This window comes from Enterococcus sp. AZ067, assembly GCF_051715005.1.
Lineage (GTDB): Bacteria > Bacillota > Bacilli > Lactobacillales > Enterococcaceae > Enterococcus_D > Enterococcus_D casseliflavus.
This window is the reverse complement of the sequence record NZ_JBIOSY010000001.1, coordinates 288,034-345,704: the sequence shown is the minus strand read 5'-3', so window position 1 is coordinate 345,704 and position 57,671 is coordinate 288,034. Positions and strand designations below refer to the sequence as shown.

Below are 57,671 nucleotides of genomic sequence, written 5' to 3'. Positions count from 1 at the left end.
TGTTGGATCTCAGGGACCGCATTGCCCATTGCCACACCGACACCTGCGGCAGTCAGCATTTCACGATCGTTTTGGCCATCACCAAAACAGATCACATCTTCTTGCGCTATCCCTAATTGTTCTGCGACACACAGGATCGTTGCTGCTTTGGAGCCTTCTTTTGGAACGACATCCACACTGTTTTCATGCCAACGTACAAAACGCAGTTTGCTGTATTTCTCGTCAAAGAAATGCTCATACTCTTTTCCGTAAAAAGCCAATGCTTGATAGACTTCTTTTTCTTCAGGAAAGTCCATGTCCAACTCAGGAAGTTGGGCACCAAAGGAATGCATCGCTGCTTCCATTTTAGCAATATCCAACGAAGACGCTCGTTTCGCTGTATCCATCCCGACAAAGGCCGTATCGATCCCAAGCTCTTGGGCTTCTGCCACGAAAGCAGCCAATTGCGTTTCATCGAGTAAGTTTTTATACACCTGCTGATGCGAAAGAAAGGCGGCTGCCCCATTACATAAAATGTAATTATCAAAGGACAATGAACGAATAATGTCTTGGGCGTGAAAACGACTGCGCCCAGTGGCAACGGTCACGAAATGGCCAGCATCTCGCAGAAGGTCAAGGGCTTTTAGCGTACTGTCTAGTGGCTGTTTGTTCGAGTCAAGCAAGGTTCCATCAATATCAAAGGCAAAGAATTTCCGATTCATAAAAGGTTAAGGCTCGCTTTCTATTAAGAAGTAACTAAGATTTTGGTCTTGGTTGCGGTCATTTTTACAAAAAACAGCAAGAAAAACCGTACATACTTATTCTTAACACAAATGACCGCTGATTTCAACGCTCCGTTAAGGGATGATAGCTTCTTCCTGGAGAAATGTTAGAGAAAAGAAAAAAAGAAGCATCGCTGCTTCTTTTTGTAGGCTCTGATTAGTCGACATAGGTCGATTTTGAGTTGTTCAACCATGCATAGCCAAGTCCCATGACCAAGCCACCGCCGATATAGTTACCAATAAAGGCAAAAACTAAATTATGGATCACACTGCCGACAGTCATGCCTGCCAAGTGTCCGCCTGAAGCCCAGAAAGCTAAGGTAAACGCTGGGAAGTTAGCGATGACGTGTTCGAAGCCTAAGAAAGCAAAGATGAAGATGATGAAAATGATTGCTGCGACTTTTCCAGCATCGTCTTTCATCCGCATGCTTACCAACACGGCTGTGTTTACCACGATATTAGCGAACATCGCTTCCACTAAAATTTGGATAGTGGATTTTTCTAATTTTGCAGTGATCGAGGTCAGCATAAAGTTGTCTGCGGTCAGCCCTTGAAAAGGTCCCGTTAGCGCAACGATCGAGCCGAAGATCACCCCGCCGATCAAGTTGAACAAGACACACGTAAGCAAAATTTTCAATGCCAAAGGAATACTTAGACGTTTACGGTAAACCCCAACAGTCATATACAACATATTCGATGTTCCTAATTCTGCGTTCATATAAAGAATCATGACTAAAGACCAGCTAAACATAAATGCATACAAAATTTTTCCTAACCCGTGAACCATTGATTCACCTTTCATAGCGATCGCAAAAGCAATAGCTGTTCCGAGGGTCAAGAATAAACAAGCCATCATCGCACGTACAGCGTAACGCAAATAACTACTCTTGATCAAATCGATTTTCTTTTCTATGGATGAATCGATCTTCTCAAATAATGGGGATACTGGATTCATTTTTCTACTCCTTTTATGAAAAATTTCACTTCGTTATAATTTGCACAATACTTCCATATTCTAATGACGAAATGCTGATTTGTAAAGAGATATTTGAAAATATAAGTAATTAATGAAAAATTTCAAGCTTTGTTTTCATCAAATCCAAAGCCAGCTCCATCTTGACTTTTGCCCCTAGTTTGTCGTATACTATTCCTTGTGTAAAATAATGCAGCAGGAAAATAACAGCTCGTCACCAGTTCGTTGCCCCTCGGGTGCAATTGCGTAACCGCGGCTGCAAAGGTGAAGATTGAAGAACGAACTGCACGAATGTGAGTTTTTCAACGGATTATTTTACTCCAAACTATTTTATTGGAGGAACTAAATTATGTCTCGTTATACAGGACCATCATGGAAAATTTCTCGTCGTTTAGGAATTTCTTTATCAGAAACTGGAAAAGAATTGGCACGTCGCCCATACGCTCCAGGTCAACACGGACCAAACAGCCGTGGCAAAAAATCAGAATACGGCATGCAATTAACTGAAAAACAAAAATTGCGTCATATGTATGGCATGAACGAACGTCAATTCCGTACATTGTTTATCAAAGCAAGCAAAATCAAAGAAGGTAAACACGGTGTTAACTTCATGATCTTGCTAGAACAACGCTTAGATAACGTTGTTTACCGTCTAGGTTTAGCAACTACTCGTCGTCAAGCACGTCAATTAGTAAACCACGGTCACGTTTTAGTTGATGGCAAACGCGTTGATATCCCTTCATACCACGTTGAAGTTGGACAAGTCATCAGCGTTCGTGAAAAATCACAAAACATCTCAACAATCAAAGAAGCAGTTGAAGCAACAGCTGGCCGCGCGTCATTTGTAAGCTTTGATAGCGAAAAATTAGAAGGTTCATTAACTCGTTTACCTGAGCGTGATGAATTGTCTGCAGAAGTTGACGAAGCACTAGTCGTTGAATTCTACAACCAAAAACTTTAAGATTTCAACCGACACGATTCCTTTTGGGAATCGTGTTTTTTTGTGGACTCAGCGGATTTACGGATCCCTTTAAGAAGACCCTTAAAAAAATACCAAAAAAACCGACAATGATACATCGCTGTATTCATTTGCCGGTTTTGTTCCTATTTTAGATAAAGTTCGCAACAGATTCGCCTTCTTCTTGCTTTTGGCGATAATTAAACATGAGCAGCTCTGTTTGACGTCGTTTGAAAATGATCTTACGTAAGTTTCGTGGCACGAATTTACGAATGTCTTCTTCATTGTACCCCACTTGGAGCTTGTTCTCATCTAAGATAATTGGTCGTTTCAATAAGTTCGGGTATTTTTCGATCAATGAAAGCAACTCTTCTAGCTTCAACTCTTCTAAATCAATGTCTAGCTTTTGGTACACTTTTGAACGAGTAGATATAATGTCTTCCGTTCCATTTTTCGTTAAAGAAAGAATCTCCATTAGTTCATCACTATTTAATGGATCGCTAAAAATGTTTCTCTCTTTAAATGGCAGTTCATTTTCGGTCAACCATGCACGGGCTTTACGACATGACGTACAGCTGGGTGTTGTATATAGTGATATCATTTGTTCATTCTTCCTTTCTCTTTGATGTACTTCGATTTTTTGTTTGGTGCTCAACCTTCGATTTGATCGATCGTTTCCTGTTTGACGATATCGGCGATTCGAATATTGATCTCTTTGACTTTCAAAGAAGTCAAGCGGCTAATTTCTTCTAAGACCACTTCTTGGACTTGCGCAAAGAGTTTGGGGATATCTTTGCCGTAAGCCACGATTACTTCCAAATCAACTGCAACCTCTTCTTTGCCAACTTCCACATCAATGCCAGAAGCGACTTGCGGCTGTTCTTCAAGGTTTTCGGTCATATCTGAAAGAAATCTGCCATTTACACTAATCAAGCCATCAATTGACTGCAAAGCGACACCAACAATTGTTTCAATGACTTTCTCTTCAAAGGACAGTGGACTTGCTTGCGCTGCTTCATTAGACACATTCGTTGTTTGCTGATCGTCAGTCATTTTTCACACTCCTTGGTTAAATAAGAAAGGATACTAGAGACATCGCAAAGTCGCATACACGACCTTGTCTAAAGTGGACATTCCTCTTAGGAATTTTTTTCCCTACCTTTCTAGCATAAATTCTTTTTGTTTTTTTTACAAAGAAAAACACTTGTTTTCGGAATAAATTTATCGTGCAAGATAAAATGAATGCGCTAAAAAAATCTCAAAGCATAATTTTCCTGAAATGATTCGTTTTTCTTGACAAAAAAAAAGAAAGCATCTACAACGCTCTCTTTTTTTCGTGTTATTTTGACAAAACTTCCAACGGATCAATCAGTTGGTGTCGCGCTAAACTTGGTGAAAGACTGACTTCAAAATGCAAGTGCGGGCCTGTACTGTTCCCCGTACTTCCCATAGAAGCAATCACCTCGCCTTGTTCGACCGTTTGACCGACTTCCACTAAATTGCGATGATTGTGGGCATACAATGTCGTCAGCCCATCTTTGTGCTCGATGGCAACATAATTTCCCCATGAAGAATGATATTCTGAGCGGATCACCGTTCCTGAAAGACTAGCCATGATTGGCGTTCCTTGTGGTGCGGCGAAGTCCACTCCACGATGAAACCCATTGCCTCGTGGACCAAAGACAGAGGAGACAACTGGATTGCTGACAGGATAGATCATCTTTTCGCTGCCTGTCGGTAATTCTGGTTTCTCTTTGTCATAACTCGTCAGGGCATACGCTTCGATCAGCGCATTCAGCTTCTCATTGTATTGTGTATCTGATGCATAACGTCCGGTCAGATATTCCGTGGCGTCTTCATAAGATTCCGTTTCTGATTTCCAAACACCCTTATAAAAATTCGGATTGTGGTCCAATCCTTCTTTCAACAATTTCGCATAATCTTTCAAAGAAGATTCGATGCTGTCATATTGGCGAAAAGTGGCATGAACTGTGTATAAATTACCAGAACCATCGTCTTCTTGTGTTTGGAAGGAAATCCCATTCCCTTCATAAAGTCCCTTAATACCAAATAAGTTATAAAAAGGCTCCTGGCTCAGACGGCTTCTTCCGCTGCCAGACTCTAAAATCGCTTGGGCAATCATGACCGATGCGTAAAGATCTTCTTCTTGTCCAACTTTACGAGCATCTTCTCCAATCTCCATAATAAAGTCCCACGTTTCTTTGACTGGCGTGACTTCAAATTTTGCTGGCTCATCTTCTTGCGGCGGCGTTACTGTCAACTCTGGTACATTCGGTACTTCTTTGATGTCAGGCGAAGGCTGGCTTGGTGTTGATTCTGGCTCTGGATTTGGTGTTGTCTCTGGTTCTGGTTCTGGATTTGGTTCTGGATTTGGTTCTGGTTCTTCTGGTTCTGGCGCCGGCTCAGGTGTTGGTTCTGGTTCTGGATTCGGCTCAGGATCAGGATTTGGTGTCGGCTCTTCTGGTTCTGGTGTTGGTTCTGGTGTCGGGGTTGGTTCTGGTTCTGGCAAAGGTTCTGGTGTTGGCTGTTCAGGAGCAGGTGTTGACTCTCCTGGAACTACTTCGCCGTTTTCTCCTGGTACCGTTGCGGCATCTTCAGGGACCAAGCCCATGGTTGGCCCGTTCACTCCCGGAACCGTTGACTCAGCTGTATTTTGACCTGCAGTAGACTCGTTCGTCAAAACAGATGCCGCAGCCGATACTGGCAGCATTGTTGAAAATTGACTGGTAATAATGGCAATCGCCATCCATTTTTTTATTTTCATTCGTGAACTTTCCTCCTTTATTCCTCCCTCTATCATACAAAAAATGCAAGAAACTTTGTAATCAATTTTTGCATTCCTATATGAAAAACGAGAAAAACTTGATTTTTCGCTACTCTTCCCTATCTTTAATTACGCACAAGAAGTTCCTCTTGCTTGCAAAAAAACAAAAAACAACGGTGCTGTTCTTCACCGTTGTTTTTTATGCGAATGAGCGCTAAGAAATTCAGACGATTCTTTTCGTTGCTCGCTCAATGACGATGGGGTTTTGAGTAAGCGTCAGTTTCTTTTGATAGACTTGTAGTTGAATACCACTACCCTTTATTAGCGAAATTTTGATTGACTGATGGTTGACTGACACGTCAATCAAACATTGGTTATACGTAATTTTGAATGTATATTTTTTCCAGTCTACTGGAATTGTGGGGGCTATTTTTATTCCTTCTCCATCAGTTCTCACGCCACCAAATCCATAGACGATATTCATCCAAGCTGCAGCAATCGAAGTCATATGCAATCCTTCACGAGTATTACGATTGAAATTATCTAGATCCATTCTAGTGGCAAATTCAAAAAAATGATAAGCTTCATTTTCCATGCCTAATTCTGCCGCCAAAATAGAATGAATCGAAGGTGACAGCGAGGATTCGTGAATCGTCCTTGGTTCATAATAATCATAGTTGATTTGCTTTTCCGCTTTCGGAAAAGATTGGTTATACAAGAAAAGAAACATTAAGACATCTGGTTGTTTGATCATATTGTTCCGATAGATTCGATCGTAGGACCAATGATCATAAAGCGGGAACTCTTCGACGGGAATCGAGCGGATATCCACATGAGGCAATTTGAAAAAACCATCATGTTGTTCAAACAAACCATACTCCGTTTTTAAAATAAGCATTTCTTTGCTACAAATTTGCCAGTAGCCAATCTCCTTTTCACTCAAACCATGCGCTGATAGAAAGGTACTATATCTAGTTTCATCACTCGTTTTCAATTTTTTCAATACTTCTATAGTATAATCGAATGTTCTTTTCGCCATATAATTTGTATACGTGTTGTGATTTACCATCATCTGAAATTCATCTGGTCCCATCACCCCAAAAAAGCCAAATTCACCTTCTGGAGACCAATCACCTCTAGAAGCCAAAAAGCGTGAAATTTCAATCAACATTTCGATTCCGTGTCCATACAAAAATTCTGTATCTTTTGCTACCTGCATGTAGTGCCAGATACCATAAGCAACAGCTGTGCTTGGCTGAAACTGAAGGCTGGCATGCTGCCAAAGATCGCTGGCTTCGTTCCCATTCAATGTAGCGATGGGATAACAAGCTCCTTGGCAATCAAGTTGGCGTGCTCGTTTTTTTGCTTCCGCCAAAGTATGATAGCGAAATTCTAATAAATTTTTTGCAGCATCAAGATTTGTCAATAAGTAAAAAGGAAGGCAGGAAGTTTCCGTATCCCAAAAAGCATGTCCACCGTATGCTTCACCAGTGAGCCCTTTCGCACCAATATTATGACTAGGATCTTGACCATGGTATGTTTGATGTAACTGAAAGATGCAGTAGCGAATCCCTTGTTGATTACTTGGATCACCATCGATTTGGATGTCTTCCTTAGCCCAAACATTTTGCCAATAGGTGCGACTCTTTCGTTCCATCTCATCAAAGGAAAGACTTTTTTCCAGATCGGTGAGACAATGGTGTTTTAGTTGATTTAAATCAAGTCCGGTTTTATCGGCAATATTTACCGCATTTCGGTTTACTTGAAAGTTCATCCCTTCTTCTAGTTTAACGTTAAACTTGCGGCCAATAAATTTATCCCTTTCCACAAGTTGCGTGTCGAGGGACTCAGTGGCGGATAAAGAAAAGCCAGCATAAATGGTTTGCTTGGTGCTTCTTGTTTCTGCTGCTAAAAACGCATGCCTATTTGAAGATTCTTTTTCTCGTTCCACCCAAAAATTTTGACCTTCAGATAGATGGCTCGTGGCAAAGTCAATCCCCATCAAAATTGAGATGGATGGACTACCTTCAATGACTTTTAACGAGATCTGCTGATACCCTAATGATACCGTTTCTCTATCTAGTGAACGTACAAAAGTCACCTTTAATTTGATATCCTTCTCAGGTTTCCAATAAAAACTACGAGTCAAGATACCTGTTCTAAGATCAAGTCGTCGTTGAAAAGATTCGATATCTGAATAAGCTAAATCTAGTAACACCTCACCACACCAAATTCTGGTATATAGCCAATCGACCGCATTGACCATAAAATGACTCCTCGAAATGATCCCCTTATACTTTACGCGGTTTTCCTTAGGGCTATTTTCGTAGATTCCATTGAAGTAGCTACCTAGCAATCGTTCTCCCGAATATCCTTCTTCAAAATAACCTCGGATGCCCATATATTCATTTGCCAAAGAAAAGATCGATTCGGACACTTCACTTCGTTCTTTATCAAACCCTTCTTCTGAAACACTCCACGGATCAACCGTATAGTATCTATCTGCAATTTTCCCCATAACACGTTCCTTTCTAGTATGTTGTTTTTCTTACAATCAATTTCCCATTGAGTAATGTGATTTGCGGTTCATTCGAATGGTTATCAATGATATTGACCAAGGTAGTCATGGCTGCTTCCCCTTTTTTAATCTGATCTAATCTGATCGTAGTTAATGGAGGATCATTTAAAGCTGCATAACGGATATCATCAAAACTGATGATCGACAGTTTCTTTTCATAAAAAATAGCTTCTTGTTTTAATTTATGAATAAACTTGATCGCTAAGTAGTCTGCTGTAACGAGCACTGCTTGAAACTTGTCTATGCTGCTGATCATTGTTGCTTGTTGTTCTTCTGTATACTCTAATCCCTCATCAAGCTTTATACCAAAATCCTGCAAAGCCTGATGATAGCCTAGATACCTTTGTTGAATAACCGATGTCTTTGATTGATCAAATTCATAGGACAAAAAGCCGATCTTAGTCAGACCCTTTTCAAGTAAAAAGGCAGTCGCTTCATATGCCGCTTTTTGATCATTCGTATTAATAAAAAAACTATTCGGATAGTCCGTGATTCGATTGAACACTTCATCCTCTAGATGCGTATCAATGAAAACGATTGGGACCTGGACAATCCGATTGACTTCTTCAAATAATTCTTGACTAAATCCTACTGCAATAAACCCATCAAATTTCCAATTTTTCTGTAATTCTCCAATATCATCTGTTTTGGTCACGCTATGGACGAGTGTAAAAAAGCTGTGCTCTTTTGTCACTCGCTGTATGCCATCTAGAACTTCTGTCACAAAAGGGTCCGCAAAGTCCAAATTTTTTTGATCTGAAAAATACAGTACCCCAATTAAGCGAGAAGAAGATTTGACTAACGCTCGTGCATTCATATTTGGTGAATAATTATATTTTTTTATGATCCCTTCGATCATTTCTATCTTATCTTGGGACACACGGTGCGCTTTTTTATTTATAACATTCGAGACTGTCGTCACACTGACCCCTGCTTCTTCTGCAATTTTTTTAATTGTAATCCTCATGCGCTTTGTCCTTTCGATAGTACTTGTTTTTCCTTATTATACCGCATTGTCGAGAAGCATCAATCAAAGGATAGCCAACAAGAATGGGTACCCTTTATTAGAACAATGACAATTTAAGAAAGTGGACTCTTTCCTCCTTGAGTTCTTCTTACGCTCTCTATTTTGTAGGACAAAGGGGCACAGCACATGGATCAAGGTCTCTAGCTAACTACGAACTCATCAAATTTCTTGGGGTTCAGCGATGGTTCGCTCAGTCTTTTGATACATTTTTTTTAAGAGCAGATTATTGATCAATGAAGTCATGGCGAACCCACCAAACGTATAAACGTAAATAGCAGTCAACAATCTTTCGGGACTACTCAAGCTAAAATACATCATCATACTATTAAAGAGCAACAGCAAACCCGCTTGCTTCCCATTTTGAATCGCTATCAGCAAACAATTCTTGATACTACGCCACACACCATCTTCATATCTACCAATATAAGAAAATAGCATGACAAACAATAATAAGAGACAGACGATGAAAGGGAATAAAATGGCTAAGCCAATCACCCTAAAGACTATAGCTTGAAGGGTAAACAAATAGAAATTGAGTGAAAAGATCGTTGTAAAAAAAAGAATACCTAACCAAATAATTGTTGCTTCAAAAAAATCCCTTTTTATCGTAGAAAAGTAGTGTCGCACAAGCCCTTCTTCTTGGCCCGCCAGTATTTTTTGCCAACAAGTGTTCATGGCTGTCAAAGAGACGCCGATTGTAAGGATCGGCAGACTAGTAAGAAGAAATAAGCCATTAAGCAAGCATATATCGGTAATCCTTGTTAATCCTTTCATCAATGGCGTATCAAATCGAAACAAAGTTTTCATGTATACTCCTTTCACCTAGAATAGGAAGGCTGAAGCAGTATTTCTACTTCAGCCCGCACGATCTAATTTATAATTGCTGAGTATCGATCAAAGGCATCATTTTGGATCCCCATAAACTCTTCGATCCCCATTGCGTTCAATTGTTCCAGATAGCTCTCCCATTCTTCTTCAATTCCGCCTTCTACTACCCATTTGGCAGCCATTTGCGAAGCATAAGAACTAATATCTACATAAAGTGCTGACAACCGAGCCAATTCTTCTTGCGAGTAAATCACATTCGGAAATGCAGGTTGGACGTATTGATTGATTTCACTATCAAGAATCAATTTCAATCCATCCCCTTGTGTTTCATCAATCGTCACACGCTCATTAAATTGATCATCCACATATTTTGGTCCAAAATCGCGCAATGAATTGATCCAAGCCCATTCATCCGCTGATTTCCCATCCTGTGGTGGTAAAACTGTATACTGGTCCCCGTTTTTCTCAACACCAACACCAAATGAGCCATAAAAGGTTTGAATGCTTGCATCATCTGTATAGAATTGATCAGCCCACTTTAAGAGCGCAGCAGGATTTTCACAACTCGTTGTTATCATAAACTCATTCCGACCGTAGTTATAATGATCTGGATCGGATATGACATAGCGTTGTCCATCTGGTCCTTTCAATGGTGGTAGTGCAACATACTCCTCAGCATGTAAGCCAAACGTTGCATCCGCCGTCCATCCAGCAGCCACCCCTACAAGAGCGGTATCTTTATTCATTCGTTTCGCATCACTCATGGATGTATCTTGGGTAAACAATTCTGGATCAATTAAGCCAGCTTGATACGCCTCACTCATCCAAGCAATGCCATCACGATAGGTTTCTTCCATGCGTAAGTAGATTGGTTTTCCATCCTTCATTGACATTTCGTACGTATTGTCAGCTCCAAGCCGATTGTTAAACGGTAAAATGAAGGAGAAGGTTTCACTAAAGTTTCCGACACCATACGGGATCTCATCCGTTGCATCTCCATTACCATTGGCGTCCTCTTCTTTAAAAGCTATTAAGACATCAATAAAATCTTCATAGGTATCAGGCATCTCCAAGCCAAGATTATCAAGCCATGTTTGATTGATAAATAGTTGGTTCGCAATGAGCGGACGCATTGGTAATTTTTTCGGCAAGCTATAGATATGCCCGTCTGGTGATGTAATCATTGCTTTAATTTTTGGATCTTCCGACATGATGCGAGTAAGATTAGGCATGTTTTCTGCAATCAAGTCTTCTAATGGAATAAACACATCTTGGTTTTGTGCTATTTCAGCATCATTAAAGGTGATCGATCCTAAAAAGGCATCTGGCAAATCGCCCCCAGCCATCAATACAGACTTTCTCTCACCCCAATCTGCTGAAAGATGAATATCCCATTCGATTTGAATCCCTGCATTTTCTTCTGCTTCTTCTAAAAAGCCTTTTGTAAAATCATCTCCCCAGTCTGACCAGCGAACAGTGGTGATTTTAAATTGATTCGTGTCACTTCCTTGCTCCTCTACGGCTCCTTCATTTCCACAGCCAGTCATCATCCCTAAAATTCCTAAAGAACAAAACAAATACCTCCATTTAAACTGTTTCATCATCATTCCTCCATTTTTTATTCTTTCAACGCGCCGATCATGACACCTTGATTAAAATACTTTTGTAAAAACGGGTATAACATCATAATTGGTGCTGTTGATACGACAATTGCTGCATATTTCATCATGTCTGCCGTTGCTCTTAGCTCAGATGCAAGTTCTCCGGTTGCTTGTGTTTGTAGTAGTTGATTACTTATTAGTAATCGTCTAAGTATCAATTGCAGTGGTTGTAGATTGTCATTGGTCAAATAAATCAATGCATTGAACCACGAGTTCCAAATACCAACTGCTGTCCATAAACCGATAACAGCCAATATCGCTTTTGAAAGTGGTAACACCATGCTAAAGAAATAACGGATCGTTCCACAACCATCAATTTGAGCTGCTTCCCATAAACCAGCAGGAATACTATTGTTGAAGAATGTTCTAGCTACGATGATATTGTAACTAGATACTGCAAAAGGAATGACCATTACCCAAAACGTATCTAAGAGACCGACATTCTTGATCGTTAAGTAAATCGGGATCAAGCCGCCCGAAACGAACATGGGAATAATAAACAATAAAGCCAGCCATTTCCTACCGTGCAAATCTTTTCTAGATAAGGCATAACCAGCGGGGATATTAACGAATAATGCGACAGCGGTTCCTACGATGGTATATAAAATGGTATTCAAGTAGCCTCGCCAGAATAAGCTCTGCTCAAACAAGCGGATATACCCATCTAATCGCCATTCATTTGGCCACAACCAAACATTTCCATTCCCGACATCCGCTGGATCACTAAAGGAAGCAATGATCACAAACCAAAGCGGATAAATGATTAGAAGGATCAACAAAATGGCTACCCCATAAACAAAGAAATCGAATATCCTTTCAGAACCAGTTTTTTTACTTTTTTTCATAATCTCCTCCTAAAACAGCCCAGTTTTCGTCAAGCGCCTCGACAATGCATTCACTAAGATCAATATAATTATATTGATCACTGTATTAAATAAGCCGATAGCAGTTGAATAACTATATTGAAAGTTTATTAACCCTACTTTATAAACATATGTGGAGATAATTTCACTTCCTGCTAAATTCAAGGCATTTTGTAACAGCAACACTTTTTCAAACCCAACACTCAATAAACTGCCTGCTCTTAATATAAGCAAGATCATTGCGGTGGGAAGAATCAGTGGTAAATCAATGTGCTTGATTTTTTGTAGTCTTGTGGCACCATCCATAGTCGCAGCTTCGTAGTAAGTGGGATCGATCGCTGATAAAGCCGCTAGATAAATAATGCTGTCCCACCCAACATGTTGCCAGACATCACTCCAAACGTATACGCTTGCAAAACTTCCTGGCTGAGAAAGCAAGGAAGGCAATTCTATGCCAACAAGCCGCATGAGGTTGACAATCAAACCATTGGTAGGTGATAGAAACAAGATCAACATCCCGCACATAACCATTGTAGAAATGAAGTGAGGTAAATAGGTGGTGACTTGGAAAAACTTCTTGAATTTTTCTACACGAATTTGATTGCAAAGAATTGCTAATGCAATTGGCAATGGAAAGCCGACAATCATACTGTAGAGGGAAATAGTTAGCGTATTTCTAAGGGTTACTCCAAATTGGAACGAATTAAAAAATTGAGAAAAATGCTTAAAACCAACCCACGGACTTCCAAAAATACCCAGTGATGGGGTGTAATCTTTAAATGCAATTACTAAACCATACATTGGAATATAAGTGAATATGACTAATAAAATCAAAGCTGGCGCTAATAAGACGTACAAAGAAAGACTATTTTTCATTTTATTCTTGTGAAAACTTGCGTTGCTTTTTTTTTGCACATGTAACCCTCCTACAAAGAAAATCATTCTTTTCATTTTTTTTTACGGTAGAGATAGGAAAAAAGTAACTACTCCTCCAAATAGCCTTTCGTCTACTATAGAACGAATGTAAAACAATCATTGGCCACGTATCCTGATTGTTTTTTACTTAGAAGTGAATCAATTTTTTAGTCTGTCTCTTGAAGGTTTAACGTTAAACTATAAGACAAAGTTTAACGTTAAACTTATTCGTTGTCAACGCTTTCATTAATAAAAAACAACAAACTTCTTCTGAGTAATTGGATGGTCGTATAAGCACTAGGATTTTGAACAAAACAAAAACAGCAGCGAGCTTCCTCCCTGCTGTTTTGATCTATCTTGACTCTATATCGATATATTCCCGATCGTTTGACACTTCTTTGTAGGCGGGACGCATGATTTTTTGTGCGTTGACCAGCTCTTCGATCCGATGGGCGGACCAGCCGACGATCCGCGCGATAGCAAACATTGGTGTATACAGTTCTTCTGGCAGATCCAACATGTTATAAACAAACCCGCTGAAAAAGTCGATATTGGCACTGACTCCTTTGTAGATTTTGCGCTTTTCATTGATGACTTGAGGAGCAATACGTTCGACCATCGTATACAATTGATATTCTTGCCAAGCTTCTGATCCTTTTTCTTGGGCCAGTTTTGCCACATAATTTTTAAAAATCGCCGCACGGGGATCGTTGTCGCTGTATACCGCGTGGCCCATGCCATAAATCAATCCTTTACGATCAAATGCTTCTTTATCTAAGACTGCTTCCAAATAGCTGCGGATCGCCTGTTCATCGGTAAGGTCAGCAACGTTGCGCTTCAAATCTCCCATCATTTCCGTCACTTTGATATTAGCACCACCGTGTTTAGGCCCTTTCAAAGAACCTAGCGCTGCAGCAATCGTTGAATAGGTATCCGTCCCACTGGAGGTAACGACTCGTGTCGTAAAGGTCGAATTATTCCCGCCGCCATGTTCCATATGCAAAACCAGTGCCATATCCAATGTTTGGGCTTCTTGGAAGCTATATTCTTTCGTTGGACGTAGCATAGTCAAAATCGTTTCAGCTGTACTCAACTCTTCGGTCGGGCGGTGGATATACATACTCTCCCCTTGATTGTAATGATTGTAGGCATGATAGCCGTAAATTGCCAAGAGCGGAAAGACACTGATCAGCATCAGACTTTGTTCCAATACATTTTCAATGCTGATGTCATCTGCTTGTGGATCGTAACTTGCCAGTGTCAAGATACTGCGAGATAAGCTATTCATGATATCAGAAGAAGGTGCTTTCATAATGACGTCACGAACAAAATTGGTCGGCAATGTACGTTTTTCTGCTAATAGGCAATGAAAGGCCGCAAGTTCTGTTTTGTTTGGCAGTTCGCCGAAAAGTAATAAATATGCAACCTCTTCAAAGCCAAAGCGTTTTTCATTGACGAACCCTGCAACTAACTCGTTGATGTCAATTCCGCGATAACGCAGCTCGCCACAAGCTTCAATCGGCTTGCCAGCAATGATTTTTTCTGGATAAATGGTTGAGATCGTCGTAAGCCCTGCTAAGACCCCCGTGCCATTTAAATCCCTCAGTCCACGTTTCACATCATATTCTGAATAAAGATTCACATCTATCAAATTGTATTTCTGACATTGCGATGCAAGATAGGACATCTTCTCTTTCTTTTCTAATCTTTCCACGGTGATGTTACCTCCAATCTTTCTACAAACTATCGACTTCAATGTTATTTAACCGTATACAAACATCGTTAAAATAGTCATCCTATAAAATCGTTGCTTTTTAACAAACTTTCACACATTATAGCACGATGTTGAGAAAATGAAATATTTTTCATAAATTTAATTGATTTTTTAAATTATCAACGTATAATTATTCCTAATAAGTACGTTTATCTTCGTAAAAAGGAGGATTCTTATGAAGTGGCAATCTCAACTCACCGTCAATGATACGCAATACACGTATATTGACTTAGCGAAAATCACCCAAGACTTAGGGGCTGATTTATCTCGCTTGCCCTACTCCATTCGAGTTTTATTGGAAAGTGTTGCTCGTCATCAAGACGAGGAAATTACAGAGGATTATTTACCATTTTTAGCGAACTGGCAGGCAGAAACCCCTACTGGTGTCGTGCCATTCAAACCAGAGCGGGTCGTTTTGCAAGACTTTACTGGGGTACCCGCAGTCGTTGATTTGGCTGCCATGCGGGATGCGATGGTCGCTTTAGGCGGTGCCGCAGAAGACATCAATCCTGAGATCCCCGTTACACTCGTCGTCGACCACTCTGTGCAAGTCGATCAAGCCGGTACTCCTGGGGCGATCGCTTTTAATACGGAGCGGGAATTTGAACGCAATGCAGAACGCTATCAATTCTTGAAATGGGCGCAAGGTTCTTTCGACAATTTCGAAGTCGTTCCGCCTGAAACAGGGATCATTCATCAAGTCAACATCGAATCGTTGTCTGATGTGATCTTGCAAAAAACACACGAAGATCAACGACTGCTGTTTCCTGATACATTGCAAGGAACCGATTCTCACACCACGATGATCAACGGCTTGGGGGTTCTCGGTTGGGGGGTTGGCGGTATTGAAGCGGAAGCTGCGATTCTTGGCGAACCTTCTTTCTTCCCTACGCCTGAAGTCATCGGGGTGAAATTTATCAACGAGATGCCTGCAGGTACCACCGCCACCGATTTAGCACTAAAAGTAACTGAAGTGCTGCGGATCGAAAAAGTGGTCGGAAAATTTGTCGAATACTTCGGTCCTGGCTATCGTCATTTAAGTTTAGCTGATCGAGCAACGTTAGCAAACATGGCTCCCGAATATGGTGCGACTTGCGGTTTTTGTCCGATTGATCAAGAGACCTTGAACTACTTAGCAACGACCGGTCGCTCCAGCGAGCTGATCGAACTCGTTGCCGCTTACGCCAAAGCCAACCATTTCTTTTATGATGAAACGATCGTGCCGACCTATACTAAGACGATCACCATCGATCTAGCAGAAGTTCAGCCAGCATTAGCGGGCCCTAAGCGCCCGCAAGATCGGATTTTGCTTCCAGCAGTCCGTCAGGATTTTGAACAATCGGTCACGGCTGCCGTCGGTCCCAAGGGCTTTGGTCTTTCAGAGGACGAATGGCAAAAAGCAGCCAGCGTTACCTGGCCAGATGCTGCACCTGACAAATTAGTGACCGGCGATATCGTCTTGGCGGCGATCACTAGCTGTACGAATACTAGCAATCCCTTCGTCATGCTCTCGGCAGGCTTATTGGCTAAAAAAGCCATTGAAAAAGGTCTGACCGTCTCTCGTACGGTCAAAACCTCCCTTGCACCTGGCTCCCAGATCGTGACCACCTATTTGCAAAACAGTGGTTTGCTGCCGTATTTAGAGCAACTCGGCTTTTATTTGGTGGGTTACGGTTGTACCACCTGTATCGGAAATTCAGGTCCTTTAGAAGCGCAGGTCGCTGAAGCAATTGAGGCAGAAAATCTACTGGTGGCATCGGTTCTGTCAGGCAATCGAAATTTTGAAGGAAGAATCCATCCACAGATCAAAGCCAATTATTTGGCTTCACCGCCATTAGTTGTTGCCTATGCCATCGCTGGCAGCATTCGCAAAGATCTCACAAAAGAACCGTTAGCTATCGTCAATGACGAGCCGGTGTATTTGTCTGATATTTGGCCTAGCAATGAAGAAGTCAATGCTTACGTTCAAGAGTACGTCGGACCAGAAGCATTTCGCGCTGCCTATGAGCATCTTTTTGATGCCAATGAACGCTGGAATGCGATCGAAACCACCACGAGCGCATGTTATGAATGGGAGGAGCAATCCACTTACATCGCTCATCCGCCCTACTTTGAAACATTGACCAAAGAGTTGCCTAAACCAGATGTCTTAGCTGATCTGAAAGTCTTGGCAAAATTGGGTGATTCCGTCACCACTGACCATATTTCTCCTGCTGGCAGCATCAGTATGGATTCTGCAGCCGGAAAATTTTTACAAGAAAAAGAAGTTCCGTATCGTGAATTCAACTCCTTTGGTTCGCGACGCGGCAATCATCAGATTATGATGCGGGGGACTTTCGGCAACATCCGTCTGCAAAACCAGCTAGTGCCTGGCAGTACTGGCAGTGTCACGCATTATTTTCCAACTGGGGAAACCCTGTCGATATTTGACGCAGCTATGAATTACCAAAAAGCTGGTCAAAGCTGTATCATTTTAGCTGGTAAAGATTATGGCATGGGTTCTTCTCGCGACTGGGCCGCCAAAGGAACACAATTGTTAGGCGTTAAAGTCGTCTTAGCAGAAAGCTTCGAACGAATCCATCGCAGCAACTTGGTCATGATGGGGATCATTCCGCTTGAATATCTTGCTGGTGAAAGTGCCGCATCGTTTGATTTGGACGGCAGCGAAACATTCTCGATCGCTTTGCCAGAAGAGCCAGTGGTCAAGCAGCTGATCGAAGTCACTGCGCAACGGATTGACGGAGGGACTGTCTCCTTTATGACCCGCCTGCGCTTTGATGCCCCTGCAGATATTCGCTATTGGAAGCATCAAGGAATTTTACCGATGGTCATTCGAAAAAAAGCTGAATTAGGAGGAACTGCCCATGCCTAACCAAACAACCCATGAAGTAACGACGATCACCATTCCTTACATTGCAGGAGACGGCATCGGTGCCGAGATTTGGCAGGCTGCGCAACCTGTGATTGATGCCGCTGTAAATAAAGCCTATGACAATCAACGCCGCATCGAATGGCTGGAAGTTTTAGCTGGAGAAGCCGCCTTTGAACAGACGGGGGAATGGCTGCCGCAAGCAACCATCGATACGATCAAGGCTCAACAATACGCCTTAAAAGGACCGTTGACTACCCCAATTGGCGAGGGCTTTCGCTCCTTGAATGTCACCTTGCGGCAAACGCTGGATCTTTATGCCTGTGTCAGACCTGTTCGCTATTTTACAGGGGTCCCTTCGCCTTTAAAGCAGCCAGAAAAAACCGATATGGTGATCTTTCGAGAAAATACTGAAGATGTTTATGCTGGTATCGAATTTGCCAAAGACGACGACGCAACGCAGCGTCTGATCCAGACATTGCAAGCAGACTTTGCTGTCAAGGCGATTCGTTTTCCTAAAACTGCCGCTATCGGCATCAAGCCGATCTCTTTAGAAGGCAGTCAGCGCTTGATCGCTGCTGCCATTGAGTATGCGATCGCTCAAAAGCGGCCCACGGTGACACTGGTGCATAAAGGCAATATCATGAAATTTACAGAAGGCGGCTTTAAAAACTGGGGCTATCAGCTTGCAGAGACCACATACGCCGACCAGTGTTTTACAATGAATCAATACAACAAAATCAAAGCAGAAAGCGGCTCAAAGGCAGCCGAAGCCGCCCTTGCCTCGGCAAAAGCGGCTGGGAAAATCGTTGTTAACGACGTGATCGCAGACAACTTTTTACAACAGATCCTTTTGTATCCAGAAAAATTCGACGTCATTGCCACTTGTAATTTGAACGGCGACTACATTTCTGATGCACTTGCTGCACAAGTCGGCGGCATCGGGATCGCCCCCGGTGCCAATATCAACTACGCTACTGGGGCAGCCATCTTTGAAGCTACCCACGGAACAGCACCGGATATCGCAGGACTTGGCAAAGCCAATCCCTGTTCGCTGCTGCTGTCAGCGTGCATGCTATTAGAACATTTGAACTGGCCAGCAGCAGCTCAAATCCTAACACAAGCCATTGAACAAGCCTTGCAAAGTCAACACGTCACTGCCGACTTCGCGCAGTTGATGCCAGAAGCGGTCTGTTTAACGACACAAGCGTTTGGTGAACACCTCCTTCAGTTGATCCATTCGTAAACTCAAGCTGTGATTGAGTCGGCATTTGCCTGCTCAATCACAGCTTGATTGCGTTTTCACCTTTTGAGAAACTATACTTAGAGCATGAAAGGGGGAATTCATTTATGAGTGAATTCAACATGAGAAAAATCGGTCAGCAGATCGCTGCCAAACGCAAAGAAAAAAATCTGACCCAAAGCAACTTGGCCGACCAGTTACTTGTCAGCTATCAGGCGGTCAGTAATTGGGAGCGGGGCAACTCACTGCCGGACATTGAAAAATTGCCGCAGCTAGCAGCGATTTTAGACCTATCCATCGATGAGCTGTTAGGGAAGCCAGCAGCTGCGGTGCAACATTATCAAGCAGGAACCGCACAGCCAGAAGAAATCGCCGAACTAGCTCCGCTGATCAAACCGCAAGAATTGTCAGCGTTGATTCAAGAAGAACCGTTTCAAGAAACTTCTTTAGATTTAGACTTATTGCCTAGGCTAGCACCTCATTTGACCAGCGCAGACTTGCAGCACCTGCTAAATGGTGCCGAGAATATCCCAGAAGAGGTACTGGAAGAACTCCTGCCGTTTTTGAAAAAGCCCCAAGTAGAAGAGCTCCTGAAAGGCAAGCACTATTCCATGGCTTTTTGGGAAGAGGCGGCGCCCTTTTTACCCTCCAACTTTTTGGCGGGAGAAATCAAAGGCTGGCTTGAAAATCCTGACTTCCGCTTTTCTGAGATTGAAGAACTGCTGCCCTTTTTACCTGCGCCGTATCTGGATGAACTCCTGCTGACCGCCCTGGAACAGCCAAACGTTGCCGCAGCAGAACGCTTGGCTTATGATGAAATCGAAGAACTGCTGCCGTTTCTGACAGAAGCAACGATCTGCCGGCTCGTTCAAGCACTGCCCTTCTCAACAGATGAGCTGGAAGAGATCGCCCCTTTCCTCTCCTCAAAGAACTTGATTGTCCTTTTTAAAAAAGGACACTAAAAAAACAAGATTCTTCTTTACTTTTGGTAAACCACCGTTTATAATTTCGTTAACCAAATAAATTAATTTCAGGTTAACGAAATTATTATTAGAGAGAAGGATTCGATGAAATTATCATTACGTGAACAAATCCATGCCGCTTTATTTGCGATCATTATTGCTGGTCTTTCCCAACTGACGATTCCATTAGGTTTGATCCCATTGACAGGACAAACCTTTGCGATCGGGTTGGCGGTGACTTTCCTCGGCACGCGAACAGGAACGATGGCGATCATCATCTACTTGCTGTTAGGATTGATCGGTTTGCCCGTTTTCGCTGGTTTTTCCAGCGGTATCGGTGTTTTGTTAGGACCAACTGGTGGCTATTTAGTTGGCTTCCTCTTTAATGGATTGCTTACTGGATTGATCGTAGAAAAAACAGCGTTTCACTACACAGGAGCAGTGATCGGCAATATTGTCGGTGCGCTGGCAACTTTGTTGTTTGGTACATTGTGGCTGAAATGGAGCACGGGCATGGCATGGCCGGCTGCCTTTAACGGTGGCTTTGTTCTGTTTATTATCCCTGGGATCATCAAAGCCGTTGCCGCAGCTTATCTAGGTATCTTTTTAAGAAACCGCTTGGCGCAACCATTGGCTTTACGTTAATAAAAAACACTCGCGTCATATGCAGCGATTCCCATCAGTTAGCTTTTTCGTCTAACTTTTGAAAATCGCCGCATCACGTGAGTGTTCTTTTTTATTTCTTCCCCTCTTCAATCGAGAGCTGCGGCCAACTTTTCTGCCACTGCTTCATCGCTTGGCGTTGTCGATAAACCGCAAGATACTGTTCATTTTGGGCAAAATGCGGTGTTGGACGCACCCGAAAACTGCAAATATCCTGCCAGCCAAAAGGCGCCATCAATTCAAGCTTGCCTTGATTCATTCGTGCCGCTACCGCTGTACAACGCTCTGGAAACTTCGTTAAAGCATCGAAGGTACTTGTATAAGGCGGCTCCTCGGCAAAATTATGTTGGTGCATCAACGCTTGGTTTCGAACCTCCCAAGGAAATTCGGGAAACGAACGACGCAGTTGCGCTTCGATCGCTGCTGTTTCTTCTATACTTACAGTCGGATCATAAAACACGACATCAATATCGGTTATTGGCACCTCCGCTATTTTTCCACTGAGAAACCCCCATAAATAATTCCGCAGGTACCCAGCACACAGCCAGCAATCCGACAGCTGCAGCGCTTCAATGATCGTAAGCAGTTGTCGACATTCACGATTTTTTGCAAACAAGTTCTGGATCGCTTGTTCCTTCATTGGCGTCCTCCTCTAATGGGTTCAGGCTAGTTATTTCAAGGTCCAACCACCGTCGATGGGCACGATCGCCCCCTGCAAGTAACTAGCTTGCGGACTGGCAAGAAAAAGGGTCAGTGCTGCAACTTCTTCTGGTTGCGCCCAACGCTTGACTGGCGTCTCTTCTGCTACCCATTGCGCCATTTTTCCGTCACCCGCAAAATCAGCCGCATTCATCGGCGTTTGAATCGCACCTGGCGCGATGCCCTTCACCGAGATCCCTTGATCTGCAACATCCAATGCCAACTGTTTGGTAAACCCGACGATTGCGTGTTTTGCGGTTGTATAGGCGATCCCGCCCCCACCTGCGACCATTCCAGCGATCGACGCCATATTGATGATCGTTCCGCCGCCATTGGCTTGCATCAGCGGCAAAATTTCTTTCGTTAAATAAAACATGCTGGAGACATTGGTTCGAAATATCTCCTCCCACTCCATTGACGTCGTCTCAGCGATCGTATGATAGCCGTCAAGCTTTCCTGCTGTATTTAACAAGACTGTGATACCGCCAAAGTGCGTCACACAAGCTTGGACCGCTGCAAGACAATTTTCTTTCACCGCTAAGTCACAACATGTGCCGAAAAAGCGGGGCTGGGCTAAAAGCGAATCGGGAAACGATTGGCAGTCAACACCAAATACTTGAGCGCCTTCTGCAAGAAACGCCTCTGCTTGCGCTTTGCCGATGCCTGAAGCAGCCCCTGTGACAAACACAATCGTTTTGTCATCGATCCATGCTGCCGTCATTCCACGATTTTCCAATCTTCCGCAAGAATGTCGCAAACAGTCGGTGCGAAACTCGAGAATCCCTCATCTGCTGTTTTGATCAAAAAGTAAGGGGTGACTGGGGCATTGTCGTACACTTCGCCTTCAACGAATGTCACATAAAGTTCAAAGCCGCCCCAACCTTCACGAATGATTTTTTTGCCGGCTTTTAATTCTGGTAAGATTTCTTCAAATGTCATGATTTTTCTCCTTTGTGTGTTTCTTCTAATGGTTTAAATTGCTTGGAAAATCAATTACGAAAACAAGCAGAACTCGTTTGCTGCGCTAATACGGCAGCAGCGTGATCGCTTGCGCCAATTCCTCTAAAAGATGCGCCGTTTTATAGTCCTCAAATGCCTCATGATGGTTTCGCAGCAGCGTCCGAACTTTCGTTGGAGAATATGCTTCTGCTAAGTGATTTTCCAAAACGAAGCGTCGGGTCAACTGCCATTCATAATAGTAGCCGAAGGGACGGCAATAGTAGCTGGTTCCCGCAAGTTCTTTTTTCTCAAAGCGTCGATGGGTATGCCCAAAGACGACTGCCCGCACATTGGCGTACTGGTCGATCACTGCGCCAAAATCGGGCGACCCCAAAAACGCATTTAGGTGGTTCCAGCGGGCGTACTTGCCGGTCTGCCGCACAATAAACGCTTCTTGGGGCACAAAATGCGTAGAAAGAAAAATTTCTTGGTCTTGCGGCAAATGGGCCAATGTTTCCGCTAAACGCTCATTGATGGCTTGGCTGATCTCCTTATCCGATCCCTTTCGTTGAATCATGCGGTCATACCAAAACAAATTTTTCAGCCGCAAGATCTCAGCTTCACTGGTCAGATCAGAATATTGGTAGTCATACCAGCCATTGATTCCCAACAGCAGTGTTTTTTCTGATAAGCGATACGTCTGAAAATTAAGAAAGGCGGGATCATCGAAAGCCTCGATCTCTTGTTCCGTCAAGTCCACCATTTCATGATTGCCCCAGTGAAAGGTCGTTGGCACCTGTCGATTTTGAAAAAATGCGACCACGTCTAATAGCCGTTGTTTTTTATTCGCCACATCTCCTGCCAGATGCAGATGGGTCACCTGATTTTGCTGCAAATAATCAGCGATCAGCTGCAGATGGGGATCGAGTAATTGATTGATATCGACGTGCAAGTCGCTAATAACCGCCAGCGTGCCCATCTCAGCGGCCCGCCGTCTGCTTTTCGATCCGTAACAATTGAACATCGTTAGCTAAGATCCCGCTATTTCCCACCAATTGCAACCGTTGATAGGTCGGTTCCACCTGCATCCGAGTCTGTTCTTCTAAATACACCTGAGCCCCTTGCTTCAACCAAATCGTGCCTAAGGGTGTCGTTAAAGGGGTGTCGTAGATCGCCAATCCTTCTTCTGGATAGCTTTGCGGCACGATGATCAGGCGAAAATGGATGTCCAAACGGCAGGTGATCTCCGTTGCAGGAAACGGACCAACGCCGTCTTCAAAATTCAAGTAGAGACGATCATCTGGCTGCACATAAGGGGTTATTTTTTCAATTGCTGCTGGCTCAATGTTCAGTTCCATGACGAGAGCCCTCCTTTACATGATACGTTTTTTCCATTCTTCAAGGGTGATGCCGCGCGTGACTTCATCGATGATTTCTTCACCCGATTTGCGGGCAGCTGGGATCGTTGCTTCCAATTTCATCCCAATTTTCTCCATGACCCGTCCAGACTTGGGATTTTGGGCATCATGTCGAGCAAAAATTCGAATCAATTCGAGTGTTTCAAAGCCGAAATGCAGCAGTGCCATTGCCGCTTCTGGCATAATCCCTTGCCCCCAATAATCGCGACTTAACGTATAACCGAGCTCAGCGATCTCTTTTTCTGATTCTACCCGCAAATCGATGGTCCCGATCATTTTTCCTGAGTCTTTTTCTTCGATCGCAAATTTTCCTAAGGGTGCAGCAACAAAATACTCGGCGATGCGCAGTTTTGTTTCTTCCACCGACCCATGTCTAGCAAAGACGAAGGTCGTCGTTTCTTCATCATTTGCATAGGCAAACATGTCCGCTGCATCCGCCAAGGAAACGGGGCGCAAGAGCAGCCTTGGTGTCTCCAACCGTTGATTTTCTGCTAACAATAGCAAATGTCGTTCTTTTGTTGTCATAGGATCCCTACTTTCTGTCAATACTCTCTCACGATCGCACCCCTCTTTTGCTATTTGCTGGATATGCTATAATAAGCATAAGTAAACGCTTTGAGGAGGATACTTCAATGTCAGACGAATTAGAAAAACGCCTTGATACAGGAATGTATGGGACGCCTCGCGTCAATCCAGATGAACAGCGCAAGTATTTAGGCACGTTTCGTGAACGGTGTTATCTTAGTATGACAGTAACAGAAATGAAGAAGAAGGACAACCAGAAAACGCTCTTGAACGCCTTACCAGATTATCAAGGAGCGCTCGTGCTGCTTAACGGAAAATTGCCAGAATCGATCCAGACCGATTACATCACTTTACTGACCAAACAACAGATGGAATTTCGGATCGTCTCCGATGCCCAAGATGCTGGTCCAGACAGTATCGGCTTGCTGATTGCTGGGAAAGAAGCCGTCAATGAAGACGTCATCGATATCGAAAAAAAATTCCCTGCAGCTGCCGCTCCATCGGATAAAGAGCAGGACCAACCAGAGAAAACGTCATTTTGGAAACGTCTTTTCCATTAAAAGGAGGAACTATCATGGAACAATCAACACCGCCCTACCTTTCATTAAAGAAAGAACTGCTTGATGCTTTGGATCTGCATATCGATTTGTTAAAAACGGCACCCACGATCGAATCCAGCCATCTAGATGGCGTATTGTTCATGATGCGCAGCTTGGGTTTTATGCTGGATCGCGCTCCGAAAGTACTCTTGCTGGAGGATAAGAATGAAATGAACTTTATGATGTTTCAATATTATAGCCTCCTGTCGGAACTGAAGTACAATCTGGTTTTAAACTTTCCCTACGCCTCGATTCAAGGTGTACCGTTATTGACCTTGATCCAACGTTTTCCTACCACGTATGAAAAAGAAATGAAACAATGGTGGGAAGCCCGAACGGGTCTCAAGGTGGAAGAAACAAAACAAACGATTGAAATCGCTGCTTTTGAATCCTAATAAAAAAACTGCACACTTTGAAAGGAACTCTCCTTCCAAAGTGTGCAGTTCTTTGCTTTTTGTACTTCCATCAGCTCTCGAAAACTTCAGGGAACAACAGGCGTAAAACAGACATAGTTAAGCGTCGGCCTTTCCCGCTGTATGGATAAACGTGCATATGCATCGCTGGGTTGAAATTGGCTTCAATGATTCCATAAGCCCCCGGTTCATTGGCTGGCTTGGTTTTATCTGGAATAATCAGATCGATTCCGCTGATAGATGCTTGTAATGCGGCTACCGCATCGACTGCTACTTGTTTGTAATCATCGTTGAAGTCATCCGTCACATCGATAGAATCACCGCCAGTACTGATATTCGAGTTTTCTCGCAAATAAACGATCTGCCCCTCTTCGGGTACTGAATCCACTTGATACCCTTGCTCTTTTAACATCAGTTGTTCCAGTTCCCCTAATTGGATCAGTTCTAATGGGGTCCGATGATGGGTGCCGCGCAATGGATCAAGATTTTTCTCTGCGACGAGTTCCGTGATCGTGCGCTTGCCGTCACCCACGACATTGGCAGGGATACGTAGTAAAATCGCATCGACTCGCCCATCGATCACGAAGAACCGATATTCCGTCCCTGACAAAAAAGTCTCAACGAGGATCGAATCATCTTCCGCAAAGGCAATGGCGACCGCCGCTTGATAATCCGCTAAAGAGGCACCTTCTTTGAAAATCGAGATACCGATCCCATAGTTGGTGGTTTTCGGTTTTACCACAAACCCGCTGTGGGCAATCTGAGGATAAAACGCGATCGCTTCTTCTGCCGAAGCGAACTCAGCGCCACTTGGTACATGAAAACCATTTTCGGCTAAGATTTTTTTAGTGACCGTTTTATTCGCCATGATCAATGGGACGATGTACTGATCCTTACTGGTCATATTGGCATTTTTAACATATTCGATGTGGTCTTTCACGGCTAATTTCAAGAATTGATCCGTTTCATCCAGTACCGTCACTTCGATTCCTTTTTGGATCGCATCGAACAAGAGAATCTGGGTCGACAATTCCATTGCTCGAAAGCCAGCTAATTGATACGGTTTTTCCCAAGCAGCTTGATGATACTTTTGTCCCAGCACTGTTGCTGTCTGGGCTTGACTGGTTGCTTGACTTGCTGAGAAAAGACGTCCCGCGAAGGTTCTTTCTGGTTCAGCCAGCATTTCTGAAAGCTGATCCAAAAATGGTGGATGCGGCAGCTCAAGGGCTTGGGCAAAGTCCATCATTTCAGTAATCAGCGCTTGCGCTTCTTGCTGATAAGTCAAAGGTGCAAGCGGATGTTCTAATGCGACCTGATCATTTTTCTGATTGCCCTCTTCGATCCACGCATCCGCATCGCTGCCTTCTTCTTTTGTACTTAAAAACAATAAGAAGAAATGCAAGAATGCGACTTGCTCTTTGGAAATCCCATAGCGGGCAAAGGGATCGATGTCAATATTTCTTAACTCAATATAACGGATACCCGCTGAGGCTAAATCTGCGACCCGTTTTCCCCCACGTAGACGCACTGGCGCATAAAATTCTTTTTCTTCTGAAAGCTTTCCCGTCTCCACTAATTTGGCAATATCTGCAAGATAGGTCTCTAACGAAGCGTAAGATACCTTGACGTCTTCGTGATTCGTGTACCCATAGCGGCTATTGCGAATACTACGGACTGGTTCTTGCGGTCCGTTTTCTGTCGTAAAATAATTGGCTTCTGAAGCAGGAGTCGCCCCAAAGAAATACGTCAAAAACCAGCGATAGTGCAAATAATTGCGAGTTACTTTCAAATAAAGTGCCGTTTTAAACGTCTGGAAGCTTTCCTTCGTTTCAGACAAAGCATACAGCTGCTGCAAAAAGTCTTCCGCAAATTCGAAATTGAAATGAATCCCACTGACCATTTGCTTGCGGCGACCATATGTTTTGGCTAAATAGCGGCGGTAGAGCACATCTTCAAATTGGTCTAATTTAGCAATGACGATGTCTTCTTCTTTTTCTGGTAAAGCCGGTGGCATACTCAATGGCCAGAGCATTTCTTCTGCTGACATCGAACGATACGCCACATCATGAATAGCCCCTAAAAAACGGAACAATTCATCCACGGAATCAGCAACGGGCGTAATCAGTTCCAGTTGGTTTTCGGAAAAATCCGTTTGGATATACGGATGGAAGCGTCGATTGCCTAACGTTTTAGGATGATCGGTACCTGCAAACGTCCCATCGATCCGCACCCGCTGCGCTTCACGCTCAATCCCGTAGCGTCCTTTCAATAAATAGGGAAAAAGCTCTTTATGTGATAACAATGTTTTTATTTTCATTCGACTGCCCTCTATGTTCTTCTACTAAATTTTTTCTCAAATGCTATTTCTTTCCATCTATTATAGTGAAAACTGGTGAAAAATGCAGAAATTTGCTCCTCACTTGTAATATCTCTTACTAAAATTACCAAGAATTTATAAAATACTTGAATAAATTTGATATTTACCTTCAAAATAAAGTATACTGCTTATAGAACAGTAAATTATTATGTCCATATTACTCTTTTTTGAAAGGAAGAATAGTGAATGAAGCCACTTAATCTTACCAAACGCGAACGTCAAATCATGAATATCTTTTGGAATTCAGACAAACCTCTTTCTGCAAATGACATTGCTGTCCAACAGCAAGATCTAAGCAAGAATACCATTCAAGCAGTCGTACGTAAACTAAAAAACCACGACTTATTGAAAGTAGCGGATATCGGCTACAGCGGTACTGTTTTGACTCGGTTGTATTCTCCGAATGTGACCCAAGAAGACTTCTTAGCAGCAGAATTGTCTGATCAATCTTTATTGAATTTGATTACGAACTTTATCGAAACCAATAAAGATATCGATACATTGAACAACTTGGAAAAAATGATCACTGAGCGCCAAGGGGAACTTAAGAAATAATCTTTCCCTACCGTTGAACTCGTTGTATTCTGCCTGATACTTCCCAAAGTTTTTAGACAGTGCAGAAGAAAACGAAGTCTTCAAACTGCTTTTCCTGATTTTTGGCAAAGTCGTGCATCGCTGTACCCACATTTGCCACGCCAAGTGTTCTCAGCTTTACGTCACAAGTCAAGCTCGTGGAAAGAGACGACGACCCGTTTTCTCTTCCCTTTGATCTCACAAAAGCAACAATAAAGGAGAGCCATGTGTAGGTGTATCACCTAACACAGGGCTCTGTTTTTTTATTCTTTGATCAAGCCTTTGAATAAGCCAACGACAAATTCATTTGGATCAAATGGTTCTAAATCATTGATGCCTTCTCCGAGTCCCACTAATTTGACGGGCAGCCGCAGCTCGTTACGGATCGCCAAGACGATCCCCCCTTTGGCTGTTCCATCAAGTTTGGTTAAGACGAGACCAGAAACATCCGTCGTTTCTTTAAATTGTTTTGCTTGATTCATCGCGTTTTGACCTGTTGTTGCATCCAACACGAGCAGGACTTCATGAGGGGCCGTTGGGTCGACTCGTTGAATGATCCGTTTGATTTTTTCTAGTTCGTTCATCAAATTGACTTTGTTTTGCAAACGACCCGCTGTATCTACTAATAAAACGTCAGCATTTTCTCGTTTTGCGCGCTCCATCGCATCAAACACGACTGCTGCTGGATCGCCTCCCGCATTGCCACGAACGACTTCAACACCAGCCCGTTCACCCCAGACCACTAATTGATCGATGGCACCGGCACGGAAAGTATCCGCTGCAGCCAATAAGACTTTCTTGCCTTCGGCTTTGAATTGGTGGGCTAATTTCCCGATACTGGTGGTTTTTCCAACACCGTTCACGCCAACAAATAAAATGACGGTCAACCCTGACTGCATATTCAACTCGTTGACTTCACCGACACCTGCTTCCCCATATAGGTCAACCAATTTTTCGATGATGACATTTTGAACATCTGCCGTTTTCTTCACATTACGTAGTTTGACTTCTTGTCTCAATGCATCCGCGATCTTCATCGCCGCATCAAAGCCGACGTCTGCGCCGATCAGCGTTTCTTCCACTTCTTCGAAGAAGTCTTCGTCCACCGTACGGAAGTTGGCAAACAATTCGTTCATCCGTTGTCCAAAGGTTTTCCGTGATTTCGTCAATCCTTTGGTGTATTTATCCTGCACACTTTCTGTTTCTGGCGCTGGTTGAAGGATTGGTTCAGAAGCTGGGGTTTCCTCTGATGGTGTATCCTTAGCCACTTCAACTGGAACACTTGGTGCTTCTTCTACTTTATTCGCTGTCGTTGCTTCTTGCTGCGGGGACACTTCAGCAGTTTCTTGCTCTGCCTCCAAATCACTGGAGTCGGCGGCTTCTGCAGGTGCCACTGGTTCTGAAGCGCCTTGTTCAGCAGGAGTTTGTGCTGGCTGGCTTTCTTCTGAACGCTGTGCCTCTGGTGAGTCAGCATCAACGACTGGTTTGTCGGCTTCTTGCTCTACCTCTTTGGTTTCTCCAATCAGCGCTTTTTTGATTTTGTCAAAAAATCCCATCTTACGCACCTCCTTTTAAGACATATTCTTCAATCACTGCTGCCACACCGTCTTCTTGGTTTGAAACGGTGACCACGTCAGCCGCTTCTTTAATGATTGGCACGGCATTGGCCATCGCTACGCCAATCCCTGCATAGCGAATCATCGGCAAGTCATTTTCTTCATCACCGATCGCCATCACTTCTTCTTGCTTGATCCCTAAATCTTGCGCCAATAGGCTGATACCATAAGCTTTGGTGATTCCTTTAGGCATAAATTCCAACAGGTTATTCCGGCTTTTGATGATTTCATATTTCTCGCGGATCTCTGAGGAAATCTCAGGGATCTTAGGATCCAAGACTTCCTGATGGTAGGCGATCACCGCTTTATTATAGAGCATCGATTCATCAAGATCAGCTACGGCAAAAGGACGACAATCCAATAAAGGATTTAACGAGCCATAAATCGATGGATGCGCTGCTGAAGTGGGTAAACTCAAGACGATCTCTTCGGATACCACGTCTAGAGGCAAATTCAAGTCTTCCGCTACTGAAACCAATTCATGGATATCTGCCAGCTGCATCGCTGCTTTTTCAATAATCTCGCCAGTCTCATTTTTTTGAACCAAACCGCCGTTAAAGGTGATACTATAGTCGCCGGGTTCTTTCAGCGATAATTCTTCTAAGTACGGACGGATCGCCCGTAATGGACGTCCCGTACAAATGACGATTTTTACGCCTTGTGCTTTGGCACGAGCAAGTACCTCTTTGTTGCGAGGAGTCACTTCTTTTTTGTCATTCAATAACGTTCCGTCTAAATCGATCGCAATCAGTTTAATCATATCATTCCTCCTCTATGCTTGATCTGCTGCAAAACTACCGCCTTCACGCACTTCTTCTAAGCGCACGGACACGGTCTTCGACACTCCAGATTCTTGCATGGTCACACCATACAACACATCTGCTGCCTCCATCGTTCCTTTACGGTGAGTTACGACGATAAACTGTGTATCATTTTGGAAAGCACTCAAGTAATGACCGAAACGAGAGACATTGGCTTCATCCAATGCTGCTTCCACTTCGTCAAGCACACAAAACGGTACTGGACGAACTTGAATAATGGAAAACAATAACGCAATCGCAGTCAGTGCCCGTTCGCCCCCTGATAGCAAGCTGAGGTTTTGCAATTTCTTGCCCGGTGGTTGGGCTTCGATCTCGATCCCAGTGTTCAATAAATCTTTCGGATCTGTTAAGACTAATTCCGCATGACCGCCGCCAAACATATTAGGAAATACTTGTTTGAATTGCAAACGGATCGCATCGAAGACTTCGCCGAAACGGGTTTTGACTTCTTCATCCATTTCAGACATCGTATCAAACAGCTGTGCTTTAGCCGACAGCAGATCGTCTCGCTGACTCGTCAAGAACAAATGCCGTTGATTGACTTGCTCATATTGTTCGATCGCATTTAAATTGACTGGACCAATTTGCTCGATCGCTTGTTTTAGTTCCTGAATGTCGACTTTGGCTTGTTCTGCATCCTCAATTTCAGGGAAATCTTGCGCTGCCTTTTCAAAGGTGAGATTGTATTCTTCTTGTAAATACAACAAACGATTATCCATCACCAATTCTGCGCGATTTTTTTCGATCTCAACTTCGGTTTTTTCTGACAGCTTTTCTTTTTGCGTTAAGTTTTCAGCACTCAGGGCTTCGTCTAATGCGCCGATTTCTTGTTGAACGACTTGACGTTGTTCACGAATCACCGTCAATTCCGCTGTTACCTGCTGCTTGGTTTTTGTGAAGGCTTCAATTCGCTGAAGAATGCTTTCTTCTGAAAACTCATGATCGCTGACGTTGCTTGTCAAGGCAGCTAACTGCCGTTCTAAGGAGAGTTGACGCGCTTCGTTTTCTTCTAATGCTTGATTCGTAGCGGCAATTTTTTGCTGCAAATGCGCCACTTGTTCTTTTTGAACTGCGAAAGCTGCCTGCAAGCGCGCACTTTCTTGTGCTAAGGTTTGGCGTTTTTCCTCGATCAAGTCTTCTTCGGCATTCATTTGATGAATATCTTGGTCGATTTTCGCCAATTGCGCTGCAATATTCTTTTGCTGTTCTTCCAAGCTCGTCTTCTTCTCATCATATTCCTCAAAGAAGGCTTGCACTTCGCGATGTTCAAAATCAAACACTTGCTGCTCTTGCTTCAAGCGGCTCAGGTCATTCTCAAGATTTTGTAAGCGGCTTTGCAGCTCATGCTCCGTCATGCGAGCCTGTTCTCCTTGCGTCCGCAATTCTTCTAATGCTGCTTGTGCTTCTTTGGTCGCTGCTTCAAAATGCTGGACTTGCTTTTCCGTTTTTAAAAGCCGCTCATCCAGTTGCGCCGCTTGTGCCGTCAATTGTTGCAGCTCGTTGCTTTGGCTAAACAAACTACCGGCATTTTTCTTCGTTGCGCCACCCGTCATGGAACCGCCAGCATTCATGACATCCCCTTCTAAGGAAACGACCCGATAGCTATAGTTCAATGCCCGTGCTAACGCATTGGCACTTTGCAAGTCTTCGGCAATCAAGATACTGCCTAACAAGTTATCCGTAATCGTTTGGACGTGTTCGGGCGACTGGACCAATTCGCTGGCAACGCCGATAAATCCAGACACTTGCTTGGCTTGATTGCGGGCATAATCTGGCAAATGACGGGCTTTGATGGTCGTCAGCGGTAGGAAGGTTGCACGCCCCCCGCGATTTTCTTTCAAATACGTGATGGCTGCTCGCGCATCCCGCTCATTTTCAACGACGACATGCTGTGCAGCGGCGCCTAATGCGGTCTCGATCGCCACGGTATAGTCTTGCGGCACATCGATCAACTCCGCTACTGCGCCAACGATACCGCTGATCCGCTGTTTGTTTTTCAAAATCAAGCGAACGCCTTGATAAAAGCCGCTATAATTTTCTTGAATGTCTTGCAGACTACGCTGTTTCGCTCGTACCTGCTGCACTTGACTCATTAACTGATACATTTTCTTTTGTTCTTCATCAAAGCGTTTTTTGTTGGTCTGAGCTTTTTCTTGAAGATGGATGTATTGCTTGCGTTGTTCTTCTAAAATCGCTTTAGCCTGCGTCAGCTGCTCTTCCACGATTTGCGCTTCCGTCGTCTTTTCTTTCAACGACGTATTCATTTGCGTCTGCTTGCTTAGCGCCGTTTGATTTTTCGCGGCTTCTTGTTGGTATTGACGCTCCAAGTATTTCAATTCGTTTCCAATCGTTGCCTGCTCCTGCATGGCTTCAACATATTGGCTACGCAACTCTTCAATGATTTCTTTTGCTGAACGTTGGTACTTTTCTTGCTCTTGCTGACACGCCAGCATCGCTGCTTCAACTTCCTGCACACTACGATTCTTTTGTGAAAGCAAGCCGATCAGTTCCGTTTTTTCTTCATTTAAAAGTGTGACCCGCTCTGTGACTTCCTCTAAAGTTTCTTGGTATTCGGCAGAACTTTTTTGCGTATGCTTTGAACGTTCATCCAAGACTTCTTTTTGCCCTTCGGCTTGCTTCAGTCCTTCGGTGACCTCTAAAAGCTGCTGATTCAAACGCTCCAACGTTTCATCAAAAGCAGTACGTTGTTGCCGCAAAGAATGTAGCGACAGTTCCCCTTGGTTGATCTTTTCGGAAATCTGCGCCAGTTCTTGGTTAAAGGTACTCAGTTGAGCTTTGGCTGTCTCCCACGCTTCTTTTGCTTTCGTGATCTCTAAGACCGCATAGGCCACATCGACCGTCGTCAATTTTTCTTTTAACGCTAAAAAGCGGTTGGCTGCTTCACTTTGGGCTGCCAGAGGCACCAACTGATCTTCTAGTTCATAAATGATATCTTGTAGACGGCTTAAATTGTCTTCAGTTTCAAACAATTTTTGCTCGGCTTTCTTTTTCCGCTGTTTGTATTTCAATACCCCCGCCGCTTCTTCAAAAATCCCACGACGGTCTTCTGGTTTGCTGCTGAAAATTGCTTCTACCTTGCCTTGGGAAATGATCGAAAATGATTCTTTCCCCAACCCAGAGTCCATAAACAGCTCTTGGATATCCTTTAAGCGGCAAGCTTGTTTATTTAAGAAAAAGTCGCTTTCGCCGGTTCTTCTCAAGCGGCGAGTCACGCTGATCTCACTGTAATCCATCGGCAAGTAATGATCGCTATTGTCTAAAACGATCGTCACTTCCGCTATATTTAGCGCTCTGCGGGTGTCAGAACCTGCAAAAATAACATCAGGCATTTTGCCACCACGTAGATTTTTGGCAGATTGTTCTCCTAAAACCCAACGAATCGCTTCGGTAATATTGCTCTTGCCGCTGCCATTTGGTCCGACGACTGCAGTCACTCGATGTTCGAAATCAATGACTGTGCGGTCGGCAAAGGATTTAAAGCCGGCAATCTCTATTCGTTTTAAATACACTCCGCCAGTCCTCTCTTACTGTTCAAGATCCGCCAAGGCATTCGCAGCGGCGTCCTGTTCTGATAATTTCTTCGATTTTCCTTGTCCTTTTCCGATCAAGGTATCATCGCAATAGACTTCCGTCCAAAAAATCCGTTCATGGGCGGGGCCTGCTTCTTTGATCAAACGATAATTGATGGAAACATCGCCGCCACGCTGCAAGACTTCTTGCAAGCGGGTCTTGTGATCCATCTCATGGGAAAAAGCACCTGCTTTTACTTTTGGAAAAACAACTTTCGTCAAAAAGCCGCTGACACTTTCCAGTCCTTGGTCCAAGTATAACGCACCTAAAAAGGCTTCAAATAGATCACAAAGCAAAGAAGGTCGTTTACGACCGCCAGAGTTTTCTTCCCCTTTGCCTAGACGAATGTATTCATCGAATCGGCAATCTTTGGCAAACATGGATAAACTGTCTTCGCGAACGATTGCCGCCCGTAGCTTCGTCAGCTTACCTTCGGGCAGATCTGGCAATTCACGATACAAATACCGTGAAACGATCAACTCTAAGACAGCATCGCCCAAAAACTCTAAACGTTCGTTATCTGACAAGTGCAAGTTGCGGTGCTCATTCACATAAGATGAATGCGTAAACGCTTGTTCAAGCAGATCTACATCATGGAACACAATATCAAACTTTTCTTTTAGTTCTTTCGTTAATTGTGTATTCATTTGTCACATTCCTTCATTAGTTTATCGACACTTCCCTATTATACTGGTTTTTGCCGAATTATGAAATGTTTCCTCCAAATTCTTGGAAAGACTGTAATAAAATTTTATTTACTTAATCTTCTCCTGTATAAAAAAGCCTGTTTTCCTCAGATACCCGCAAAAAAACAGAAAAAAAGACGTCCTGGAAAGGACGTCTTTTCATCGATCATTGATTAACGAGATTCAGCTGTAACTGAAATTGTTGCCCAAGGATTGTAATTCACATCATAAGCCCATGTGAAGTCTTTGACGCGATTTGATACAGGTAACACCGCACTACGGTAAAGTGTTGGGATAACAAACGCTTCATCAGCAGCATATTCTTGCCATGCATCAAATGCTTCTTTACGTTTTGCTTCGTCAAACGAATCTTTTGAATCGATTGCTTCTAGCAATTTCGTATTTTCTTCTGATTCAAAACGAGTGTAGTTGAACGCAGAGTTAGGTCCATACAAGCCCATTGGTGATGGGTCATAACCAGTATTCCATGCACCTTGGTAAACATCAATCTCAGGATCATCATTTTCCAATTTGTCATAGAATGCTTGGAAGTCGATCAAGCGACCTGTTGTGTATTGTACATCAAGTCCGATTTCATTCCATTGTTGGATGTAGTAATCTGCTAATGGTTGTGCTGTTTCGCCACCTGACATTGAAGCAAAGTTAATGGTTAATTTCTCACCATTTTTGTCTTCACGCATACCGTCGCCATCGACATCTTTGTAGCCAGCATCATCAAGTAATTGATTTGCTTTGTCGATGTTTAAAGTATAACCTTCAACATCTGTATTGTGTAATGAGCCAAATACTGGTGGGATCAATGTCGTTGCATTTGTACGCAAGCCATTGTAGAAACGGCTTCCGACAGCATCATTATCTAATGCATAACCCATTGCTTGACGCAATGACTTGTCAGCCATTTTTGAATCAGGATTGTATTCAACTTTTCCTTCATCGGCATTCCATTTACCTAATTTGAAACCTAAATAAGTGTAAGCAGTATCTGTTCGGCCTAAGATTTGATAACCGTCAGTATCTTTATAAGTAGGATACGTATCTGTCGGCATTGATAAAGCCATATCATATTGTTTTGCGTTCATCGCTTCAACAATAGATGAAGTTGGAACTGCTTTAAATGATAATTTATCTAGTTTTGGCTTATCTCCATAATAGTATTCGTTTGGAACGTACTCTACGGATTCACCAGCTACGATATTTGACATTACATAAGGTCCGAAGACGATTGGATTTTTACGAACTTGATCGCTTGATTCCATATCTTTGACTTCGATTCCTTCAAAGGCGTGTTTTGGTAATGCTGAAGCCCAAATACCACCACCTGCTTGCATCATACCAGGGTGAACTTCTTTGTATTGAATTTTAACGACTTTGTCACTTTCTTTGGTGATACCAGAAATAGTATCAGCTTTACCATCATGGTAATCTTCCATACCAACAATGTTAGTAAAGTTACTATCATAACGAATACCAGTATAATCTTTGTTACCAATTACTTCGTAAGTGAAGATGATATCATCTGCCGTAACATCTTCGCCATCAGACCATTTCAGGTTGTCGCGTAAAGTAATTGTTGCTGCGTTGTTGTCTTCATCTAGCTCAAGGTTTGCAGCCCCGCCGTCAACAATTTTGAAATCAGCGTCATTGACGAATAAACTTTCATTACTTGGCAACATAAATTGTGCATCATAGTTATCTTGATAAAATTCTGTTTGGAACAACCCTTGGAATTGCGTATCCATCACTACTGCAACATCCAAAGTACCACCTTCGATTGCCTCTGCATCATTGCTAACTTCGATTGGGAAGTTGCTTACATCTTCCGTATCGTTTGCTGCATTGCTGCCGCCACCAGAAGAATCGGTTCCGCCGCCGTTGCTGCCACAAGCTGCCAATGCTAACACTGACAAAAGAGTGACCATACCAAAAATATTTTTCTTCATCCTGTATCCTCCTTGTTTATCCTAGTCGTTGACGCGCATCCGCTGAACGCTTAAATGCTTGACCAACGTAATTGATACTCAACATCAAGACTAAAATTAGAATTGATGCGGGTAACCAGATCCACTGTCTGTTGACCAGCACATCACCGCTGCTGGCATATCCGATCAGCGTTCCTAAACTTGGAACATTGGTCGGCAGACCAAAACCTAAGAATGTTAGTGTCGTTTCAATACCGATATTCGCTGCAAAGTTCATTGTTAAGTTGGTGATGATCAATGAGCTAAGATTCGGCATGATTTCGCGGAACATGATGACAAAGTCATTGGTTCCAAGGGTTTTCGATGCACTAACATAGTCGCGACGGCCTTCTGAAAGGGTCTTACTTCGGAAGAGCCTTGCTTTTCCGACCCAGTAAAAGGCACTCATGACCCATATAAAGGTCCAAACGTTGTAACGAGGTACGATCGATACGATAACGATAATGATCAACATGATCGGCAAAATCATAACAAAGTCAACGATACGCATCAAAATGTTATCAATGATGCCACCATAGTAACCTGAAATGATCCCTAGTCCGACCCCAACGATCGACGTAATGATCGTGATTGAAAAACCAATCAAGATTGAGTTACGCGCACCGATGATCAATTGTCCCCAAACATCACGGCCACCTTCATCCGCCCCTAAAAGGTAGGTGCCGCCGTTTGGCGAAATCGCGCCGGGTACAGCGTATTTATCAAGGATGCTGACACGCATCACTTGTGATTGGTCGATAACTGCTGAGCCGATAAACACGAACAATAAAACTGCGACTAACAAAACTAATGAAAAGATCGCCATTTTATCTTTTAAGAATTCGCGAAAAATCATTTTTAATCCCATAGGCGGGATGCTCTCTTGTTTTAGTACTTTTTCTTTCTTTTCAGACACATTTATCCCCTCCTATTACTGGATTCTGATTCTTGGATCGACAATACTCATGATGATATCTGATAGCAGCGTACCGATCAAGGTCGCTAGTCCTAAGATCAATGTCAGTGAAGTGATCACGGCATAGTCCCGTTGGACGATACTATCGATAAACAGTTTTCCGACACCTGGGTAAGCGAAGATTTTCTCAATGACCACAGAACCTGCGATCAATGAAGTGATCTCGTAGCCCATTTGTGATGCGATCGGCAACGATGCATTACGGAAAACGTGACGTGAGAAGACTTTATTCGTTGGTACCCCTTTTGAACGAGCGGTACGAACGAAATCCAATGATTTCGAATCAATGACTTCACTTCGCAAGTATTGGATCGTCACTGCTGTTCCTAATAATGCAGAAGTGATCGCCGGTAATAGTAGGTGATACAAGCGACTCCAAAACTCAGCCATGCCGCTGACCCCCGGTGCAACGGAACCACCCGTTGGGAACCAAGCCAATCGGTAACCGAAGATGAACAATGCGATCAACGCAAAGATAAACAACGGTACGGCGAAACTGAAGAAGTTGTAAACAACGACGACTTTATCAAGCAATGAATTTTGGTAACGTCCTGCCCACATCCCTAAAGGAATGGCAATCACGTAAGTCAAAATGACCGTCAATAAAGATAACCACAATGTATTGCTGATACGTCCTGCTAATAACGTTGAAACAGGTAATTTAAAGATGAAACTTTGACCAAAGTCCCCTTTTAAGGCATTTCCGATCCAACGGAAATACTGGGTATACCATGGGTCATTCAAACCAGCGGCTTCACGCATCCGCTCAATAACAGCTGGATCTTGGTTTGGATTGATCAAACCAGTAAATGGATCCCCAGGCATTGCTTGTGCGATCAAGAAAATCAAGATACTCAAAATAATGACTTGCGGGATCATCAACAACAAACGACGTAGAATTGTTTTCCACATTATTCAGCACCCCCGTTTTTCAATGCGACTTGGTGCGACTCGGTGATTTTACGCAAGTCATACACTCTGCCAGTTTCGTCGTAGTAATCTTTTTGATGGGTCACATATTCCAACTCGACCTTGCGGCGGTTTTCTTTGTGAGCATCGCGATTTTTTACGTCGATTTGAGGAATCGCTGATAATAAACGTTTTGTATAGATGTGACGCGGGTCTTGATAGATGTCTTCCCGTGTCCCGATCTCAACGAAGCGGCCTTTGTACATGATGGCGATATTGTCACACATGTGTTTTACGACCCCTAAGTCATGAGAGATAAATAAGAAACTTAAGCCAAATTCTTGCTGGATCCGTTTCATAAAGTTCAGTACCTGCGCTTGCACGGATAAGTCAAGGGCTGAAACCGGCTCATCGGCGACGATCAGTTTTGGATTGGATGCTACCGCGCGGGCAACCCCTAACCGTTGACGTTGTCCGCCAGAGAATTCATGAGGATATTTGTATAGGGCATCTTCTGGCATCCCAACGATATCCAGAAGGCTTTTCACTCGTTTTTTCTCTTCTTGATCGCTTAAGCGTTCAAAGTTGCGTAATGGTTCGGCGATAATGTCTACCACGCGTTTTTTAGGATTCAAGCTGGACATTGAATCTTGGAAAATCATTTGGACATCTTTGTTGTAGTTCATTTTCTTGCGGACGGAACGTTTGGTCACGTCTTGCCCATCATAAATGATTTCGCCACTGGTGATTTTTTCTAACCCAACGATGGCTTTCCCCGTCGTGGATTTACCAGAACCAGACTCACCAACCAATCCGTAGGTTTTTCCTTTTTCTATGACGAAGTCCACACCGTCAACGGCATACACATGGTCCGTGACGCGGTTGAAAAATCCGCTGCGAATAGGATAGTGGACTTTCAGATCTTTAATTGTAATTAATTCTGTCATCTACACTTCTCCTTCTTCGTCTCTAAAATGAAAATGCTTGTAGCATGTGCAACGGACCAAATGATCAGGTGCTACTTCATGCAAGACTGGGTTTGCTTCGTGGTCGCTTTCAGGAATCCAAGGAATCCGTGCGGCAAACCGACAACCCGTCCGTGGCATATTTTTCAATGAAGGAACTACGCCTTCGATCACGTGCAGTTCACTGTCTTGTGAATTTTCTTGAGGGATCGAGTTAAGCAATGAGCGGGTGTATGGATGTTTCGGATTGGCAAACAACTCTTCGGCTGTTGCGACTTCCACAAACTGACCCCCGTACATCACGGCTACTCGGTCGGCCATCTCTGCTACGACACCTAAATCGTGGGTGATCAAAATGATCCCCGTCTGTGTTTCTTCTTGCAAATCTTTTAGTAGATCAAGGATCTGTGCTTGGATTGTCACGTCCAACGCGGTCGTTGGTTCATCGGCAATAATGATTGGTGGTTTACAAGCAATCGCGATCGCAATGATGACCCGCTGACGCATCCCACCAGACAATTCATGAGGGTATTGACGTCCTACTCGCGGTGGATTGGGAATCCCCACTTGTTCTAATAATTCTAATGCTCGTGCTTGACGCTGTTCGGCGGTCATATCCGTATGGTAGGATAACCCTTCTTTGATTTGATCTTCGATCCGCATCAAAGGATTCAGTGCAGACAATGGATCTTGGAAAATCATCCCTATATCATTTCCGCGAATTTTGTTGTACAGCGTTTCGTTTAAGTTTGACAAGTTTAAATCTTTATATAAGATTTCTCCGGTGATTTTCGTGTTGTTTGGGTCATGCAGCCCCATGATCGTTGTAGCTAACGTACTCTTGCCGCAACCAGATTCTCCTACGATCGCTAAGATCTCATTGCGATCCAGTGTAAAAGAAATACCATCTACTGCGTCATAGTAATCGTCTTTAATACGAAAACCTGTGTGAAGGTTTTGAACATCTAGTAATTGATTATCTCTGGACAATCGAATACCCCTCTCTACTTTCTAAGATGTCTTGCAATTTAATGTAAAAAAAGAAGGAACATGCATTTCATTTCCAAAAGCTTTCTTAACATTGTATAATATATTCTTAATAATTATATAGAAATGCCACCAATAATGCAAGTCCCAGAAAAGTTAATACACTGAATTTTCAGAAAATTTACATTATGCTTTCAACGCCGTCATGTCAGGTTTAACGACCGTTTTTTAGATTTCACTACCAAAGAAAAGCCGCTCAAAATCACTGCGGATCAATTATGAGAAAGAAAGAGCTAAGTCATCTAGGACTTAGCTCTTATGTCTGTCTTAAGCAAGATGGCTTGAAATATAATCAACCGCTCCACCGACTGTTTCGATCTGCTCGGCATCTTCATCAGAAATCTCGGTACCAAATTCATCTTCTAGTTCAAGGACGAATTCCATCACACTGATCGAATCAGCGTTCAAGTCGTCTTTAATGCTCATCGTATCCGTTACGTTCTCTGCGTCAATTTCAAAATGATTGGCGATCACGACCGCAACTTTCTTGAATACTTCATCTCGTGTCAACTGGCTTCACCTCCACGCGTTTGCACAAAACATAGAATGGCTAACAAACATTGTACTGCTTTCTATGCTTTTTGTCTAGATATTTTTGCAATTTCATTACAATCATTGCATTATGATTGCGTTTCGTCTTTGTCAGTCGGCATTTCTTCAAAATGGGCGACCAATTGTGCCACGACATCTGTCGCTAACATCGTATGGATCTGCTTGATGGTGTACGCCACCGCTTCTGGTCCTGTCGCACCATGGGTTTTGATGACTGGGGCTTTCAACCCAAACAATACGGCACCGCCGTGTTTCGCATAATCCATTTCATTTTTCACTTTCCGCAACGCATCTTTTAATAATAATGCGCCTAATTTCCCTTTGGCACCGGAATCGAGAATCGATTGTTTCAACAGCGCCATCAAATTCAAGGCGGTTCCTTCGATCGATTTCAAAACAGCATTTCCAGTAAAGCCATCTGTCACGACGACGTCAGCTGCACCATCCAATAATTCCCGAGCCTCGACATTGCCGATAAAGTGGATCGTCGGGTCTTGCGAAAGCAGTTCAAAGGCTTTTTTCGTTAATTCACTGCCTTTGGTTTCTTCCGTTCCGTTATTTAACAAGCCGACCCGTGGTCGATTGATCCCGCGAACTTTTTGGGCATAAAAGGACCCTAAGACGGCATAGTTTGCCAAATGTTCTGGTTTATTGTCGGCATTGGCACCTAGATCCAGCATATCAAAGCCGGCATCTTTGCCGATCACTGGCATTGTGGACATCAATCCGGGACGGTCGATCCCTTTGATCCGACCGACGATAAACAAACCAGCCGCTAATAAGGCACCAGTATTTCCAGCTGAAAAAATCGCATCTGCCTCACCATTTTTGACCGCTTGTGCTGCCAAGACCATTGAGGCGGTTTTTTTTCGTCTGATCGCTTTGACAGGCTCATCATCACTATTGATTTTTTCATCCGTGTGGATAATGGTGACATTTTTATCATCCGTCATGTATTTTTTGATTTCATTTTCTTTTCCGTAAAGGAGGAATTCAATCTCTGGAAAGTCTTTTTTTGCCAGCATGACTCCTTCTACGATCGCTTTTGGGGCGTTATCTCCGCCCATTGCATCAACAGCAATCCGCATCTCGCTGCCACTCCCTTCATTTTCCCAATCAGTATAGCATATTCTTTAATCAAAAAATTGTTTGTCTGCTTTTTTTGCTGCTAAATAGTTCGCCAATGCCGAAAATTCTGGCAACAGCTGCCAGCCATTTTTTTGCCAAAGCTGGGCAGCTTCGACTTGTGCCACTTCTAGAATATGGGCATCCGCGACCAAATCGGCAGCCGCAAACTCTGGCAAGCCCGATTGTCGATTGCCGAAGACTTCTCCTGGTCCTCGCAACTGCAAATCTTTTTCGCTGACTACAAAGCCGTTGGTGGTTTCTGTCATGATCTTCATTCGCTCGACCCCTGTCTCGTTCTTGGGGTTTGCGATCAATATACAGTAAGAAGCATCGGCACCGCGCCCTACCCGTCCACGCAATTGATGAAGCTGGGCTAACCCGAAGCGATCGGCGTCAATGATCAGCATCACTGTCGCATTGGGGACATTGACCCCTACTTCGATGACCGTCGTGGAAACCAAGATCTGCAGTTGATTTTCTTTGAAAGCTTCCATGATGCTGTCTTTTTCTTGATTCTTCATTTTCCCATGCAGCATCCCCACTTGATAAGTAGGAGAAAAGTAACTTTGCAGCTGCTCATAAATCTCCGTGGCATTCTTGACATCCAGCATTTCGGATTCTTCGATCAAAGGACAGATGACATACATCTGATGCCCTTGTGCCAATTCTTTTTGCGCCCACTCTAAGATCGATTCAAACTGCGGCGGACGGACCCAGCGAGTCTCTACAGGAATCCGTCCTGCTGGCATTTCATCGATCACCGAAACATCCATTTCGCCATAAGCCGTGATCGCTAACGTACGAGGGATCGGCGTGGCGGTCATAAAGAGCACATCAGGCAGATAGCCTTTTTCCCGTAAGACTTTTCGCTGATTGACCCCAAAACGGTGTTGTTCATCGGTGATGACTAAGCCTAGATGTGCAAAATCCACCCCTTCTTGAATCAGCGCATGGGTCCCAACGATGATGTCGATCTCCCCAGCTGCTAATTGTTCTAAGATGACCCGCCGTTCTTTTGGTTTGGTCGAGCCTGTCAAAAGAGCGGTGGTCACTTCTAAGGGGTCAAAGAGCTGATTCAAGCTTTCTAGGTGCTGCTGAGCCAAAATCTCAGTCGGCACCATCAGTGCGCCCTGAAAGCCAGCCGTCATCGTGGCATAAAGGGCGATCGCCGCCACGACTGTTTTTCCGCTTCCTACGTCTCCTTGCAAGAGTCGCTGCATGTGCTGCGGACTTTTCAGGTCATGGCAGATTTCATTGGTCACGCGCTTTTGCGCATTCGTCAATTCAAAGGGCAGTTTACGAGTAAACTCTTTCAAGCGTTGCACATCATAATCGATCGCCAAGCCGTTTTTCTCGGCTTTTTCACTTTTCTTCAGTCCTTGGATCTGCATTTGGAACAAAAAGAACTCTTCAAAAATCACCCGACGCTTCGCTTGATGACTCTCTTGCGGATCTTTGGGAAAGTGCATCGCAAACATCGCGGATTTCCGATCCAACAAGCGATATTTTTCGATCAATGACAAAGGCAAGATCTCTGTGATCTGATCACCAAAATCAAGGAATGCCTGTTTGATCAGTTCGATCAACACACTTTGACGCACGGCTTTATTGACATGATAAATGGGGGCAAAGTCTTCTGCGCTCTTGCTGCCAAGAATTTTCATTCCCGTCAGTCCTTTGCGTTTGGCGTCCCATTTGCCATAGACGGCGATCTCTTCTGAGACCTCTACTTTGTCCTTCAAATAAGGCTGATTGAAAAAGGAGACATTAAAGACATCGTGGTCTTGCATCATGCGAAATTGCAACCGACTCTTCTTATAGCCAAAGCGATTGACGACCGGCGGGGAAACGACGATCCCCTTGATCGTTACTTTTTCTTGGTCTTGAATCTCCGCTAATTGCCGTTCTTGAATGTCTTCATAACGAAACGGATAATACTTCAGCAGGTCTTCAATGGTTTCGATCCCTAAACTCGCCAAGTCTTGGGCGCGTTTTTCTCCGACACCCTTTAATACCGTAAGTGGCTGATTCAGCATAGGTACCCTCCTTTTCCAAAGTGATTTTGTTTATTGCAGAGATTCCTGCATTCATAGAAAAAGACGGAGCCAAAAATCATCTACGATTTTTGCCCCCGCCGCCTAATTTGTTTATTCTGCTGAGAAAAGATACGGATAAACTGGCTGATCGCCTTGATGGATCTCTACTTCGATCTCAGGATGCAGCTCAACGATCGCTTCTTCAATTTTCGCTGCTTCTTTGGCTTTGCCTTCTTCACCGATAATGATGGTGACGATCTCAGTATCTTCTGTGATCATTTTTTCTAAGGTAGTCATGGAAGCAGAGAAACGATCAGGAACAGAAACAACGATTTTGCCGTCGACCATTCCTAAGAAGTCGCCTTCTGTAATTTCGATGCCATCAATTGATGTATTACGGATCGCATGAGTCACTGATCCGCTGACAACACTTGCTAAGACATCGGTCATAGCTTGCTGATTTTCAGCTAGTGTGGATTGCTCGTGGAATGCCAGCATCGCTGTCATCCCTTGTGAGATCGTCCGTGTTTCAACAACCGCTACTGGAATTTCGGAAACTTCCGCTGCTTGCTGTGCAGCCATAAAGATGTTTTTGTTATTTGGTAGAACGATCACTTGGTCGGCATTAACTTCATTGATCGCCAACAAAATGTCTTCCGTACTTGGGTTCATCGTTTGGCCGCCACTGATGACATATGAAGCACCCAGGCTAGTGAACAACTCTTTCAAGCCTTCGCCAGCCGCGATCGCGATGATCGCAAATGGTGTCCGTGGACGTTTCACTGGTGCAGGTTTTGCACCTTGCTGGTCGTGTTCCAAAATCGTTTCATGCTGAAGACGCATGTTGTCAACTTTGATTTTCACCAATGAGCCGAATTTTTGACCATAATTCATGACTTCGCCAGGATGTTCCGTATGGACATGGACTTTGATGATCTCATCGTCGTTGACCACTAATAAGGAATCCCCTAACTCATTTAAGTAATTACGGAATGTTTCATAATCAAATTCACTATCTACAGTCGGACCTTCACCGATCTTCACCATGATTTCTGTACAGTAACCAAAGGTGATATCTTCTGTCGCTAAGTGTCCTTGAACGCTGCGATGATGTTCGGCATTGACCATTTCGTCCATAGCCGCTGGGGAAGGTTCGAAGATTTCATCGGCTGGGTATTCACCCGTCAACGCATTTAAGAAGCCTTCATAAATGAACAACAATCCTTGACCGCCGCTATCTACCACGCCGACTTCTTTTAAGACGGGCAATAGATCTGGGGTTTTCGCCAATGAACGTTTTGCACCGTGAACCACGGCTTTCATCACTTCGATACAATCATCGGTAGTTTGTGCTTTTTTCTCGCCATATTCAGCTGCGATGCGTGCCACAGTCAAGATGGTTCCTTCCACAGGTTTCATGACTGCTTTATAGGCGGTTTCTACTCCATGAGTAAAGGCTTGAGCCAATTCTGGTGCAGTGAGTGTTTCTGCGGTCGGGATAGCTTTAGAAAAACCGCGGAACAATTGAGATAAAATGACGCCAGAATTCCCACGTGCGCCCATCAATAGTCCTTTTGAAAGTGTAGCGGCAAGATCGCCGACGTTTTCTGAAGTCGCATCTGCGACCGCTTTTGCTCCACTGGTCATGGATAGATTCATGTTTGTCCCAGTGTCTCCATCTGGAACAGGAAACACATTCAATGAGTTGACAAACTCTGCATTAACTTGTAGACGAGCCGCGCCTGCCTGCACCATTTCTTGAAACTGACTTGCGCTGATATTCGTTACCTTCACTTAGATAGTCCTCCTTAAAATCATCCGCCATGAACGGATCCCTTGCCTAATCTGGCAGTACACGTACGCCTTGAACAAATACATTTACCGAGTTCGCAGATACACCTAGCATCGTTTCTAAGTTGTATTTCACTTTTTCCTGCACGTTGCGGGAAACTTCGGAAATCTTTGTTCCATAGCTGACGATCGTGTATACATCCACTGCAATGCCGTTTTCTTCTTGGCGGACAACGACACCGCGAGAATAATTTTCTTTTCGTAAAATTTCATTGATGTTATCTTTGATTTGTTTCTTGCTAGCCATACCAACAATGCCGAACACATCTGTTGCTGCGCCTCCGACCACTGTTGCAATGACTTCATTGCTGATTTCAATAATACCTGATGAGGTTTGAATTTTTACAGCCATTTTATAGCCTCCTTCAATGGGCATGACCCATCTTTCTTCTTACATATTTTATCATAGCTGTACCGCAAATAAAAGGATGAGACATATGAAAAGGGGCTTTCTGACCAAACGTCTTGCATTTCGACCTTGTTTAATTTACAATGTTTACCGGGAAAAGTCAATGTTTCTTGAAAATTACTCTTGCTTTTTTCACCTTTCTGTGATAAATTCAGATGGTATGAGCTGAAATAGCGCTCCAACATCAAGGCAAAGGAGGAAATAACCACATGGCTAAAGTTTGTTACTTTACTGGACGTAAAACTACAAGTGGAAACAATCGTTCTCACGCAATGAATGCGACAAAACGTACTGTGAAACCTAACTTGCAAAAAGTTCGCGTTATGATTGACGGAAAACCTAAAAAAGTTTGGGTGTCAACTCGTGCTTTGAAATCTGGAAAAGTTGAGCGCGTATAATTAGACCTTTTCGGCCGTTCGTTTTGAACGGCTTTTTTTGTACCCTTTTTTCTTTGGTGCGCTTTCACTTAGGTTTTCATTAAAGAAAACAGGTCTTTGTTTTTTTAATCGATTCACCTGTGGTAAACTAAGAAAAAATTGATAAAGAACAGGTGACTTCTTGTGACGAAAATAAAAACATTTGCCAAACAACATTGGCCTTATATGCTTGCTAGTTTCTTCTTGCCGTTTCTTATCATGGCAGTGATCTATTTGACCATCGGCATCTACCCTGGCAGCAGCCGCAGTGTCTTAGCCAGTGATGCCTTTTCGCAATTCTCAAACTTTCATGCCAGCTTTCGCAATATGCTCTTAGGCAAACAAAGTATCTTTTATACATGGAACGCCTCTTTAGGCTTGAATTATCTGGCACTGATCTCCTATTACTTAGGCGGGATCTTCACTCCTCTGGTCTTGTTTTTCCCAAATCAGCTGATGCCAGATGCGTTGTACTTCTTGACCTTGATCAAGATCGGCAGTGCGGGCTTGGCGTTTTGGTTTTATGCCAGCCAAACCTTTAAGATCCAGCGTTGGCAGCATGTGACCTTAGCCGTCTGTTATGCCTTGATGTCCTTCATCACCGCCCATTCGGAACTGATCATGTGGCTTGATGCCATGATCTATCTACCGCTAGTGATTTTAGGTATTGACCGTTTAGTGAAAAAGAAAAAACCAGTCGTGTTATTTATCAGTTATCTGCTGTTATTTTTATCCAGTTTTTACATGGGCTTTATGATCGGTCTCTTTTCCGTAATGTATTTCTTGGTTCAGTTGGGGCGCAACTGGAAGCAAGCTCGGGGGGCGATCATTCCTTACGGCATCACCTCCTTGTTAGCTGGCGGCGCCTCAATGGTGATCATCTTACCTGCCTTATTGGATTTGCGCTCAAACGGGGAAGAATTAACAACGATTTCTTCCTTTAAAACCGAAGCCACCGATGTCTTTGACCTCGTGATGAAAAACATGATCGGTGTTTACGATACGACAAAATACGGCTCCATTCCCTTCATCTATATCGGCTTATTGCCGCTGCTGTTGTGTATTTTATATTTTGTTTCGAAGAAAATCCGCTTGAAGGATAAATTCTTATACGCTGGCATGTTTGCTGTTTTGATCGCCAGTTTTTATATCGTGCCGATGAATCTTTTTTGGCACGGGATGCATGCCCCAAATATGTTCCTTTTCCGTTATGCCTATTTGTTCTCCTTCTTAGTGATCATGCTGGCGGGATACGGGTGGGAGCAGCTGCAGCAAAAAGATCGCGGATTGTTTCTCATTATTGGTCTTTCTACGATCGTGGTGTTTGCCCTCTCCTACGCATTGAAAGGACCTGGAACCTATGAATATGTTTCCGCTACTTCTTTTGCGCTAACGATCGTATTCTTTGTTCTTTACTTGTTATGTATTGGGTTCGGGCAATTAGGTCTTTTAACACAAAAACGAGTGACGATCTTGATGCTGATCTTCGTCTGCGGAGAAATGGCCGTCAATACGAGCGGCATGGTTCGCGGAATTTTGAATGATTGGAACTATGCTTCTCGTAGTTTGTATACAGAACCTTATCCGGACATCAAAAAACTAGTCACTCAAGCCAACGAAGACAATGATACCTTTTTCCGATTAGAAAACCTTGATCCTGTTTCTTCCAACGACAGTATCAATTATGGCTACAGCGGTGTCAGCATGTTTTCTTCGATCCGTAACCGCAATTCCTCAAGCTACCTGGATAAGCTGGGCTTTCGGTCCCGCGGCACCAATTTAAATATCCGCTATCCGAATAATACCTTGCTGATGGATGCTTTTACAGGGATCAAATACAATATCTCCAAGCCAAATCTCACCAAATACGGCTTTCAACGTGTGGGGGAATCTGGTGAATACAAGCTTTATGAGAATCAAAATGCGTTACCGCTAGGTTTCTTGGCTGAACCAACCATTGAATCGATTGAACAGCCGCAAAATGACAACTTGACGAGCCAGAAAAATCTTTTCAATGGCTTGGCGGATTTAAATTTAGAGTATTTTGCCTTTCAGCCGATCACGGTGATCCATAGTAAAAATACAGATATCACCAATGACGGCATGTATATGAAATTTACCGAGCAAGAAAGCAATGTCGCAAAAGAAGTGACTTGGCAAGTGGAGGTTCCAGCGAACTCGCAAGCATACTTGAGTCTTTTCCCTGCCAACTTTGGGGAATTGGAAAGCTCATCTGCCACCGTGACAGTCAACGGCCAGCAGCGAGAAACGCAAATCAGTATCAACGGTCAATACTACGACTTAGGGCACTATGAGACCGATACGACGGTTCAATTCACCGTCAGCTTCTACGGAACGCCTGAAATCTCCTTCCAAAACCCGCAAGTCGTGACCTTGGATACCAACGCCTACCAACAAGCAATTGATGCGATCCAAGATCGAGGGGTCGCTATGACGGTCGGCAAACGCAGTGCCAAAGCCGATATCACGACTGAAAAAGAGCAGCAGCTTGTAACGACCATCCCTTATGACAAGGGCTGGACTGCTACGCTTGACGGCAAAGAAGTTCCAATCACCGCCTTTCAAGACGGCTTTATCAGTGTGACGATCCCAAGTGGCACCCATCACTTGGAACTGTCCTTCTTGCCGCAAGGCTTTGTTATCGGTGTTTGCTTGTTCTTCGGCTGCATCGCATTGTTTATCCTGTTTGCTTGGTTTTACCAGAAACAAGTAGCCAAAAAGCAAGTTTTAGACGACCAACGTCAACTCATGGATCAACCACCAGAAACCTAATCGAAAAAGAACCAACTCGTCTTTTTGAGGCGCTCACCGTAAGTTAGAGCAAACGCTGACTTATGGGTGTCGCTCAATGATCGGCGAGTTTGGTTCTTTTTTTGTGCTGGCGTTCCGCAGTTGTTCGCTCTAGTGGCCTTAGCCTCCACTGCCGACTAGATCCCCTTCGATGCGGGGCCAAATGCCTAGCCCTTTAGCCCTTAGAGCGTTTAGCGAAACATAAGATAACTGTTAGGTTCTTCCGCATTTTTCTTGATGGAGTGCAACGATCGCTCCCATAATTTAACCATTTTGGTTTGTTTCAAGACGCGAAAGATCGAAAGCCCTTGGTCGATTTTCAACAGTCCTTTTTCTTGATCGCCATAAATATACCAGTACCACCCTTGATAGCAAAGAAGATGCGTGCTGTTTAGCATGTCTCCGCGATCTGCCAATAATTCCTCTGCAATGGTCAATACCTCTTTTGCCCACTCCAGGCGGCGAAAATTGACAAACGTCGTAAAACAACTAAAAATCAAATCCATTTGAATTTCTCGCATCAAGGACAAGCCTTGTTCTTTTTTTGTGCGGGAAATAGCGATCTGCAGTAAGTGATAGGAGGTTTCGACAGGAAACAAGAATTGAAAATACCGAAACAGTAAAATCTCATAAACGCCCCAGTTGTCTACTTTCGTAAGGTAGGAAATGACGGGGCGAGTTTTGGTGCGTAGCTTTTCCATATAGTCACCAGAAGAGTGATTGGGTTTAGGACCTGAGAGATTGATTTCATGTATCTCCTTTGTGATCTCAAGGTACAGAAAAACAAAAGAATGCTGTTTGGAAGCGGCGATCAGTTCGCTGCGCATTTCCTCCAACCCTTCTTTGCTTCGCTGGGCGTGGGCGTTACTCAAGAAAGCTTCTTTGTTGATCCCTAAAATTCGATCCAGTAAATCCATAAATTCGCTCGTCATATAGCTGGGGAAGCTCATCAGGTTGTCGTGACTTTTTATGCCTTTTTGCTGCGCACGTAAATAATAAAACTCCTCCACCGTGACATGGATATTTTCTAATAAGCGTTCCAATCGATGAATACTGATACTTGAAGCACCTTGCTCAAATTTACTGATAAACGAGCGACTGTTTTGTTCATCCGCCACTTGAGCGATCGTATAGCCGCGCTCTTTGCGCAATTGTCGGTACAGTTTTCCTTCTTCCATAACCATCCTCCTAGCGATCAGTCTGCAAACGCCAAACCAATCTTGCTTTACGAATGAAGCTCTGCCATTAAATGCTACTATTTTAGATTCAAATCTAGATTCAAATTTAGATTCAACCTTATAAAATGTTGAGGAACAAAATCTACGATCCCCTATTTACATGCCACTCTTTTAGCTGTTAGCCACTCGTGACAGTAACCTCTGGTACGCTCCTGGTACATTTAAATTCCACTATAGTGGATTATTTTCTTCTCTTAGTATAAAGCATCCTATACTGATTTTACAACGTAGAACGTGAAAGGATGATTTCGATGAAAGAATATCAACAAAACAAAGGCTATCGTGCCTTAGTCAACGCCGCCTTACTCAGTGGCATCGGCATGAGTTTATTTAATATCGTGTTCGTGGTTTACGCCAGTACATTACCCTTTAATGCCCTTGCTGTTTCCTTAGCCTCCATGGCACTGCTGGTCCCTGATCTCTTACGGATCCTGACTGGCTATCTAGCCGATCGTACCAGAAACAAAGTGCAATGGATGATCAGCAGTCGACTATTACAAGGAGTCCTTTTTGTAGCACTCGCTTTTTTGATCCAACTGCCGCCTAGTTTATGGTCTTTCTTTCTTTTGCTAGGCATCAACATTGTATCTGATTGTTTGGGCGCTTATTGTTCTGGGTTGCAGCTGCCCTATGTTCGCCGTCTTGTGCCTGCTGACGCCTTAGACAGTGCCATGGGCTTTCAAATGGCGTGTCAAACCACCGTTCAAATCGTCTTTCAAGGGATCGGTGCTTGGGGGATCATTTTACTGAATAATAATTTTGCCGCTTTTGGTTTGATCAATGCCGTGACGTTTTTCTTAGCCGCCATCGTGATCTTCTGGAACCGCTCGCTCTTTTATGCGGTGCCTGGGAAAATCAATCAAGCACCAACACCACTCTTTCAGAATTTCTCGGAAACCTTTAAATTATTGACTGGTACGGCTTTTCTTAAAAAGATGATCCTCTTTGCCTTACTGATCAATACCTTAGCCGCTAGCACGAGCGGTCTACTAAATCTCCAGCTGTTGGATGACCTTGCGCTTTGGTTTGCCACTTATGGCAACACCGTTGCGATGGCAGGCATCGCCACTTCCATCGGCATGGTCGCTGGCGCCTTGTTTGCTGCCGACTGGTTCAAGAATACTGGTCTGGTTCGCTTGATTGCGTATACCTCTTTCGTTTTATGTCTATTGACCTTGAATTTTCTCTTCCTGCATAACCGTTGGCTCATGATTGTGCTGCTCTTTGCTGAAGGCTATCTGATTGGAAAAATCAATCCTCGCTTTTCGGCACATCTGATTCGTGAGATCGATGAAGAACATCTCGCCATCAGCAGCGGGATCTTTTCCACCATCGTGATGCTAGGGGGACCCGTCGGTCAAATGGTCTTTTTAGGCATCGGCAATCGCTATCACGTTGCTTGGAGCTGGCTGCTTTACTTGCTTTTCGCATTTATGGTAGCCATCACCGCCTTAGTCGCTGCCAGTACCTTAGAAAAAACCCCTACCACTGCTGCGCCTAAAAACGCGGCGGAAAGGACTGAGGATTGGCAAGAAACTGCCCCTGTTTTGACTGAGAAAAAATAAAAACACAAGCTTTCGCTTTCTCTTTTTGGACAAGAGCAGCGAAGCTTATGTTTTTCCTTATTCATAGGCAACGTGAACCAAATACAATCCTTCTGGATGAGCTGTGGGACCTGCTGCATTTCGGTCTTTTTGTGCAATGATCGCAGGAATACTGTCAGGTGCGAGTCGTCCATTGCCGATTTTCAACAATGTGCCCACCATGATTCGGATCATCTTGTACAAAAATCCATCGCCGCGAAAGGTGAAAATCAACTCATCTCCAGCGTCATTGACCGCCATGGACGCTTCATGGATCGTCCGTGTTTTGTCATCGACGGAACTGCCCGTCGCGCAAAAACTGGTAAAGTCATGGGTGCCTAAAAAATCTGGCAACGCTCGTTGGATTTTTTCCAAATCTAGCGGATACGGATAATAGCTGGCATAATGACGGCGGAAAGGACTGCGAGGTTTCCCAATGTCCACTCGAAACTGGTAGGTTTTTTCAACGACTAAGTAGCGGGCATGGAAGGTATCGTCAACGATCTCCACCGATTTTACCGCAACATCTTCTGGCGTTTGGGTATCTAAACCAAAGCGCATTTTTTCCAGTGGGCGCTTTTGAGGGAAATCGAAATGGATCACTTGCCCTTGCGCATGGACCCCCGCATCGGTGCGGCCAGAGCCATGAATCTGAATCGGCTGACCATTGTTCATCTTCGTTAATGTCTTTTCAATCTCTTCTTGAACCGTTCGTCCATTGGGTTGACGCTGAAATCCTTGAAAATTCGTGCCATCATAAGCGATCGTCGCTTTATAGCGGACCATTGAATCACCTGTTTCTTTCTATTTTTTCAAAAAAAGGCCTATGAGAAAAGTCTGATCGATCGACAGGCCTTTTCGAACCAGCCGCTGGGATCTCCAGCAGCCTCGTTGCTTCGTTAAGAACCTTTCGTGGGTTGACTTCAATCATAGGTCTTCGATTATCCTCTTAAGAACACTAACGCTACTGTAAAGAGCGCAAAAACGATGACAACCAATGTGTCTCGTTGATGCCAATGTAAAATACGATACTTCGTACGGCCTTCGCCGCCTTGATAGCCTCTGGCTTCCATAGCGGTAGCTAGATCTTCCGCACGGTTAAAGCTGCTGACAAATAAAGGAATCAACAAAGGAACGATCGCCTTCATCTTCTGCAACAGTCCCCCTTCGCCGAAATCGACCCCACGGGCACGCTGGGCGTTCATGATTTTTTCTGTTTCATCCATTAAGGTTGGCACAAAGCGCAACGCAATCGACAGCATCAGTGAGATTTCATGGACAGGGAAACGGATCGCTTTTAAAGGACGCAAAATGTATTCGATCGCATCTGAAAGCTCTAATGGGGGCGTCGTTAACGTCAACAAGGTCGACATGAAAATGATCAAAACAAAACGGCAAAAAATAAAAATCCCGTTTTGGACACCAAATTCTGTGATGTTAAAGATCCACCAAGACCAGTAGACGTCGCCGCCGGTAGTAAATAAAATCTGTAACGCCACAGTAAATAAAATCAGCCAAATCAAAGGACGCACGCCTCGAATAAAGAAGCCAAAATCGATTTTTGAAAAGGAGATACAAAAGAGCGTAAAAGCACCCGCTAATAAATAGCTTTGCCAATTATTCGCCAAAAAGATAATCGCGATAAAATAAAAACTAGCAATCAATTTGACTCGTGGATCTAAACGGTGGATCAAGGAGTCCCCAGGAATAAAACGACCGAAAATCAGTTTATTCATCATGGGCAGTCGCCCCCTTTGCTACTAAAACATCTGCCAGCTCATCAGCTGTTAGCGGCAACTGCTCAAATGCCAATCCTCTGGCTTGTAGTTGCTCCGCAAATGCAGTTGCTGTCGGTACCCCTAGCTGCTTTTCTTGCAGCCAGGCAGTGTCTTGAAACACAACAGACGGCGTGCCTGCTTTGACGAGACGGCCTTTTTCTAACACATAGACATAATCAGCATAGTTTGCCACATCATCCATCAAGTGGGTCACTAAAATGATCGTCATGTTCTTTTCCCGATGCAGGCGATCAAACATTTCCATCATCTCTTTGCGTCCTTGTGGATCTAAGCCAGCTGTCGGCTCGTCTAAGACCAAAACTTCTGGTTCCATAGCCAAGACCCCAGCAATCGCTACACGGCGCATTTGCCCCCCTGAAAGGTCAAATGGTGAACGTTCCAGAAAACTTTCATCTAAACCTACCAATTGAATGTATTCTTGGGCTAAACCTTTGGCTGCTTCTTCGGAGACCCCAAAGTTTTTCGGTCCAAAAGCGATATCTCTCGCAACGGTTTCTTCAAATAATTGGGATTCAGGAAATTGAAAAACGATCCCGACTTTTTTACGTAACGGTTTTAGATTTTTGTTATCTGTCTCGGGTTTGATGACTCGCTCACCGATCGTGACCGTGCCAGTCGTTGGTTTTAATAATGCATTCAAGTGCTGCAACAACGTAGATTTTCCGCTCCCTGTATGACCGACTAAGGCGGTATAAGAGCCTTCTTTGATCTCTAAATCGATATCGAACAAAACCCGCTGTTCAAACGGAGAATGCGGTTGGTAGGTGAATCCTACTTGTTCAAAACGGATGTCCATAGCCAATCCACCATCCCTTCTTCAGTTAAGTACGCTTGCGGTACCGTGACGCCCCGCTGTTTTAGTGCCGCCTTTAATTTTTCAGGAAATGGCAGATCTAAGCCTAGCTCAATCAGTTCTGGACCTGCAGAAAAAATCTCTGCGGGTGTCCCCTCGCGGACGAGCTCTCCTTGACGCATCACCAGCACCCGATTGGCGTTGGCTGCTTCATCGATATCATGGGTGATCGATAACACGGTCAAATTGTTTTTTTCTTTGATTTTTTTGATCGTTGCGATCACTTCTTCACGACCTTCTGGATCTAGCATACTAGTGGCTTCATCAAGAATGATGATATCTGGGCGCAATGCAACGACGCCCGCAATGGCTACCCGCTGTTTTTGACCACCAGAAAGACGCGCGGGTTCCCGGGTCGCAAACTCGCTCATCCGTACTTGTTCCAGAGCGTCTTTGACACGAACCAGCATTTCTTCACGTGGGATTCCTTGATTTTCCAAACCGAAAGCCACATCATCTTCCACCGTCGAACCAACGAATTGATTGTCAGGGTTTTGAAAGACCATACCGACCATTTTTCGAATATTCCAGATATTTTCTTCATTCAAAGGCAATTCGCCGACAGAAACACTGCCTTCTTGCGGCAAGATCAAGCCATTGATGGTTTTTGCTAAAGTTGATTTTCCAGAGCCGTTATGGCCGATCAACGCCACCCATTCCCCTTTGTTGATGGAAAAGGATACGTTATTTAACGCGGCACGCTCTTCTTCGCTATAACGCACAGTAATAGCATTCAATTCAATGATTGGCTTCATGATAGACTCCTTCATTTGCGATTAATTCTTTCTAACACTACCAAAAAAGCGCACGTTTTTCAATGATTCGCGCACGATTTGTCTCCAGATCTTTTTTTCACTTGCCATCACCTGTCTTGACAGGTAATCGAAAGTAAAAAAAAAGCACTTTATGATGAGTGCGTACACCTCGAAATACATCGAGGTGTAGGCGCTGAGCTAGACTCGGAAAGTTTCTTCCAACATCATAACACTCTTAGTAAACATCTATAAAGTGATGATAAGTGTGATTTTAAACAAGTTCTAGGATAACCATTGGTGCAGCATCTCCGCGTCTTGGTTCTGTTTTCAAGATACGAGTATATCCACCTTGGCGATCTGTGTAACGAGGAGCGATATCATTGAATAATTTTTGTAATGCTGATTCAATAACTACTTCTTCGTTTTCTTCACGTACACTTGCAACTTCATTACGAACGAATGCTGCTGCTTGACGACGTGCATGCAAATCACCACGTTTACCTAAAGTGATCATTTTTTCTGCAGTTGAACGAACTTCTTTCGCACGAGCTTCAGTCGTAACGATACGTTCGTTAATGAATAAATCAGTTGTCAAATCACGCAACATCGCTTTACGTTGGCTAGATGTGCGTCCTAGTTTACGATAACTCACGTGGTTTCCCTCCTTCACTTTCGAATGTTGTATCGGTCAGACGAACCGAACTAACGTAATCGAAAACGGTTTAATCGTCTTTACGTAGTCCTAAACCTAAATCATGTAATTTCACTTTGACCTCTTCAAGAGATTTACGGCCTAAGTTTCTTACTTTGATCATTTCTGGTTCAGATTTGTTTGTCAATTCTTGTACAGTATTGATTCCTGCACGTTTTAGACAGTTGTATGAACGAACAGATAAGTCTAATTCTTCGATCGTCATTTCCAACATTTTTTCTTTTTGTGTTTCTTCTTTCTCAACCATGATTTCAGCGTTTTTCGCTTCATCCGTTAGGTTAACAAAGATGTCTAAATGTTCAGTCATGATCTTCGCAGACAAACTCATTGCTTCCAATGGTTCGATTGAGCCATCAGTCCATATTTCCATCGTTAATTTGTCGAAATCATCCCGACGACCGACACGTGTGTTTTCTACTTGGTAGTTGACACGACGTACTGGTGTATAGATTGAATCGACTGGAAGAACGCCGATCGGCATGTCTTCTTTTTTGTTTTCGTCCGCTTGAACGTAGCCGCGGCCAGGTTTCACTGT

The 57,671-nt window shown here is 43.6% G+C and carries 51 protein-coding genes (2 of these 51 only partly in view); 11 read left to right on the top strand and 40 right to left on the bottom strand.

Features of this window, described 5'->3' with window-relative positions:
- A protein-coding gene (locus IGI82_RS01680) for a Cof-type HAD-IIB family hydrolase (RefSeq protein ID WP_005227160.1) crosses the window boundary here: on the bottom strand, positions 1 to 701 show its 5' portion. 76 nt of this gene lie to the left of the window's left edge; only the first 701 of its 777 coding nucleotides appear in the window; its start codon is at positions 699 to 701; its stop codon lies beyond the left edge, outside the window.
- 217 nt (positions 702 to 918) lie between these two features.
- A complete protein-coding gene (locus tag IGI82_RS01675) occupies positions 919 to 1,716 on the bottom strand; it encodes a formate/nitrite transporter family protein (RefSeq protein ID WP_005227159.1) in 798 nt (265 codons plus the stop codon).
- 367 nt (positions 1,717 to 2,083) lie between these two features.
- Between IGI82_RS01675 and rpsD the strand changes: the two genes are divergently transcribed.
- A complete protein-coding gene (gene rpsD / locus IGI82_RS01670) occupies positions 2,084 to 2,695 on the top strand; it encodes a 30S ribosomal protein S4 (RefSeq protein WP_005227158.1) in 612 nt (203 codons plus the stop codon).
- Positions 2,696 to 2,843: 148 nt separating this feature from the next.
- Here rpsD and spx read toward each other — a convergent pair whose 3' ends face one another.
- From spx to IGI82_RS01620, 10 genes are all read right to left on the bottom strand, one after another.
- A complete protein-coding gene (gene spx / locus IGI82_RS01665; protein WP_010748641.1) occupies positions 2,844 to 3,293 on the bottom strand; it encodes a transcriptional regulator Spx in 450 nt (149 codons plus the stop codon).
- A 50-nt stretch (positions 3,294 to 3,343) separates the two neighbouring features.
- A complete protein-coding gene (locus IGI82_RS01660; protein ID WP_005227156.1) occupies positions 3,344 to 3,745 on the bottom strand; it encodes an Asp23/Gls24 family envelope stress response protein in 402 nt (133 codons plus the stop codon).
- 286 nt (positions 3,746 to 4,031) lie between these two features.
- Positions 4,032 to 5,477, bottom strand: coding sequence for a peptidoglycan DD-metalloendopeptidase family protein (locus tag IGI82_RS01655; protein ID WP_338400948.1), 1,446 nt, complete (start codon positions 5,475 to 5,477; stop codon positions 4,032 to 4,034).
- Between the two features lie 223 nt (positions 5,478 to 5,700).
- Positions 5,701 to 7,995, bottom strand: a complete 2,295-nt coding sequence (locus tag IGI82_RS01650; protein ID WP_438841732.1) for a glycoside hydrolase family 65 protein — start codon at positions 7,993 to 7,995, stop codon at positions 5,701 to 5,703.
- A 13-nt stretch (positions 7,996 to 8,008) separates the two neighbouring features.
- Entirely contained in the window at positions 8,009 to 9,022 is a 1,014-nt protein-coding gene (locus tag IGI82_RS01645) for a LacI family DNA-binding transcriptional regulator (RefSeq protein ID WP_086299007.1), read from the bottom strand.
- A gap of 219 nt (positions 9,023 to 9,241) precedes the next feature.
- Positions 9,242 to 9,889: a DUF624 domain-containing protein gene (locus tag IGI82_RS01640; RefSeq protein WP_087626795.1), complete on the bottom strand. Its 648-nt coding sequence runs from the start codon at positions 9,887 to 9,889 to the stop codon at positions 9,242 to 9,244.
- Positions 9,890 to 9,951: 62 nt separating this feature from the next.
- Complete coding sequence (locus IGI82_RS01635) at positions 9,952 to 11,517, bottom strand: sugar ABC transporter substrate-binding protein (protein WP_438841731.1); 1,566 nt, start codon at positions 11,515 to 11,517, stop codon at positions 9,952 to 9,954.
- An 11-nt stretch (positions 11,518 to 11,528) separates the two neighbouring features.
- Entirely contained in the window at positions 11,529 to 12,416 is an 888-nt protein-coding gene (locus IGI82_RS01630; protein WP_016609205.1) for a carbohydrate ABC transporter permease, read from the bottom strand.
- A gap of 9 nt (positions 12,417 to 12,425) precedes the next feature.
- Positions 12,426 to 13,385 carry an ABC transporter permease gene (locus tag IGI82_RS01625; RefSeq protein ID WP_087626793.1) on the bottom strand — a complete coding sequence of 320 codons (960 nt, stop codon included), beginning with the start codon at positions 13,383 to 13,385 and terminating at the stop codon, positions 12,426 to 12,428.
- A gap of 316 nt (positions 13,386 to 13,701) precedes the next feature.
- Positions 13,702 to 15,063 (bottom strand): citrate/2-methylcitrate synthase, encoded by a 1,362-nt coding sequence (locus IGI82_RS01620; RefSeq protein ID WP_010748638.1) that lies wholly within the window; start codon positions 15,061 to 15,063, stop codon positions 13,702 to 13,704.
- A 235-nt stretch (positions 15,064 to 15,298) separates the two neighbouring features.
- Between IGI82_RS01620 and acnA the strand changes: the two genes are divergently transcribed.
- The 4 genes from acnA to IGI82_RS01600 all read left to right on the top strand — a co-directional run bounded on the left by acnA (position 15,299) and on the right by IGI82_RS01600 (position 20,842).
- Complete coding sequence (acnA, locus tag IGI82_RS01615) at positions 15,299 to 17,995, top strand: aconitate hydratase AcnA (protein WP_015508827.1); 2,697 nt, start codon at positions 15,299 to 15,301, stop codon at positions 17,993 to 17,995.
- Positions 17,988 to 19,238 carry an NADP-dependent isocitrate dehydrogenase gene (gene icd / locus IGI82_RS01610; RefSeq protein WP_271771332.1) on the top strand — a complete coding sequence of 417 codons (1,251 nt, stop codon included), beginning with the start codon at positions 17,988 to 17,990 and terminating at the stop codon, positions 19,236 to 19,238. Before acnA ends, icd begins: the two co-directional genes overlap by 8 nt.
- Before the next feature lie 104 nt (positions 19,239 to 19,342).
- On the top strand, positions 19,343 to 20,197 hold the full coding sequence (locus IGI82_RS01605; RefSeq protein WP_115231613.1) for a helix-turn-helix domain-containing protein: 855 nt from the start codon (positions 19,343 to 19,345) through the stop codon (positions 20,195 to 20,197).
- A 105-nt stretch (positions 20,198 to 20,302) separates the two neighbouring features.
- Positions 20,303 to 20,842: a biotin transporter BioY gene (locus tag IGI82_RS01600; protein WP_271771341.1), complete on the top strand. Its 540-nt coding sequence runs from the start codon at positions 20,303 to 20,305 to the stop codon at positions 20,840 to 20,842.
- Positions 20,843 to 20,933: 91 nt separating this feature from the next.
- Here the strand turns inward: IGI82_RS01600 and IGI82_RS01595 are convergent, their stop codons facing one another.
- The 6 genes from IGI82_RS01595 to IGI82_RS01570 form a co-directional block, all read right to left on the bottom strand.
- On the bottom strand, positions 20,934 to 21,500 hold the full coding sequence (locus tag IGI82_RS01595) for a nucleotidyltransferase family protein (RefSeq protein WP_115231611.1): 567 nt from the start codon (positions 21,498 to 21,500) through the stop codon (positions 20,934 to 20,936).
- A gap of 30 nt (positions 21,501 to 21,530) precedes the next feature.
- Complete coding sequence (locus IGI82_RS01590) at positions 21,531 to 22,280, bottom strand: 3-oxoacyl-ACP reductase (RefSeq protein WP_438841730.1); 750 nt, start codon at positions 22,278 to 22,280, stop codon at positions 21,531 to 21,533.
- Complete coding sequence (locus IGI82_RS01585) at positions 22,277 to 22,498, bottom strand: DUF2829 domain-containing protein (RefSeq protein WP_005227147.1); 222 nt, start codon at positions 22,496 to 22,498, stop codon at positions 22,277 to 22,279. The genes IGI82_RS01590 and IGI82_RS01585 overlap by 4 nt, the downstream gene beginning before the upstream one ends.
- A gap of 85 nt (positions 22,499 to 22,583) precedes the next feature.
- The gene (locus IGI82_RS01580) at positions 22,584 to 23,477 is read right to left on the bottom strand and encodes a metallophosphoesterase (RefSeq protein WP_115231610.1); all 894 of its coding nucleotides are present in this window, start codon (positions 23,475 to 23,477) and stop codon (positions 22,584 to 22,586) included.
- A 1-nt stretch (position 23,478) separates the two neighbouring features.
- Positions 23,479 to 23,856, bottom strand: coding sequence for an iron-sulfur cluster biosynthesis family protein (locus IGI82_RS01575; RefSeq protein WP_438841729.1), 378 nt, complete (start codon positions 23,854 to 23,856; stop codon positions 23,479 to 23,481).
- A 15-nt stretch (positions 23,857 to 23,871) separates the two neighbouring features.
- Complete coding sequence (locus tag IGI82_RS01570; protein ID WP_438841728.1) at positions 23,872 to 24,441, bottom strand: GNAT family N-acetyltransferase; 570 nt, start codon at positions 24,439 to 24,441, stop codon at positions 23,872 to 23,874.
- Positions 24,442 to 24,548: 107 nt separating this feature from the next.
- Here IGI82_RS01570 and IGI82_RS01565 point away from each other — a divergent pair, with 107 nt between their 5' ends.
- Positions 24,549 to 25,001, top strand: a complete 453-nt coding sequence (locus IGI82_RS01565) for a YueI family protein (protein ID WP_005227143.1) — start codon at positions 24,549 to 24,551, stop codon at positions 24,999 to 25,001.
- Between the two features lie 14 nt (positions 25,002 to 25,015).
- Complete coding sequence (locus IGI82_RS01560; protein ID WP_005227142.1) at positions 25,016 to 25,435, top strand: hypothetical protein; 420 nt, start codon at positions 25,016 to 25,018, stop codon at positions 25,433 to 25,435.
- 70 nt (positions 25,436 to 25,505) lie between these two features.
- Here IGI82_RS01560 and gshAB read toward each other — a convergent pair whose 3' ends face one another.
- A complete protein-coding gene (gene gshAB / locus IGI82_RS01555; RefSeq protein ID WP_375819133.1) occupies positions 25,506 to 27,770 on the bottom strand; it encodes a bifunctional glutamate--cysteine ligase GshA/glutathione synthetase GshB in 2,265 nt (754 codons plus the stop codon).
- Positions 27,771 to 28,016: 246 nt separating this feature from the next.
- Here gshAB and IGI82_RS01550 point away from each other — a divergent pair, with 246 nt between their 5' ends.
- Entirely contained in the window at positions 28,017 to 28,385 is a 369-nt protein-coding gene (locus tag IGI82_RS01550) for a BlaI/MecI/CopY family transcriptional regulator (RefSeq protein WP_005227140.1), read from the top strand.
- Between the two features lie 281 nt (positions 28,386 to 28,666).
- On the opposite strand, the gene ftsY is transcribed toward IGI82_RS01550, so the two are convergent.
- The 14 genes from ftsY to IGI82_RS01480 all read right to left on the bottom strand — a co-directional run bounded on the left by ftsY (position 28,667) and on the right by IGI82_RS01480 (position 46,912).
- Positions 28,667 to 29,959, bottom strand: coding sequence for a signal recognition particle-docking protein FtsY (ftsY, locus tag IGI82_RS01545; RefSeq protein WP_438841727.1), 1,293 nt, complete (start codon positions 29,957 to 29,959; stop codon positions 28,667 to 28,669).
- Between the two features lies 1 nt (position 29,960).
- Entirely contained in the window at positions 29,961 to 30,779 is an 819-nt protein-coding gene (locus IGI82_RS01540; protein WP_005227138.1) for a Cof-type HAD-IIB family hydrolase, read from the bottom strand.
- Between the two features lie 12 nt (positions 30,780 to 30,791).
- Complete coding sequence (gene smc / locus IGI82_RS01535) at positions 30,792 to 34,370, bottom strand: chromosome segregation protein SMC (protein WP_375819137.1); 3,579 nt, start codon at positions 34,368 to 34,370, stop codon at positions 30,792 to 30,794.
- Positions 34,371 to 34,385: 15 nt separating this feature from the next.
- Positions 34,386 to 35,078 carry a ribonuclease III gene (rnc, locus tag IGI82_RS01530; protein WP_005227136.1) on the bottom strand — a complete coding sequence of 231 codons (693 nt, stop codon included), beginning with the start codon at positions 35,076 to 35,078 and terminating at the stop codon, positions 34,386 to 34,388.
- A 212-nt stretch (positions 35,079 to 35,290) separates the two neighbouring features.
- A complete protein-coding gene (locus tag IGI82_RS01525) occupies positions 35,291 to 37,078 on the bottom strand; it encodes an oligopeptide ABC transporter substrate-binding protein (RefSeq protein WP_016611487.1) in 1,788 nt (595 codons plus the stop codon).
- Between the two features lie 16 nt (positions 37,079 to 37,094).
- Complete coding sequence (locus IGI82_RS01520) at positions 37,095 to 37,964, bottom strand: ABC transporter permease (RefSeq protein WP_153883525.1); 870 nt, start codon at positions 37,962 to 37,964, stop codon at positions 37,095 to 37,097.
- Positions 37,965 to 38,027: 63 nt separating this feature from the next.
- Positions 38,028 to 38,984, bottom strand: coding sequence for an oligopeptide ABC transporter permease (gene opp4B / locus IGI82_RS01515; protein ID WP_005227132.1), 957 nt, complete (start codon positions 38,982 to 38,984; stop codon positions 38,028 to 38,030).
- Entirely contained in the window at positions 38,984 to 39,928 is a 945-nt protein-coding gene (locus IGI82_RS01510) for an ABC transporter ATP-binding protein (RefSeq protein ID WP_315040715.1), read from the bottom strand. Before IGI82_RS01510 ends, opp4B begins: the two co-directional genes overlap by 1 nt.
- On the bottom strand, positions 39,929 to 40,936 hold the full coding sequence (locus tag IGI82_RS01505; RefSeq protein WP_005227130.1) for an ABC transporter ATP-binding protein: 1,008 nt from the start codon (positions 40,934 to 40,936) through the stop codon (positions 39,929 to 39,931).
- Positions 40,937 to 41,260: 324 nt separating this feature from the next.
- Positions 41,261 to 41,503: an acyl carrier protein gene (gene acpP, locus IGI82_RS01500; protein ID WP_005227129.1), complete on the bottom strand. Its 243-nt coding sequence runs from the start codon at positions 41,501 to 41,503 to the stop codon at positions 41,261 to 41,263.
- Positions 41,504 to 41,613: 110 nt separating this feature from the next.
- Positions 41,614 to 42,633, bottom strand: coding sequence for a phosphate acyltransferase PlsX (plsX, locus tag IGI82_RS01495; protein ID WP_016609182.1), 1,020 nt, complete (start codon positions 42,631 to 42,633; stop codon positions 41,614 to 41,616).
- Between the two features lie 45 nt (positions 42,634 to 42,678).
- Complete coding sequence (gene recG, locus IGI82_RS01490; RefSeq protein WP_015508817.1) at positions 42,679 to 44,709, bottom strand: ATP-dependent DNA helicase RecG; 2,031 nt, start codon at positions 44,707 to 44,709, stop codon at positions 42,679 to 42,681.
- A gap of 111 nt (positions 44,710 to 44,820) precedes the next feature.
- On the bottom strand, positions 44,821 to 46,503 hold the full coding sequence (locus IGI82_RS01485; protein WP_005227126.1) for a DAK2 domain-containing protein: 1,683 nt from the start codon (positions 46,501 to 46,503) through the stop codon (positions 44,821 to 44,823).
- A 46-nt stretch (positions 46,504 to 46,549) separates the two neighbouring features.
- A complete protein-coding gene (locus IGI82_RS01480) occupies positions 46,550 to 46,912 on the bottom strand; it encodes an Asp23/Gls24 family envelope stress response protein (protein WP_005227125.1) in 363 nt (120 codons plus the stop codon).
- A gap of 266 nt (positions 46,913 to 47,178) precedes the next feature.
- Here IGI82_RS01480 and rpmB point away from each other — a divergent pair, with 266 nt between their 5' ends.
- The gene (gene rpmB / locus IGI82_RS01475; RefSeq protein ID WP_003128045.1) at positions 47,179 to 47,367 is read left to right on the top strand and encodes a 50S ribosomal protein L28; all 189 of its coding nucleotides are present in this window, start codon (positions 47,179 to 47,181) and stop codon (positions 47,365 to 47,367) included.
- Between the two features lie 162 nt (positions 47,368 to 47,529).
- Positions 47,530 to 50,178: a YfhO family protein gene (locus IGI82_RS01470; protein ID WP_128487969.1), complete on the top strand. Its 2,649-nt coding sequence runs from the start codon at positions 47,530 to 47,532 to the stop codon at positions 50,176 to 50,178.
- Positions 50,179 to 50,387: 209 nt separating this feature from the next.
- Here the strand turns inward: IGI82_RS01470 and IGI82_RS01465 are convergent, their stop codons facing one another.
- Positions 50,388 to 51,374: an Rgg/GadR/MutR family transcriptional regulator gene (locus IGI82_RS01465; protein ID WP_115231604.1), complete on the bottom strand. Its 987-nt coding sequence runs from the start codon at positions 51,372 to 51,374 to the stop codon at positions 50,388 to 50,390.
- Between the two features lie 311 nt (positions 51,375 to 51,685).
- On the opposite strand from IGI82_RS01465, the gene IGI82_RS01460 reads away from it, so the two are divergent.
- Positions 51,686 to 52,999, top strand: coding sequence for an MFS transporter (locus tag IGI82_RS01460; protein ID WP_375819140.1), 1,314 nt, complete (start codon positions 51,686 to 51,688; stop codon positions 52,997 to 52,999).
- 57 nt (positions 53,000 to 53,056) lie between these two features.
- Here IGI82_RS01460 and truA read toward each other — a convergent pair whose 3' ends face one another.
- The 6 genes from truA to IGI82_RS01430 form a co-directional block, all read right to left on the bottom strand.
- Positions 53,057 to 53,803 (bottom strand): tRNA pseudouridine(38-40) synthase TruA, encoded by a 747-nt coding sequence (gene truA, locus IGI82_RS01455; RefSeq protein WP_010748617.1) that lies wholly within the window; start codon positions 53,801 to 53,803, stop codon positions 53,057 to 53,059.
- A 155-nt stretch (positions 53,804 to 53,958) separates the two neighbouring features.
- Positions 53,959 to 54,756 (bottom strand): energy-coupling factor transporter transmembrane component T family protein, encoded by a 798-nt coding sequence (locus IGI82_RS01450; protein WP_005227113.1) that lies wholly within the window; start codon positions 54,754 to 54,756, stop codon positions 53,959 to 53,961.
- Positions 54,746 to 55,612 (bottom strand): energy-coupling factor ABC transporter ATP-binding protein, encoded by an 867-nt coding sequence (locus IGI82_RS01445; protein ID WP_005232516.1) that lies wholly within the window; start codon positions 55,610 to 55,612, stop codon positions 54,746 to 54,748. The genes IGI82_RS01450 and IGI82_RS01445 overlap by 11 nt, the downstream gene beginning before the upstream one ends.
- The gene (locus tag IGI82_RS01440; RefSeq protein WP_005227109.1) at positions 55,588 to 56,424 is read right to left on the bottom strand and encodes an energy-coupling factor ABC transporter ATP-binding protein; all 837 of its coding nucleotides are present in this window, start codon (positions 56,422 to 56,424) and stop codon (positions 55,588 to 55,590) included. Before IGI82_RS01440 ends, IGI82_RS01445 begins: the two co-directional genes overlap by 25 nt.
- A gap of 271 nt (positions 56,425 to 56,695) precedes the next feature.
- A complete protein-coding gene (gene rplQ, locus IGI82_RS01435; protein ID WP_003128038.1) occupies positions 56,696 to 57,076 on the bottom strand; it encodes a 50S ribosomal protein L17 in 381 nt (126 codons plus the stop codon).
- 70 nt (positions 57,077 to 57,146) lie between these two features.
- Positions 57,147 to 57,671: the 3' portion of a DNA-directed RNA polymerase subunit alpha gene (locus tag IGI82_RS01430; RefSeq protein ID WP_008376367.1), read on the bottom strand. Its footprint extends 414 nt past the window's final position; only the last 525 of its 939 coding nucleotides appear in the window; the start codon falls outside the window, past its right edge; it ends in the stop codon at positions 57,147 to 57,149.

Bases quoted from the DNA above. Each gene is read 5' to 3' on its own strand.
- rpsD (WP_005227158.1), top strand. From the start codon at position 2,084: ATGTCTCGTTATACAGGACCATCATGGAAAATTTCTCGTCGTTTAGGA.
- IGI82_RS01580 (WP_115231610.1), bottom strand. From the start codon at position 23,477: ATGGGCACGCTGGCGGTTATTAGCGACTTGCACGTCGATATCAATCAA.
- icd (WP_271771332.1), top strand. From the start codon at position 17,988: ATGCCTAACCAAACAACCCATGAAGTAACGACGATCACCATTCCTTAC.
- IGI82_RS01450 (WP_005227113.1), bottom strand. From the start codon at position 54,756: ATGATGAATAAACTGATTTTCGGTCGTTTTATTCCTGGGGACTCCTTG.
- IGI82_RS01480 (WP_005227125.1), bottom strand. From the start codon at position 46,912: ATGGCTGTAAAAATTCAAACCTCATCAGGTATTATTGAAATCAGCAAT.
- IGI82_RS01570 (WP_438841728.1), bottom strand. From the start codon at position 24,441: ATGACAACAAAAGAACGACATTTGCTATTGTTAGCAGAAAATCAACGG.
- IGI82_RS01640 (WP_087626795.1), bottom strand. From the start codon at position 9,889: ATGAAAACTTTGTTTCGATTTGATACGCCATTGATGAAAGGATTAACA.
- IGI82_RS01440 (WP_005227109.1), bottom strand. From the start codon at position 56,424: ATGAAGCCAATCATTGAATTGAATGCTATTACTGTGCGTTATAGCGAA.
- IGI82_RS01595 (WP_115231611.1), bottom strand. From the start codon at position 21,500: ATGAAGGAACAAGCGATCCAGAACTTGTTTGCAAAAAATCGTGAATGT.
- spx (WP_010748641.1), bottom strand. From the start codon at position 3,293: ATGATATCACTATATACAACACCCAGCTGTACGTCATGTCGTAAAGCC.
- IGI82_RS01655 (WP_338400948.1), bottom strand. From the start codon at position 5,477: ATGAAAATAAAAAAATGGATGGCGATTGCCATTATTACCAGTCAATTT.
- rpmB (WP_003128045.1), top strand. From the start codon at position 47,179: ATGGCTAAAGTTTGTTACTTTACTGGACGTAAAACTACAAGTGGAAAC.
- IGI82_RS01465 (WP_115231604.1), bottom strand. From the start codon at position 51,374: ATGGAAGAAGGAAAACTGTACCGACAATTGCGCAAAGAGCGCGGCTAT.
- IGI82_RS01550 (WP_005227140.1), top strand. From the start codon at position 28,017: ATGAAGCCACTTAATCTTACCAAACGCGAACGTCAAATCATGAATATC.
- IGI82_RS01585 (WP_005227147.1), bottom strand. From the start codon at position 22,498: ATGACATTTGAAGAAATCTTACCAGAATTAAAAGCCGGCAAAAAAATC.
- IGI82_RS01660 (WP_005227156.1), bottom strand. From the start codon at position 3,745: ATGACTGACGATCAGCAAACAACGAATGTGTCTAATGAAGCAGCGCAA.
- IGI82_RS01510 (WP_315040715.1), bottom strand. From the start codon at position 39,928: ATGACAGAATTAATTACAATTAAAGATCTGAAAGTCCACTATCCTATT.
- acnA (WP_015508827.1), top strand. From the start codon at position 15,299: ATGAAGTGGCAATCTCAACTCACCGTCAATGATACGCAATACACGTAT.
- IGI82_RS01675 (WP_005227159.1), bottom strand. From the start codon at position 1,716: ATGAATCCAGTATCCCCATTATTTGAGAAGATCGATTCATCCATAGAA.
- recG (WP_015508817.1), bottom strand. From the start codon at position 44,709: ATGCTGAATCAGCCACTTACGGTATTAAAGGGTGTCGGAGAAAAACGC.
- IGI82_RS01650 (WP_438841732.1), bottom strand. From the start codon at position 7,995: ATGGGGAAAATTGCAGATAGATACTATACGGTTGATCCGTGGAGTGTT.
- IGI82_RS01590 (WP_438841730.1), bottom strand. From the start codon at position 22,280: ATGACGGCAGCATGGATCGATGACAAAACGATTGTGTTTGTCACAGGG.
- IGI82_RS01600 (WP_271771341.1), top strand. From the start codon at position 20,303: ATGAAATTATCATTACGTGAACAAATCCATGCCGCTTTATTTGCGATC.
- IGI82_RS01630 (WP_016609205.1), bottom strand. From the start codon at position 12,416: ATGAAAAAAAGTAAAAAAACTGGTTCTGAAAGGATATTCGATTTCTTT.
- IGI82_RS01525 (WP_016611487.1), bottom strand. From the start codon at position 37,078: ATGAAGAAAAATATTTTTGGTATGGTCACTCTTTTGTCAGTGTTAGCA.
- IGI82_RS01645 (WP_086299007.1), bottom strand. From the start codon at position 9,022: ATGAGGATTACAATTAAAAAAATTGCAGAAGAAGCAGGGGTCAGTGTG.
- IGI82_RS01605 (WP_115231613.1), top strand. From the start codon at position 19,343: ATGAGTGAATTCAACATGAGAAAAATCGGTCAGCAGATCGCTGCCAAA.
- truA (WP_010748617.1), bottom strand. From the start codon at position 53,803: ATGGTCCGCTATAAAGCGACGATCGCTTATGATGGCACGAATTTTCAA.
- IGI82_RS01540 (WP_005227138.1), bottom strand. From the start codon at position 30,779: ATGATTAAACTGATTGCGATCGATTTAGACGGAACGTTATTGAATGAC.
- IGI82_RS01625 (WP_087626793.1), bottom strand. From the start codon at position 13,385: ATGAAAAGAATGATTTTCTTTGTAGGAGGGTTACATGTGCAAAAAAAA.
- IGI82_RS01445 (WP_005232516.1), bottom strand. From the start codon at position 55,612: ATGGACATCCGTTTTGAACAAGTAGGATTCACCTACCAACCGCATTCT.
- IGI82_RS01460 (WP_375819140.1), top strand. From the start codon at position 51,686: ATGAAAGAATATCAACAAAACAAAGGCTATCGTGCCTTAGTCAACGCC.
- IGI82_RS01565 (WP_005227143.1), top strand. From the start codon at position 24,549: ATGTCAGACGAATTAGAAAAACGCCTTGATACAGGAATGTATGGGACG.
- IGI82_RS01560 (WP_005227142.1), top strand. From the start codon at position 25,016: ATGGAACAATCAACACCGCCCTACCTTTCATTAAAGAAAGAACTGCTT.
- ftsY (WP_438841727.1), bottom strand. From the start codon at position 29,959: ATGGGATTTTTTGACAAAATCAAAAAAGCGCTGATTGGAGAAACCAAA.
- IGI82_RS01635 (WP_438841731.1), bottom strand. From the start codon at position 11,517: ATGATGATGAAACAGTTTAAATGGAGGTATTTGTTTTGTTCTTTAGGA.
- IGI82_RS01575 (WP_438841729.1), bottom strand. From the start codon at position 23,856: ATGGAACTGAACATTGAGCCAGCAGCAATTGAAAAAATAACCCCTTAT.
- IGI82_RS01520 (WP_153883525.1), bottom strand. From the start codon at position 37,964: ATGGGATTAAAAATGATTTTTCGCGAATTCTTAAAAGATAAAATGGCG.
- plsX (WP_016609182.1), bottom strand. From the start codon at position 42,633: ATGCGGATTGCTGTTGATGCAATGGGCGGAGATAACGCCCCAAAAGCG.
- opp4B (WP_005227132.1), bottom strand. From the start codon at position 38,984: ATGTGGAAAACAATTCTACGTCGTTTGTTGTTGATGATCCCGCAAGTC.
- rnc (WP_005227136.1), bottom strand. From the start codon at position 35,078: ATGAATACACAATTAACGAAAGAACTAAAAGAAAAGTTTGATATTGTG.
- gshAB (WP_375819133.1), bottom strand. From the start codon at position 27,770: ATGAAAATAAAAACATTGTTATCACATAAAGAGCTTTTTCCCTATTTA.